At 66.0% G+C, this 57671-nt stretch carries 51 protein-coding genes (1 of these 51 running past the window's edge); 27 read left to right on the forward strand and 24 right to left on the reverse strand.

The genetic code is table 11. The features are described 5' to 3' along the window. Positions 1–46 precede the first annotated feature (46 nt). Positions 47–1471, reverse strand: coding sequence for an MFS transporter (locus GPA22_RS17645; RefSeq protein WP_169257372.1), 1425 nt, complete (start codon positions 1469–1471; stop codon positions 47–49). A 393-nt stretch (positions 1472–1864) separates the two neighbouring features. Beyond that, positions 1865–2482, reverse strand: a complete 618-nt coding sequence (locus tag GPA22_RS17650) for a response regulator transcription factor (RefSeq protein ID WP_169257373.1) — start codon at positions 2480–2482, stop codon at positions 1865–1867. Positions 2483–2805: 323 nt separating this feature from the next. Here GPA22_RS17650 and GPA22_RS17655 point away from each other — a divergent pair, with 323 nt between their 5' ends. Further along, positions 2806–3291, forward strand: coding sequence for a hypothetical protein (locus tag GPA22_RS17655; RefSeq protein ID WP_169257374.1), 486 nt, complete (start codon positions 2806–2808; stop codon positions 3289–3291). Between the two features lie 36 nt (positions 3292–3327). On the opposite strand, the gene GPA22_RS17660 is transcribed toward GPA22_RS17655, so the two are convergent. After that, complete coding sequence (locus GPA22_RS17660) at positions 3328–4224, reverse strand: LysR family transcriptional regulator (RefSeq protein WP_169257375.1); 897 nt, start codon at positions 4222–4224, stop codon at positions 3328–3330. Positions 4225–4377: 153 nt separating this feature from the next. On the opposite strand from GPA22_RS17660, the gene GPA22_RS17665 reads away from it, so the two are divergent. From GPA22_RS17665 to GPA22_RS17695, 7 genes are all read left to right on the forward strand, one after another. Beyond that, positions 4378–5277, forward strand: a complete 900-nt coding sequence (locus GPA22_RS17665; RefSeq protein WP_169257376.1) for an alpha/beta hydrolase — start codon at positions 4378–4380, stop codon at positions 5275–5277. Positions 5278–5362: 85 nt separating this feature from the next. After that, the gene (locus tag GPA22_RS17670; RefSeq protein WP_169257377.1) at positions 5363–6595 is read left to right on the forward strand and encodes an efflux RND transporter periplasmic adaptor subunit; all 1233 of its coding nucleotides are present in this window, start codon (positions 5363–5365) and stop codon (positions 6593–6595) included. A 16-nt stretch (positions 6596–6611) separates the two neighbouring features. Then, a complete protein-coding gene (locus GPA22_RS17675) occupies positions 6612–9854 on the forward strand; it encodes an efflux RND transporter permease subunit (protein WP_169257378.1) in 3243 nt (1080 codons plus the stop codon). A 10-nt stretch (positions 9855–9864) separates the two neighbouring features. Next, on the forward strand, positions 9865–11328 hold the full coding sequence (locus GPA22_RS17680; protein ID WP_169257379.1) for an efflux transporter outer membrane subunit: 1464 nt from the start codon (positions 9865–9867) through the stop codon (positions 11326–11328). A gap of 849 nt (positions 11329–12177) precedes the next feature. Beyond that, positions 12178–12459, forward strand: a complete 282-nt coding sequence (locus GPA22_RS17685) for a hypothetical protein (protein WP_169257380.1) — start codon at positions 12178–12180, stop codon at positions 12457–12459. A gap of 31 nt (positions 12460–12490) precedes the next feature. Then, entirely contained in the window at positions 12491–12688 is a 198-nt protein-coding gene (locus GPA22_RS17690) for a hypothetical protein (protein ID WP_169257381.1), read from the forward strand. Further along, positions 12685–13170: a hypothetical protein gene (locus tag GPA22_RS17695; protein WP_169257382.1), complete on the forward strand. Its 486-nt coding sequence runs from the start codon at positions 12685–12687 to the stop codon at positions 13168–13170. The genes GPA22_RS17690 and GPA22_RS17695 overlap by 4 nt, the downstream gene beginning before the upstream one ends. Positions 13171–13275: 105 nt before the next feature. Here the strand turns inward: GPA22_RS17695 and GPA22_RS17700 are convergent, their stop codons facing one another. The 10 genes from GPA22_RS17700 to GPA22_RS17740 all read right to left on the reverse strand — a co-directional run bounded on the left by GPA22_RS17700 (position 13276) and on the right by GPA22_RS17740 (position 19327). After that, the gene (locus tag GPA22_RS17700) at positions 13276–14379 is read right to left on the reverse strand and encodes a zonular occludens toxin domain-containing protein (RefSeq protein WP_169257383.1); all 1104 of its coding nucleotides are present in this window, start codon (positions 14377–14379) and stop codon (positions 13276–13278) included. After that, complete coding sequence (locus tag GPA22_RS22970) at positions 14376–14498, reverse strand: hypothetical protein (protein WP_281374151.1); 123 nt, start codon at positions 14496–14498, stop codon at positions 14376–14378. The genes GPA22_RS17700 and GPA22_RS22970 overlap by 4 nt, the downstream gene beginning before the upstream one ends. A gap of 353 nt (positions 14499–14851) precedes the next feature. After that, positions 14852–15190 carry a DUF2523 family protein gene (locus tag GPA22_RS17705; RefSeq protein WP_169257384.1) on the reverse strand — a complete coding sequence of 113 codons (339 nt, stop codon included), beginning with the start codon at positions 15188–15190 and terminating at the stop codon, positions 14852–14854. Positions 15191–15202: 12 nt separating this feature from the next. Next, entirely contained in the window at positions 15203–16738 is a 1536-nt protein-coding gene (locus GPA22_RS17710) for a hypothetical protein (protein WP_169257385.1), read from the reverse strand. Between the two features lie 102 nt (positions 16739–16840). Then, the gene (locus GPA22_RS17715) at positions 16841–17041 is read right to left on the reverse strand and encodes a major capsid protein (RefSeq protein ID WP_169257386.1); all 201 of its coding nucleotides are present in this window, start codon (positions 17039–17041) and stop codon (positions 16841–16843) included. 3 nt (positions 17042–17044) lie between these two features. After that, complete coding sequence (locus tag GPA22_RS17720) at positions 17045–17287, reverse strand: hypothetical protein (protein WP_169257387.1); 243 nt, start codon at positions 17285–17287, stop codon at positions 17045–17047. After that, entirely contained in the window at positions 17284–17496 is a 213-nt protein-coding gene (locus GPA22_RS17725; protein ID WP_169257388.1) for a hypothetical protein, read from the reverse strand. The genes GPA22_RS17720 and GPA22_RS17725 overlap by 4 nt, the downstream gene beginning before the upstream one ends. Next, positions 17496–17789, reverse strand: coding sequence for a hypothetical protein (locus GPA22_RS17730; RefSeq protein WP_169257389.1), 294 nt, complete (start codon positions 17787–17789; stop codon positions 17496–17498). Before GPA22_RS17730 ends, GPA22_RS17725 begins: the two co-directional genes overlap by 1 nt. A gap of 12 nt (positions 17790–17801) precedes the next feature. After that, positions 17802–19043: a replication initiation factor domain-containing protein gene (locus tag GPA22_RS17735; RefSeq protein WP_169257390.1), complete on the reverse strand. Its 1242-nt coding sequence runs from the start codon at positions 19041–19043 to the stop codon at positions 17802–17804. Between the two features lie 38 nt (positions 19044–19081). After that, positions 19082–19327 (reverse strand): hypothetical protein, encoded by a 246-nt coding sequence (locus GPA22_RS17740; RefSeq protein ID WP_169257391.1) that lies wholly within the window; start codon positions 19325–19327, stop codon positions 19082–19084. Positions 19328–19902: 575 nt separating this feature from the next. On the opposite strand from GPA22_RS17740, the gene GPA22_RS17745 reads away from it, so the two are divergent. Then, positions 19903–20262 carry a hypothetical protein gene (locus GPA22_RS17745; RefSeq protein ID WP_169257392.1) on the forward strand — a complete coding sequence of 120 codons (360 nt, stop codon included), beginning with the start codon at positions 19903–19905 and terminating at the stop codon, positions 20260–20262. Positions 20263–20485: 223 nt separating this feature from the next. After that, entirely contained in the window at positions 20486–20764 is a 279-nt protein-coding gene (locus GPA22_RS23035; protein ID WP_211169204.1) for a helix-turn-helix domain-containing protein, read from the forward strand. 112 nt (positions 20765–20876) lie between these two features. Here GPA22_RS23035 and GPA22_RS17755 read toward each other — a convergent pair whose 3' ends face one another. The 7 genes from GPA22_RS17755 to GPA22_RS17785 all read right to left on the reverse strand — a co-directional run bounded on the left by GPA22_RS17755 (position 20877) and on the right by GPA22_RS17785 (position 31335). Then, the gene (locus tag GPA22_RS17755) at positions 20877–21869 is read right to left on the reverse strand and encodes a putative bifunctional diguanylate cyclase/phosphodiesterase (RefSeq protein ID WP_169257393.1); all 993 of its coding nucleotides are present in this window, start codon (positions 21867–21869) and stop codon (positions 20877–20879) included. Between the two features lie 57 nt (positions 21870–21926). Then, positions 21927–24605 carry an arsenate reductase (azurin) large subunit gene (locus tag GPA22_RS17760; RefSeq protein ID WP_169257394.1) on the reverse strand — a complete coding sequence of 893 codons (2679 nt, stop codon included), beginning with the start codon at positions 24603–24605 and terminating at the stop codon, positions 21927–21929. 11 nt (positions 24606–24616) lie between these two features. Continuing rightward, positions 24617–25207 carry an arsenate reductase (azurin) small subunit gene (locus tag GPA22_RS17765; RefSeq protein WP_169257395.1) on the reverse strand — a complete coding sequence of 197 codons (591 nt, stop codon included), beginning with the start codon at positions 25205–25207 and terminating at the stop codon, positions 24617–24619. A 10-nt stretch (positions 25208–25217) separates the two neighbouring features. After that, entirely contained in the window at positions 25218–26357 is a 1140-nt protein-coding gene (locus GPA22_RS17770; RefSeq protein ID WP_169257396.1) for a cytochrome-c peroxidase, read from the reverse strand. A 10-nt stretch (positions 26358–26367) separates the two neighbouring features. Next, positions 26368–27474, reverse strand: coding sequence for a cytochrome-c peroxidase (locus GPA22_RS17775; protein WP_169257397.1), 1107 nt, complete (start codon positions 27472–27474; stop codon positions 26368–26370). A 149-nt stretch (positions 27475–27623) separates the two neighbouring features. Beyond that, positions 27624–29033 (reverse strand): sigma-54-dependent transcriptional regulator, encoded by a 1410-nt coding sequence (locus tag GPA22_RS17780; RefSeq protein WP_169257398.1) that lies wholly within the window; start codon positions 29031–29033, stop codon positions 27624–27626. Then, positions 29008–31335, reverse strand: coding sequence for a PAS domain-containing sensor histidine kinase (locus tag GPA22_RS17785; protein WP_169257399.1), 2328 nt, complete (start codon positions 31333–31335; stop codon positions 29008–29010). Before GPA22_RS17785 ends, GPA22_RS17780 begins: the two co-directional genes overlap by 26 nt. A gap of 242 nt (positions 31336–31577) precedes the next feature. Here GPA22_RS17785 and GPA22_RS17790 point away from each other — a divergent pair, with 242 nt between their 5' ends. The 6 genes from GPA22_RS17790 to GPA22_RS17815 all read left to right on the forward strand — a co-directional run bounded on the left by GPA22_RS17790 (position 31578) and on the right by GPA22_RS17815 (position 36653). Then, positions 31578–31874, forward strand: coding sequence for a hypothetical protein (locus GPA22_RS17790; protein ID WP_169257400.1), 297 nt, complete (start codon positions 31578–31580; stop codon positions 31872–31874). Positions 31875–31880: 6 nt separating this feature from the next. After that, a complete protein-coding gene (locus tag GPA22_RS17795) occupies positions 31881–33143 on the forward strand; it encodes a multiheme c-type cytochrome (protein ID WP_169257401.1) in 1263 nt (420 codons plus the stop codon). A gap of 214 nt (positions 33144–33357) precedes the next feature. Continuing rightward, complete coding sequence (locus GPA22_RS17800) at positions 33358–33972, forward strand: sigma-70 family RNA polymerase sigma factor (RefSeq protein WP_169257402.1); 615 nt, start codon at positions 33358–33360, stop codon at positions 33970–33972. Then, on the forward strand, positions 33969–34160 hold the full coding sequence (locus GPA22_RS17805) for an anti-sigma factor family protein (RefSeq protein WP_169257403.1): 192 nt from the start codon (positions 33969–33971) through the stop codon (positions 34158–34160). Before GPA22_RS17800 ends, GPA22_RS17805 begins: the two co-directional genes overlap by 4 nt. A 49-nt stretch (positions 34161–34209) precedes the next feature. After that, on the forward strand, positions 34210–35385 hold the full coding sequence (locus GPA22_RS17810; protein ID WP_169257404.1) for a YeeE/YedE family protein: 1176 nt from the start codon (positions 34210–34212) through the stop codon (positions 35383–35385). Between the two features lie 86 nt (positions 35386–35471). Continuing rightward, positions 35472–36653, forward strand: a complete 1182-nt coding sequence (locus GPA22_RS17815) for a trans-sulfuration enzyme family protein (protein ID WP_169257405.1) — start codon at positions 35472–35474, stop codon at positions 36651–36653. An 11-nt stretch (positions 36654–36664) separates the two neighbouring features. On the opposite strand, the gene GPA22_RS17820 is transcribed toward GPA22_RS17815, so the two are convergent. Continuing rightward, on the reverse strand, positions 36665–37507 hold the full coding sequence (locus GPA22_RS17820; RefSeq protein WP_169257406.1) for a DMT family transporter: 843 nt from the start codon (positions 37505–37507) through the stop codon (positions 36665–36667). Between the two features lie 718 nt (positions 37508–38225). Here GPA22_RS17820 and GPA22_RS17825 point away from each other — a divergent pair. Continuing rightward, complete coding sequence (locus GPA22_RS17825; RefSeq protein WP_169257407.1) at positions 38226–40685, forward strand: cytochrome-c peroxidase; 2460 nt, start codon at positions 38226–38228, stop codon at positions 40683–40685. A 61-nt stretch (positions 40686–40746) separates the two neighbouring features. Here the strand turns inward: GPA22_RS17825 and GPA22_RS17830 are convergent, their stop codons facing one another. Next, complete coding sequence (locus GPA22_RS17830; protein WP_169257408.1) at positions 40747–41496, reverse strand: TorF family putative porin; 750 nt, start codon at positions 41494–41496, stop codon at positions 40747–40749. A gap of 340 nt (positions 41497–41836) precedes the next feature. Between GPA22_RS17830 and GPA22_RS17835 the strand changes: the two genes are divergently transcribed. Further along, positions 41837–44497, forward strand: coding sequence for a molybdopterin-dependent oxidoreductase (locus GPA22_RS17835; RefSeq protein ID WP_169257409.1), 2661 nt, complete (start codon positions 41837–41839; stop codon positions 44495–44497). 55 nt (positions 44498–44552) lie between these two features. Here the strand turns inward: GPA22_RS17835 and torT are convergent, their stop codons facing one another. After that, complete coding sequence (gene torT / locus GPA22_RS17840) at positions 44553–45632, reverse strand: TMAO reductase system periplasmic protein TorT (protein WP_169257410.1); 1080 nt, start codon at positions 45630–45632, stop codon at positions 44553–44555. Positions 45633–45800: 168 nt separating this feature from the next. Between torT and GPA22_RS17845 the strand changes: the two genes are divergently transcribed. Together GPA22_RS17845 and GPA22_RS17850 are read left to right on the forward strand one after the other, a co-directional pair. After that, on the forward strand, positions 45801–48728 hold the full coding sequence (locus GPA22_RS17845) for an ATP-binding protein (protein ID WP_169257411.1): 2928 nt from the start codon (positions 45801–45803) through the stop codon (positions 48726–48728). A 124-nt stretch (positions 48729–48852) separates the two neighbouring features. Continuing rightward, complete coding sequence (locus GPA22_RS17850; protein ID WP_169257412.1) at positions 48853–51588, forward strand: cation-transporting P-type ATPase; 2736 nt, start codon at positions 48853–48855, stop codon at positions 51586–51588. A 27-nt stretch (positions 51589–51615) separates the two neighbouring features. Here the strand turns inward: GPA22_RS17850 and GPA22_RS17855 are convergent, their stop codons facing one another. Beyond that, positions 51616–52335 (reverse strand): response regulator, encoded by a 720-nt coding sequence (locus GPA22_RS17855; RefSeq protein WP_169257413.1) that lies wholly within the window; start codon positions 52333–52335, stop codon positions 51616–51618. Between the two features lie 184 nt (positions 52336–52519). On the opposite strand from GPA22_RS17855, the gene GPA22_RS17860 reads away from it, so the two are divergent. From GPA22_RS17860 to GPA22_RS17890, 7 genes are all read left to right on the forward strand, one after another. Continuing rightward, positions 52520–52936: a M67 family metallopeptidase gene (locus tag GPA22_RS17860; protein WP_169257414.1), complete on the forward strand. Its 417-nt coding sequence runs from the start codon at positions 52520–52522 to the stop codon at positions 52934–52936. Beyond that, a complete protein-coding gene (moeB, locus tag GPA22_RS17865) occupies positions 52933–54384 on the forward strand; it encodes a molybdopterin-synthase adenylyltransferase MoeB (protein WP_169257415.1) in 1452 nt (483 codons plus the stop codon). The genes GPA22_RS17860 and moeB overlap by 4 nt, the downstream gene beginning before the upstream one ends. 23 nt (positions 54385–54407) lie before the next feature. Continuing rightward, positions 54408–55334: a PLP-dependent cysteine synthase family protein gene (locus GPA22_RS17870; RefSeq protein WP_169257416.1), complete on the forward strand. Its 927-nt coding sequence runs from the start codon at positions 54408–54410 to the stop codon at positions 55332–55334. 44 nt (positions 55335–55378) lie between these two features. Next, positions 55379–56038, forward strand: coding sequence for a peroxiredoxin (locus GPA22_RS17875; RefSeq protein ID WP_169257417.1), 660 nt, complete (start codon positions 55379–55381; stop codon positions 56036–56038). Positions 56039–56150: 112 nt separating this feature from the next. Beyond that, complete coding sequence (locus tag GPA22_RS17880) at positions 56151–56591, forward strand: hypothetical protein (RefSeq protein ID WP_169257418.1); 441 nt, start codon at positions 56151–56153, stop codon at positions 56589–56591. 151 nt (positions 56592–56742) lie between these two features. Further along, on the forward strand, positions 56743–57363 hold the full coding sequence (locus GPA22_RS17885; protein WP_169257421.1) for a LemA family protein: 621 nt from the start codon (positions 56743–56745) through the stop codon (positions 57361–57363). 37 nt (positions 57364–57400) lie between these two features. Continuing rightward, positions 57401–57671 carry part of the coding region annotated (locus GPA22_RS17890) for a TPM domain-containing protein (protein ID WP_169257419.1) on the forward strand (this coding region is incomplete at its 3' end). The annotated region continues 478 nt past the right edge of the window, so 271 of the 749 annotated nt are shown.

The following is a 57671-nucleotide window of genomic DNA, read 5'->3' on the forward strand; positions in this document are numbered from 1 at the left end:
GGGTTGGGGAAGGGGTGTCCCCGCCCGCACGAAGCCGGTGCCGAACTCAGTTCTTCTTTGCGGTCGGGACGCAGACCAGCACGGCGAGGAGCGCGATCACGCAGGCGACGACGCCGGTCATGATTCCGCCGAAGGCGGCGCTTGCGAGTCCGGCGGGGTTGGCCGAGATCATCGTGCCGTACACCACCGTCGCGATCGCCAGGCCGAAGCTGCCGCCGAGCGAGCTCGCCATCTTGTAGATGCCCGAAGCCGAACCGGCCTTTTCCGGGGGCGCTTCGCCGACCGCGATGTTGGTCGAAGGGGTGGCCGAGATGCCGAAGCCGAGGCCCATCAGCGCGAGGCCGACCGCCACCAGCACGAGGTACAGGGTGCCGTCGATGAAGGTCAGGGCCTGCATCGCGATGCCGACTGCGGCGAGCGTGCAGCCGACGAGCATCGGGCTGCGTGCGCCGAACTTGCGGCCGATCTTCTCGCCGACGCGGATCATCACGAGCGTTGCGGCGGTGTAGCCGAGCGTGAGCATGCCGGCGTCGAAGGGGGTGAGCCCGCGACCCTGTTGCAGATAGGTCATCAGAATCATCAGGCTGCCGAGCGTCGAGTTCAGCATGAAGTTGGAGATCACGGCGCCGTTGTAGGAGCGGCGCTTGAGCATCGAGAGGTCGACCAGCGGCGACTTGCGGCGCTTCTCGTACAGGGTGAAGACGAGCAGCAGCGCGAAGGCGATGACGAAGCCGCTGACGATCAGGATGTCGGTCCAGCCGAGCGAACGGCCCTTGGTGATGCTCAGGTTGAGCGTCAGGAGGCCCACGACCAGCAGGACGAGGCCGATGAAGTCGAAGCGCTGGTCGCGCGGTCCGTGTTCGTTGCGGCTTTCCGGCGTTTCAGCCATGCCGTACAGCGCGATCAGTGCGACCGGGATCACGAGCCAGAAGGCCCAGCGCCAGCCGAGGTAGGAGGCCACCGCGCCGCCGAAGAGGTTGCACAGGCCGCCGCCGCCCCACGACGAGATCGACCAGAAGCTCAGCGCGCGCAGGCGCTCCGGGCCGGTGTAATAGGCATTCACCAGCGCGAGCGTGGAGGGCATGATCATCGCCGCGGCGATGCCCTGCAGGGCGCGGCCGACGGTCAGGATCGTGGTGTTTTCGGCCAGGCCGCACACCACGGCGCCGATCATTGCCACCACCAGGCCGGCGCGGGCGACCTTAACGCGTCCGATCTTGTCGGCGATGCTACCTGCCGGGACGATGAAGACGCCGGACATCAGGGCGGTGATGCTGATCGGCAGGCCCAACTCGTCGGCGGTGATGCCGAAGGCGGCGCTGATGGTCGGCACCAGGGCCGTCATGGCGAGAGCGAAGAGCCAGTACGTCGATACGCCGAGACACATGCTCAGGATCAGGCGATTGGTACCGCGGTAACCGGATGCCAGGCCATCTACCGATGCCTGGGTTGTGGCTAGTGCATTGGACATGTTGCTCACCTATAGTTTTTGCTGACTCGATTCGCTGCCGATGCGTGTGACGCGTAACGCGTAACGCGGAGGTGCAGTCGGTGCTCTGGCGTCGAAGCAGAAGTTGCAAACTTCAACAGTTGCAAAAATAAACTTAGTAGTTGCTGTGTGCAACTATATGCGAGCAGATGTTGACGGATGTCAAAGGGCCCGCCCTGGCGGGCATGCGCGCCATGGGGCAGGTGGTGGGGATGAAGGCGGGGGCGACCCTGGGCGCCCGCGGTTCCTTGCAGGTTTCCGTTGCAGCCGGGCGCGCCCGCCACGCCGGACGAGGCCAGGAGGCTTGTGCTTACGGGGTCATGCGGGTAGTTGCTGCTGCGATGACCGGTGTCCGATCAGCCGGGCGGCCGTGAGCTATGAGTCACCGAGTTCGTCGAGCACGAAAAGACGCGCCAGGGCGGCAATCGACTTGATCTCGAGTTTGCGGAAGAGATTCGTGCGATGGGCGTCGACCGTACGCGGGCTGATGCTCAGGACATCGGCCATCTCGGGAGAGGAAAGGCCTTCGGCGAGATAGCGGGCTACTTCGAGTTCGCGCTCGGTCAGCAATCCGAGTTTTGCGCGGGCCGCTGCAACCTGAAGGCGACGGGCACGGCGCGGCCTCGTCTCCGCGATCGCCATGCGCACCTGTGAAATGAGGAGTTCGCTGCTCAGGGGTTTCTGTATCACCGCAAAGGCCCCCGCCTGCATGGCCTGTACGGCGACGGGGACGTCGGCGTTCCCCGAATAGATGATCACGGGCACATCGATGCCGCGATCCTTCAGCCGATCCAGGAGTTCGAGGCCGCCGATCCGCGGCATGCGCAGGTCGAGGATGAGGCAGGCTTCTTCCTTGGGGATGTAGCTGGCCAGGAAGGTCTCCGGGCTGGCGAAACTTTCCACGCGAAAGCCGGCAGAGCGGAACACCCGTTCAAGGGCTTTCCGAAAGAAATCGTCGTCATCCACGATCGCCACCGACTGCTCGCCACTCATCAAGGCTTCCTTGCATCCATCCCGGGTCGGGGTGCCGGCGGTGACGGCGTCCGCCCCGAGATGAAAAAAAGCGGTCACTCTACTGGCTCTTCCCTGTTTGTTCTACGTAGATCTGCGTAGACATGCAAGGGCTCGTGCGAAATTTCACGCGGGGCTCCTCTTCGCGGACCGGTCACGGGAGAAGACAGGGAGCGGGGCGATTCGTCCAACGGGCGCAAGCTCGCAGAGCGTCTACGTAGTTCTACCAAGAGCCAACGGCTGAATTGCGAATTTTCGCTGATACGCATTCCGAATAGACTCCGGGCATCGCTCACGGTGCCCTCATGAAAACAAAATTCCCGCCGCAATCCCCGAAAATTCATTCCTGGTCGGCGATACGGCTGATCTGCAGCTTGCTATTGGCATTCGCGACGACCGGTGCGACTGCGCAAACGGCATCTCCGGAAGAGCCTACGTGGATCTGTTGGTACATCCGGGGCACGCAAATGCACTGCCGCCTCGGGAGCGACATCGCAATGAGCCCGGCCGGCGCCGCGTCGCCTTCCTCCGCCGTCGAGCCTGGTGCCGTCCCGAGCGGCCGTCGTCCCTTGCCGGAAATCGTGCGCACCATTCTGACGGAGCCGGAAAAGCTTGCCGGGCGGACCATCGCGATTCCGCTCTTTACCGAGTCGGGCGACCGTGGCTTTGTGCGCGAACTGGCGGAAGCCGTGATGTGCGGTGCGAAGAAGCTGTGTAGCGTCCTGTTCCTCGATGCGCCATCGGAGGTTGCCCTGGCCCTGGACGCGCTCGAGGATCCCGCTCGCAACTGATATCGAATTGGTGGGGTGGGCGCAGGCGGAGGCGCTTCAGGCGGAGGCGAAGAGTTCTGCAATCCATTCGACGAAGACGCGGACTTTCGCGCTGAGGTGGCGGTTCGGCGGATAGACGACGTAGATCGGAATGCCCGGCGTCGTCCAGTCTTCGAGCACCGGAACCAGCTCACCGCGCTTCACATGCTCCTCGAGTACCGCGACGCCGCTCTGGATGATGCCGAGCCCCGCCAGGCCGGCGGCCATGTAGGCGTTGCTGTCGTTCACGGCAACGGCGTAATTGCCGACGAGTTCGATGCGCTCCCCGTCGCGCTCGAATTCGTACGGGGAGATGCGTCCCGTGCCGGCGGAAAAATAGCCGACGACGCGATGCGGCCCGTCGAGCTCGGAGGGATGCGTCGGCATGCCGTAAGTCGCCAGGTACGCCGGTGTCGCGCAGGTCATGAATTCGACCTGGCCGATGCGCCGCGCGACCAGTGATTCATCGATGAGCTTGCCGCCGCGGACGACACAGTCGACGTTATCGGCAATCAGGTTCACCAGCCGATCCCCGACGCCCAGGTCGACCTGGATGTCGGGATACCGTGCATGGAAGCTGTGCAGCGCGGGAAGGATGATCCGGCTGGCGACCACGGCGGCAACGTCGACGCGGATCCGCCCCTTGGGCGAGGCCTGGGAGTTCGACAGGCTGGCGTCGATTTCCTCCAGCTCGGTGAGCAGCCGCGCGGTGCGCTCGTAGTAGGCGGCGCCGTCTGCGGTGACCGTGACGCGCCGCGTCGTGCGGTTGAGGAGCTTCACGCGCAGGTGCGATTCGAGGCTCTGGATCAGCTTGGTGACGGTCGGCTTGGGCATCCCGAGCGAGTCGGCCGCCTTCGTGAAGGTGCCTGCTTCGACGACGCGCGCAAACACGCGCAGTGCCAGGAATTGGTCCATCTGCTTCTCCCTCGGTCCGACAGCGACGATTGCTGCACTGCGATTATTCACCGACGGAAATAAAGAAGCCACTGGTTTCGTATTTATTCAATTTCTGCGCGCATCTATCTTTCAGGGCGTCAACACAACCCTCGGCAAAACGCCGCGACGACGATGCCCCGCTCCCCGCAATCCCGCTCCGCCACCCCGACGCTGCTGCCGCACGCGACGGACAGCCGCATCGACGTGGGCCTTCCCGCGCCGCTGGGCGTGCGGATCTACGGGCAGCGGCGCGCCGGGAACGGGCTCGTCGTCCCCTTGATCGTCCATCTCCACGGTGGCGCCTTCGTGTCCGGTTCGCTCGACAGCGGCGCGACCGTCGCCCGGCTGCTGGCCGATGCGGGCGCGGTCGTGGTGTCGGTCGATTACCCGCTGGCACCGGCCAATCCGTTTCCCGCGGCGGTCGATGCGGCGTACGCCGCCTTGCAGTGGGCGTATCGCAAACGCGCAAAGCTCGCAGGGCAGGGCGCTCGAGTCTTCGTCGCGGGCGAGGAGGCGGGCGCAAATCTGACCGCTGCCGCTGCGCTGATGGCGCGCGATCGCCACCTGCCGCCGCTGGCGGGACAGATCCTGATCTCGCCGATGCTCGACCCTTGCCTCGGCACCGCCTCGCTGCGCCGGAGCAACCAGGGCCCGGCCGATTGCCCTCTGGCCGCCGGCTGGTGCCAGTACCTACGCGAACCGGCTGCCGCGGAACACCCGTACGCAATTCCCGGCCGCTCGATGCGCCTCGCGGGACTGCCGCCGACGCTGCTGCTCACCGCCGATGACGATCCGCTGCGCGACGAGGCGCTCGCCTACGCAGGTCGGCTGAATGAGGCGAACGTGCCGGTATCCGCGTCCGTGCTTCCGGGGCCCACCGGCTGGCCCGCTGCCCTGCAAGCGGTGGCGGGCGCGGAGGGGCCGTGGATCGAGGAAGCCGGCACTCGCCTGGCGGCCTTCCTCGCTCAGGCGTGCCATCGGGAAGCGACCGACCCAGAGCCGAACGATTTTCCGCTTCGAAAGGGCTGTTGACTCCGTACTTAGCTACGGACTTTAGGGCGCCCCAGGTCCCGCCCCCGCGACCGCCGTTCATAACAATTCAACGAAGGAGTTTGCCATGTCCCCCCAAAGCCAATCCAGGCACCGCCGGCTGTGGACCGCCGGCCTTGCCGTCACCGCGCTCACCGCCGTTTCCGCGGCCGTGCTCGGCCTGCGCCCGGCGCCGGTCGCAGCGAACGCGCCCGCAGCTGCCCCCGTCGCGACGCCGGTGTCGGTCGCAACCGTGGAGGTCCGCGACATCTCGACCTGGGACGAATTCTCCGGCCGCCTCGAAGCGGTCGAACGCGTGGACATCCGCTCGCGCGTCGCCGGCACCGTCCAGGCGGTGCATTTCCGCGAGGGCGGACTCGTGAAGGCAGGCGACCTGCTGATCACGATCGATCCCGCGCCCTATGCCGCCGAAGCCGATCGCGCCACGGCACAGGTTGCCGCCGCCCAGGCGCGCGTCGCCTTCACGACAAGCGAGCACGAGCGCGCACAGCGTCTGTGGGAGCAGCGTGCGATCGCCGAGCGCGAACTGGAGGAGCGCGCCAACGCCCACCGCGCCGCCGACGCCGAGCTGCGTGCCGCGCAGGCGGCGCTGCAGTCGGCGAAGCTCAACCTCGGTTACACGCAGGTGCGCGCACCGGTGTCAGGCCGGGTAGGGCGGCTCGACGTGACCGTCGGCAACCTGGTCGCGGCCGGCCCCGGCGCACCGGTGCTCACGACCTTGGTCTCCGTGAGCCCGATCTACGCGAGTTTCGACGCCGACGAGCAGGTCGTCGCCCGTGCGCTGCAGGATCTGCGCGAAGCGCACGGCAAGGCGGCGCGGCTCGAAAGCATCCCGGTGCAGATGGGCACCGCGACGACGACCGAACTGCCTTTCGGCGGCCATCTGCAGCTCGTCGACAATCAGGTCGATGCGCGCAGCGGCACCGTGCGCGTGCGGGCCGTCTTCGACAACCCGGACGGCAGCCTGATGCCCGGCCAGTTCGCGAAGCTCCGCATGGGCCGCCCGAAGGCCGCGGCGGCCGTGCTGATCGACGAGCGCGCGGTCGGCACCGACCAGAGCCGTCGCTTCGTGCTGGTCATCGACGCCGAAAACAAGACCGAGTACCGCGAGGTGAGCCTCGGCGGCACGTCCGACGGCCTGCGCATCGTCACAAACGGCCTCCAGCCGGGCGAGCGCATCGTCGTCAACGGCCTGCAGCGCGTGCGCCCCGGTTCGCTGGTCGCACCGCAGGCAGTCGCGATGGACGGACGCAAAGCAGGCAAGGACGCCACTGCGACGACCGCCGCGCCGCAATCCTGATTCCCGAGGTTTCGTCATGAATCTATCCCGCTTCTTCATCGACCGCCCGATCTTCGCAGGGGTGCTGTCGCTGCTGATGTTCATCGGCGGCTTGATCGCCGTGCGCGTGCTGCCGGTGTCGGAATACCCCGAAGTCGTGCCGCCCTCGGTCGTCGTGCGCGCGCAGTATCCCGGCGCGAACCCGAAGGTGATCGCCGAAACGGTTGCCACACCGCTCGAGGAATCCATCAACGGCGTCGAAGGCATGCTCTACATGGGCAGCCAGGCGACGACCGACGGCCTGCTGACGCTGACCGTCACCTTCAAGCTCGGCACCGATGCCGACAAGGCGCAGCAGCTCGTGCAGAACCGCGTGTCGCAGGCCGAGGCGCGCCTGCCCGAGGAGGTGCGCCGGCTCGGCGTGACGACGGTCAAGAGCTCGCCCGACCTGACGATGGTCGTGCACCTGCTGTCGCCCAATGGCCGCTACGACATGACCTACCTGCGCAACTACGCGCTGCTCAACGTCAAGGACCGCCTCGCGCGCATCGAAGGCGTCGGCCAGGTGCAGCTCTTCGGCTCCGGCGACTACTCGATGCGCATCTGGCTCGATCCGCAGAAGGTCGCCGCGCGCGGCCTCTCCGCGGGCGACGTGGTGCGTGCGATCCGCGAGCAGAACGTCCAGGCCGCAGCCGGCGTCATCGGTGCCTCGCCGGGCTTGCAGGGCATCGACCTGCAGCTGCCGGTGAACGCCCGCGGCCGCCTGCAGAGCGAGGAGGAGTTCGGCGACATCATCGTGCGCACCGGTGCGGATGGCGCCGTCACGCGCCTGCGCGACCTCGGCCGCATCGAGCTGGGCGCGTCGGACTACGCGCTGCGTTCGCTGCTCGACAACAAGGATGCGGTCGCGATCCCCATCTTCCAGGCGCCGGGTTCGAACGCGATCCAGATCTCGGACCACGTCCGCGAGACGATGCAGCAGCTCAAACAGAACATGCCCGAAGGCGTCGATTACGAGATCGTCTACGACCCGACACAGTTCGTGCGCGCGTCGATCGAGGCGGTCATCCACACGCTGCTCGAAGCGGTCGCGCTGGTCGTGCTGGTCGTGATCTTGTTCCTGCAGACCTGGCGCGCGTCGATCATTCCGCTGCTCGCGGTCCCGGTGTCGATCGTCGGCACCTTCGCGGTGATGCATCTCTTCGGCTTTTCGATCAACGCGCTGACGCTCTTCGGTCTGGTGCTCGCGATCGGCATCGTCGTCGATGACGCGATCGTCGTCGTCGAGAACGTCGAGCGCAACATCGAGGCGGGGCTATCGCCGCGCGAAGCGACCTACCGGGCGATGAAGGAAGTCTCCGGCCCGATCATCGCGATCGCGCTGGTGTTGATCGCCGTGTTCGTGCCGCTCGCCTTCATCACCGGCCTCACCGGCCAGTTCTACAAGCAGTTCGCGCTGACGATCGCGATGTCGACGGTGATCTCGGCGATCAACTCGCTGACGCTGTCGCCGGCGCTCTCCGCGCTGCTGCTCAAAGGTCACGACGCCCCGAAGGACGCGCTGACGCGCGCCATGGACAAGGTCTTCGGCCGCTTCTTCGGCGCCTTCAACCGGACCTTCCGCCGCGGCGCGGAAGCCTACGGCGGTGGTGTGCGCGGGGCGATCGGGCGCAAGACGGTGATGATGGCGGTGTACCTCGCGCTGATCGGTCTGACCTTGGGACTCTTCAAGTCGGTGCCCGGCGGCTTCGTGCCGGCGCAGGACAAGCAGTACCTGATCGGTTTTGCGCAGTTGCCCGACGGCGCGACGCTCGACCGCACGGAGGAGGTGATCCGCCGCATGGGCGAGATCGCGCTGCAGCAGCCGGGCGTCGAGCACGCGGTCGCGTTCCCCGGCCTGTCGATCAACGGTTTTACGAACAGCTCGAACTCCGGGATCGTGTTCACGCCGCTGAAGCCCTTCGACGAGCGCACGGGCAAAGAACTCAGCGCCGGCGCGATCGCCATGGAGCTGAACAAGAAGTTCGCCGGCATCGAGGACGCCTTCATCGTGATGTTCCCGCCGCCGCCCGTGCAGGGCCTCGGGACGACCGGCGGCTTCAAGCTGCAGCTCGAAGACCGCGCCTCGCTCGGCTACGAGGCGCTCGACGCCGCGACCAAGGCCTTCCTCGCGAAGGCGTCGAAGGCGCCCGAACTCGCGGGGCTGTTCTCCAGCTACCAGGTGAACGTGCCGCAGCTCTTTGCCGACATCGACCGCACCCGTGCGCGCCAGCTCGGCATCCCGGTCACCGACGTGTTCGACACCATGCAGATCTACCTCGGCAGCCTGTACGTGAACGACTTCAACCGCTTCGGCCGGACCTACTCGGTGCGCGTGCAGGCGGACGCCCCGTTCCGCGCCCACGCGGAAGACGTCGGCCTGCTGAAGGTGCGCTCGCAGACGGGCGAGATGGTGCCGCTGTCCTCGCTGATGAAGATCGAGTCGAGCTTCGGGCCGGAACGCGCAATGCGCTACAACGGCTTCCTGTCGGCCGATATCAGCGGTGCACCGGCTCCGGGCTACTCGTCCGGGCAGGCACGCGAAGCGATCGAGCGCATCGCGGCGGAGACGCTGCCGCAAGGCATCTCCTTCGAATGGACGGAGCTGACCTACCAGGAAATCCTCGCCGGCAACTCGGCGGTGTGGGTCTTCCCGCTCGCGATCCTGCTCGTCTTCCTGGTGCTCGCCGCGCAGTACGAAAGCCTGACGCTGCCGCTCGCCATCATCCTGATCGTGCCGATGGGGATTCTCGCGGCGATGACGGGGGTGTGGCTGTCGGGCGGCGACAACAACGTCTTCACGCAGATCGGCCTGATCGTGCTGGTCGGGCTGTCGGCGAAGAACGCGATCCTGATCGTCGAGTTCGCCCGCGAGCTGGAGTTCGCCGGACGCACGCCGCTGCAGGCCGCGATCGAGGCGAGCCGGCTGCGTCTGCGCCCGATCCTGATGACCTCGATGGCCTTCGTGATGGGTGTGCTGCCGCTGGTGCTCTCGACCGGCGCCGGCGCCGAGATGCGCAGCGCGATGGGTGTGGCGGTGTTCGCCGGGATGATCGGAGTCACGGCCTTCGGCCTCTTCCTGACGCCGGTGTTCTACGTGCTGATGCGCCGCCTCGCGGGCAACCGGGCGCTGAAGCTGCACGGCGAGATCCCGCATCTCGAAGCCTTCGCCGCTTCGCCCATCACGGGTGGCGCCGCGATCGTCCCCGTCCTTGCTGCACCGCGTGCGCACCACGAATAAGGAGTTGAACATGACATCGCTGACTCAACCGCTCCGCACCGCGTTCGCACCGCTCCTCGCCGCCCTCGTGCTGGCCGGCTGCGCGACGGCGCCGCAAATCGATCCGGCCGCGTTGCCGACTGCCCCGGCGGCCTTCAAGGAGGGCGACGGCCGCTGGACGCAGGCCGTCCCGCCGACGGTGCAGGCTGACGGCGCCTGGTGGAAAACGTTCTCCGACCCGGTCCTCGACGGGCTCGTCGAGCGCGCGCTGGAGCGCAACAACAGCATCCAGATCGCCGCCGCCCGGCTCGCACAGGCTCGCGCGCTGCTGCAGGCAACCGACGCCCAGCGCGCGCCGCAGATCGGTATCGGCGCGGACGCGACACGGCAGGGTGGGGCGATCACGCCCGCGGGCGGCGGTGCCGGCAACCTGTTCCGCGCCGGCGCGAGTTTCTCGTGGGAGCTCGACGTCTTCGGACGCCTCTCGCAGGCGAGCCAGGCCGCAGCGCTCGACGCCGACAGCCGCGAAGCGCTTCTCCGCAACACGCGTCTCCTCGTGCAGGCCGACGTCGCGCGCAGCTACCTCGCCTTGCGTGCACTGGATGCCGAACGCGCACTGGTACGCGAGACGGTCGGCGCCTACCGCGACACGCTCACACTCACCGAACGGCGCTTCGAAGCCGGCGACATCGCCGAACTCGATGTCGCCCGCGTACGCACCGAGCTCGCCGCGACGGAGTCGGACGCACTCGCGCTCGACCGCCGCCGCGCCGAAGTCGAACACGCGCTCGCGGTGCTGGTCGGCGACCCGGCCTCCAACTTCGGTTTGGAGGCGGGGGAGTGGACCACCGTGCTGCCGGTGATTCCGGCCGGTGTCCCGAGCACCGTGCTCACGCGCCGTCCCGACATCGACGCCGCACGGCAATCGATGCTCGCCGCCCAGGCCCGCGTCGGCGTCGCCCAGGCCGCATGGTTCCCCGATATCGCGCTGACCGGTTCGGGCGGCTACGCATCGACCGATCTGGGCGATCTTTTCAAGTGGTCGGCCCGCTCCTGGGGCATCGGCGCGCTGCTGTCGCTGCCGATCTTCGACGGCGGCCGGCGCGAGGCCGGCGTGCGGAACGCCAGCGCCGAGCTGGATGCCGCGCTCGCGGGCTACCGCGAACAGGTGCTCGTCGCGTTCAAGGACGTCGAAGACCAATTGTCGGCATTGCGCCTGCTCGCCGACCAGAGCGAAGCGCAGTCGCGCGCCGTCGCCTCCGCGAGCCGTGCGACCGTGCTGTCCGACGTCCGCTACCGCAGCGGCCTCGTCAGCCAGCTCGACCTGCTGGACGCACGCCGCAGCGAACTGCGCAACCGCCGCGAGGCGCTGCAGGTGCGTGCCGCGCAGTACCAGGCGACCGTTGCGCTGGTGCGGGCGCTCGGCGGCGGCTGGGGGGCGGTCGACGACGGGAAGCGCGCCGAAGGGCCGGCGAGGGTACACGCCGGCGGCTGATTTTGGCGACTGCGGGCGGCGCGACCGTGCAGCCGCCCGAGTATTCGTGCGTGGCAGCGCCAATGGCGGGCGATAGAAACGTGTGCTGGATGCAGGGGCTGTGAGTTTTGAAATTGCGTCCGGTGTGCGCGCTATTGCGAGTATGGGTCGGGCGCGTCGCAAGTCGGGCGTCGACGAGTAGCAGGACGAGTATCCGAAAACGCCATAATTGGCATTATGTCAACTTGGAGACGACTCAAGCGCGCCGCTGCAATGCTTTATGCATGCGCTGTTCCGCGACCCTGCTGAACGGATTAGCCAGACACCTGCACACCGCATGCAGGTGAAACGGATCAACGCCCGCCGCTCTCAGGCGGGCTTTTTCTTTCCGGATACGCCGGTACCACGTCCGCCGACTCGGGCGCGAACTGGACCGCGCCGCGCGCAGCCGCCAGTACAAATGCCGAAGGGTTGCCGACCATTCCGGAAACATAGGGCCGCAGATTCTAGGTCAAGGACGGATCACGCCGTCGAGAACTACAACACGACCAGTCCCGGTCCGACCGCTGACGCGGTCAGTCAGGCGAACCGCATGCGCGGTCCGCAAGCCTGCGTTCCGTCCTGCTGACCCGTCCTTCCTAACTCCCTGCCTTCGACGCCTGCGTTTTGTTGTCGCACCTGTTCGCCGCTCCGGCAAGGGTGAAGTGCACACGATGAAGCCGTGCCCTTGCCTACACGTCGCCCAGGCGCGCCAAGTCACTACGGCGACGAACTCAGGGAGAACGGAAGGACTAGACGCCACAGCATGACGAAACGCAGGAGCCGAAACGATCGGCTCCGAATCTAGGGACCCGGTAGGAGGGAAAAGCGATGAAGATCAGCAAAGCATTCATAAAGTGCACGGAATTTCTGGAACGGCAGAAGACGCTCGCGCTCGAATTCGTCCGCCCGCTCATGCGCAAGACGGAACCCCCGCTGCACGAAGCGCGCCGCCTGATCGCCCGCGCAATCCGCCTGATCGAGCGCAACCACCGCCCCCACGACGGCGCCGCCGCAGTCGGGAAAATGCTGGCCGACGTATGCACACCCTACTTCGGAGCCCCCTATCTCGCACACATCCGCAGCGGCCTACGCGCCCGCCGCTACCACTAACGCCACCAGTCCATACACGGAACCCGCCACCATGAAAAATGAATACGTGTTCGAAACCCTGAAGGACAACCAAACCCGCGTATACATCATCCGTGACGACGACTGGGACGAGTACCGCGTGGAACTCTGGCTCAACGGCGAGCACCAGACCGCCGCCGACTACCACACCGACGACGCGCTCGACGCCAGCCAGACCGCCGAAAACATGCTCGCCGAGGCCACCAAATGAGCACGCCTTTCGACCTCGCCCAAGGATGTACCCAACTCGCCGCCGAACTGCGCGAACTGGACGAATACCGCGAACGCCGCGAGCGCGACCTCGCCGCGCTGATCGCGCTGGGAACCACCCGGGCGACCGCGCATTGGCGCGAAGGCAAATACCTGTACCTGATCCACCCCACCGACAGCAGCGGACACCGCAAGCGCGAGTACATCGGCACCGATCCGACGAAGATCGCCAACGCACAAGCCGCCATCGCGCGCGAACACGCCGCCGATGCCCTGCGCGCGCAACTGCGCACAATCACTGAAAAGACCGCCACCGCGTGGCAATACGTCGGATGGGCAAAGGCCGCGCTCGACGGCCTAATGGCGACAACCGGAGCTAACCAGGAGCACGCCGGCGTCACCAAACGCGCCGCCCCATTGGTGACAAGCCGCGCGCCCCAGGAGCACGCCAGCGTCACCAGTCATAACCTATGGGAACACTAAGCCCAATGCCCAGAACTGGTGACACGTTCAACGCGCTCGAGCTCGCTGTTTGTCACCACACCATGGTGACAACCTGAACACTCCAGGAGCTCGCCTGCGTCACCATCACCGCCCGACCGGAGCCATACCCGCATACGTGCCACCATCCCCGATCAACGCGAACCGCGCCGCATCTTCCCTAGATCGCTGATCCTCAACCCCATCGAGTGCACGCCGCCGATCCGGCCTAGCCTCTTGCTGCGCAAGCTGCGCCCGCTGGCCGCGGTCTTTGTCCCATTCCATGAAAAAGCCTTTATCGACAATCTGCCGGCATAGGCCGTCCGGCGTGTCCAAGATCGTGGCCTGATCCGTGTAGCAACGGCATGACTTACCCATCGCGACGCATGCCGCAGGATAGGGGGCACGGTCCGGACTCGTCACCTTATCAAAGGCCGGCGCTGTATGCGCCAGCCCCTGAACCCGCGGGATCCGCTCTTCCATCCACTGCGCCCGCGTCTTAACAGTGCCACCGCCCTGCCCGCTCGAACCGACCGCGGCAACGTTCTGCCCCGCCGTGAGCTTTTCCGGCGCAACCGTCACTGAATCACGACCGGCGAACCATTTCACGAAACCCCACACGCAAGCCGAGAGCAGAATCGGAATCAGCAACAGGACCCAGACACGGCCCGGCAACTTGAACTTATGCGTATGGATCGTCGCAGACTTGTACGCGCCGTAGAGCTCAGCCGGATAGGCAACAATTTCGGACATCGAGTCCGACCGACTCTTGTCACAGTGTTCCTTGACCTGCGGCCATTTGTGCAGCGTAGCGCCCTTTGCTCCGAACGGGCGCACCGCATGCACATGTTCCCCCGCGAGCCGCCGAACGTTGGCGTCAACCAACATCGGATGTTGCGTGACGAAGTACAAATCATGTCCCTGATGCCGGTGCGTTTCCATTTTCGCAACGTGTTCCGGAACCTGCGCACCAGTCCCGCGAGGACGATAAACCGTCTGAGCCTCGTCATGCACGAAAATCGCACCATCCGGGAGCTCGTGCCATTTAGTCGGATCCTTCAGTTCGACCCACCCCGGAAACATCTCGGGCTTCAGGATCTCGATCCCATGGTAATAGACCGCGCGGTTCTCTTCCTTGGCCCGATCAAGGATCCTTTTCAGCGTCAGAATTGTCTTCCCCGCCCCCGGAAGGCCTGTATGGAGGTAAATCACAGATACCCCCCGGCAAACCAGCCGCCGACCCCCGTCGCAGACGCAAGTGCCACCGCAAGCCAGAATTGCGCATCAAGTGCCAGATCAATCGCGATCCGACACTGTTCTACTTCATCCATCCCGACCCCCTTAAAACCAAAAACCCTTAGGCTTTCCCACGGGCCGCGCGCGGCTCGACTGCGGACGCTCCGCTACGCTGCGCATCCTTGCCCCTTCGGGGTATCGCCCGCCCCTTCGGGCGCGCTCATCTTCGCGCGGCCCGATGGCACTCCGAAGACACGCCAGCCCACTCGCATAGCGTGGCCCACTGTCCTACCTACCCGACCAGCAACGCCCCGCCGCCGCGCGCTGCGCCTCCTCCTCGCCGCTCCGCTACGCTCCGGGACTGCGGGCAGCCGCATCGCCCTACCCCGTGCCATCACCCGCCGTCTGGCGACAACACCGCGCACCAGGAACGCTCCCTTTGTCACCATCAACCCGTTAGCTTGCGCATAATGACGCGCAAGCCGACCATGCCGTACAGCGCCATGAAGCCGCCAAGCATGATGTTCAGCGCATCAAACAGACCGCAATACGCCGCGAACTTCGCCATGAAGACGCCGACGTTGTGCCCACCGACCGCGCCCGACGCGGTATTCACCGCGCCAATCGCCGTGTTCATGTCGGCGATGATGAAGCCGGTAATTGTCTGCATGCCCTTCATGGTCGCAAAGCCGATCCCTAAGGACGCGAGAATCCACGCCCCACGACTGGCGAGGAAGTACGAAATACCGGAGAAGATCCCGGCCACCAACGGCGCTAGAAACTGCATCGCCCATCCCCCTTATTTCGAAAAGCCGCGACCCACGATCGACAGCACACCCATATAGGCAATGATGTGCATCATCATGCGAACAAAATCACCGATACCGCAGATCCAACCAACATCGAAGGTATAACGCTGCCCCTTAAGATCGAAAAACAAATCCGGCAAGCATTCCGCGGTGAAATTGACGTACGTCTGCTGCGCCTCTTGGAACTGCTGCCAGACGTCGACGTCGTAATCCCCGGCCGCGTTGAGAGCCTGATCGACTTTCGCCTGGGGGATCTCCGCGGCAAAACCATTCAGGTAGGACTGCGCCGCGCCTTCCTGTTCCGACTTCTCGGCGAGCCGCGTACATTCCTGCTTGTGCAAGGCTTCAGCGGTCGCGCACTGGACGGCATCGCCGGTGCACGTGAAGCCGCCCGCGCAGGAGCCACCAAACGTGCCGTCCTTTTTCGTACCCTCGCAGCCGGCGACCGTGGGATTCTGCTGGCAGAAATCGCCCTTCGGCTGTTCCTGCTTGTTCGTCTCTGTAGTCGGCGATTTTGACGATCCATCGGCATTGGTGCCGCCCGTCGTTTTTGTCGTTTCCGTCGAGCAAATCGCGCCGCTACACGTGGTCTTTGACGATTCCGTCGTCGTCGTCGTGCTCCCATCCGGATTCGTCGTGGTCGTGGTCTTTGGCGCGGTTTCCGTGTTCGTGGTCTTTGTAGTGCCATCGCCCGGCGTGGAGCGCACGCACGCATCCTGCCCATTCACCTGCCCCCAATAGCCGCCAGATTCCGCGCATTTCTTCGCATCATCCCCGGTCTTCCACCACGGATTCTGATTAGCCTCAACGGAAATCAGCTTTGCCGAAGCGCCCGCATCGCCGCAGCTTTTCCCGGTATGCACGAACGGACCTTGTACGACGCAGGTATAACCAAGCGCAACCGTATCGCCCGAGGCCCCGATAGACGATGCCGATTGACACTCGACCTTCCCCCCCGACACCGCACACTGCCCATCGCAAAAAGTCGTATTACCGGTCCCCCCCATCGTTGCTACATCGAGGGTTGCCCAGCTACTCGGCGAACCATAACTATTGCCCGCGAACTGGGAACAAGGGTCCTTACAGGTCTGTGCCGTCGAATCCCAAACTTTTCCCGCTGGACACATCGAAACGCACTGCCCCGATGCATCGCGCGCTTCCCCATCGGGGCACAACGGCGCATTCTGGCAAATCCACGGTGCCTGACTCGACAACGTGCCACCATACGGACACACCCATTTTTCCAGCACCGAGGGATAGGTATAGTTCGCGTTCCAGCATTGCCACGTCCCCGACCCCGGATAGGATTCCGCGACACCAGGCCCATACCTCGCATCCGCCGCATTCACCGCTGTACAGGTAGCCGAAGGCGTTGAAAACACCTGCGACGGCGAAAGAATTACGCTCACGTAATACTGATGCGTTGCGTTGTACGTATCTGCAAAGGCCAGCATCGGCAGCGCCGCCAATAGCACACCGACCCCGAACCAGCCCCACGCCCGAATCATGCGGAGAAAATCAACCATGACGCCCCCAAGATCGCCACCAGAACCCACACACCCATGATTGCCCCCTGATGGAAAAACAGGGGCCAAAGCCCCTGTCCGGTTTTCAGGCTGACACGCCGCTTACATCGCGCGGCGCACCCACTTGAACACCTTGATACCGACGAGGATCAGGAGCACAGCGGCCCCGATCGACGCAATCGGAGCAGCCGCGCCGCCGATTTCTGTAACCACCGCCGTCACATCCGGAGCCGCCGCGAACGACGAGGCCGAAGCGGAGAGAACACCAACGGCAACAAGGCCGCGCTTGATTGCTTGACTCATGGCTTATACCTCCTCAGGTTTATCGCCAATTGAAAGAGCCCGGACGAGTATCCGGAACACATACCCCAGAGCCCACACACCGAGAATCGCGCCCCCGATTTGTGAGCCCTGTTCAGGAGTGAACGCAAACGGGCTGTTCAGCACGTCCGCCCCACTCGTGACCACCAGCGCACAGGCCGACACTTCCGCCGGTTGCGGATCGACCGCCACGAGCGCCCCGCCTGCATCGACCTGCACGCAAATCATTTCGCTTCCCCAAACAAATCCCGCTCCCATATCGGAATCACGAGAGCATCCGCATCGAGGAGATACACACCCGCTTCCCGGGCCTCGTCCGCCGTTTCAAATCGCCCCGCATCCTGAAACAGCACACACAAGCCGACATCCCCCAAGCGCGGGCAAACGAATTGCCCCGTCTCCCGATCCTGAACGATGTAACGGCGAACGAAATCCATCACTTCACCTGCGCGACCGGCTTGATAGCGTGCAGGACGACTTTCGACACCTTGCCCGACGTCACCATCTCCATTTCGGCCTCAGCCTCAAACGGAAACGGCAAATGCTTATATTTGTCGAATTCGTCATGTTTGCCAAACGAGTATTCCGCTGTCGCGAACCCTTTCGCCGTGCCCTTGGAATCATCCAGGGGGATTTCGAGAAACACTTTCGTGGAGTCGTAACGCTGACCTTCCATCTCCACATCAACCGCCTTCATACCGGTGACTTTCACGCGATTATTGAATTTCATCGTTCTACCCTCTCAAGCAAACACGCCAAATAAGCCCGATTCCACGTCGGCGGATACCGTGGGAGCTAAATGGATCCCCTTCCCGTACATCGTTTCATCCGGTGTTTTCAACCGCACCGGATACACATCGTCATTGCGCTGGATCGCATCGAGCAACCCCACATCCCCCAGCGCCAAGCGCAAAACCCGGATATACGCACCGTAACTCTTTTTGACGTTATCCAGACACGCTTGAACCGTGATCTGCACCACCGCACGCGCCGTGCGAATCCGCTTCCCTTCGATATGCGGAGCAATCACGCACAACGCATCATATTGCCCAAGGAAATAGCCCGACGGATGCAGCAACACATCCAACGGGATTACCCGATCATTGTTGTGCACTTCGACTTCACATCGCACCCACAACGAGCTTTCATCGCCTAGCTGTTTGCCCTTTTCATAGGTGCGACACAACTTGCCGTTTTTGCGCTTGCCGATATACAACGTTCGGCCCGATCCGTCCGGACGTTTCCAGTTCCCGCGGTATTCATGGGACGGCATGCGGCCTCCCATCTTCCACCAGCCCAAATCGAAAGCCCGGTCCGCATAATCGCAGGTCCAATACGCCCCCTCATAATCATCATGCGCCAAGTCAATCCGCGTGATAGTCGGACGACTCGCCACCGTCGAAAGAAATTGAAAAAGCCGACCTTCCCAGCCCGCCCGCGCCGCCATCGCCCCAGTACCGTGCAAGACAATCAGCATCGTCCCGCGCTGCGATTTACCCCCCATGCAGACGTATCCAAGGTCCTCGCCCAGCACGAAACACGAGGTATAAAAATCCCGGCCATGGCCCAAGGATTTTGTAACGCCGAAGCCAAATACCCTTTCCATCATCAACGAACATTCCGTCATCACCTGAGAATCGGTGAGCAATGTTCCCTTCTCGCCCCGGTGCCACGTTTCGACACCAACCGTAAAACGCATCCCGTCGATAAAGGCGCATTCCCCATCGATCGGCTTACGCACCATCACCATTTTGGTTTCGCCGCTATCGGTCAAAACCAACTTAACTTCATTCAGGTGCTGAGCATCGCGCCGCTTCGGAACCTTTCCCCCCCTTTTAGTAGGGGGGGGGAATCCGCAGCCTGTGGCGCCCGCGCTCCCGGCGCCGTCGCGCTGCGCTTGCGCCGACGCCGGGAGCGCCGCGCCGAACGTGGCGTATTCCTCAGGCGTAACCCGACACACGTTTTCCAATTGCGTAGGCGTCATGACCGTTTCACGCCGCGCGCGATTCGTGCCCTTGCACTTCACAGCACACCGTTCCAGTTTTTGCACTTCTCGCAGATCGCGAACGGCGACCGCTTACACACCGTGGTGAGCTCGAACCGCCCCACTTCCGCCGAGACAAAGCACAACGGCGAGAACGCACCCCCGGCCACCGCTTCCGCGACCGGGATACGCGCCGCACTTTCATCCGCACTGGTGACAGATGCGCACACCTGGCGCACACCCGTTGTCACCACCCGACGCTCTTGCTCGACCCGTTCCGCCACGTCATTCCCCCTTAAGAAACGGGAGGCATTTCCTCCTCCCGGTATTGCCAGATGCAAGGATTCGCCGCCCTGCCCTCGCGCCCGGTGTCACCACCGGCCATGGATCGCCTACCCCGTCCATCCTTCCCCGGTATCAGCCTTCCGGCTTCTATGGCATGGTTCAGATTCCTACGTCCTAACCACACCACATGAAACACGTCCTACTGCTGGCGACTGCCGCCACCCTCGTCCTACCACTCACCGCCAACGCGGAAACCGAACGCTGCCGCCGACTGCGACAAGAAATCGATATCACCAACCCCCTCGCACCCCACTTTTCCACCCCCGAGCACCGCCGAAACATCCAGCAGGCAATGAAGAACTTCCGCTGCCCGGACGAAACCCGCGACCCTTCCGAACCGCTGCCACACCCTTGGAACCGGCTTCACTTCCCGAAACCCGACCCCCTACCCGCGCGCCATTGATCGGCCCGCCTGCGGGCTGTATGCTCGCGCTACGCACATAAATTCACGTGCAAGCAAATTTCTGTACGCGACTGTAACCGCAAGTAAATTTGCGTGTCAAGAGGTAATGTCATGGAACTACGCGAACTGATTGAACAAGGCGAAAACGCCGCAGGGGGCCGCAAAGAACTTGCGAAACTGCTACTCGTGCACGCACAGCAGATCACCGACGCGAAAAGCGGCCGGAACGGCCTCCCCATATCCGCATGCTATGTCCTGGCTGAGCTGATCCACGAAGACGCGCGCTGCGTCATCGCCGCATCGGAACTCGTGACCGAGAAGAAACCCGAACGCCGGGCCGTGCTACTCCCTTTTGCGCGTCATGCCGCCATCATTGCGATAACGGCCGGTGTCAATTTGCTACTGACACCCGCTCCGACCAATGCCAACACTGGCACGCCTTCTAGCGGTCCAACGATTGGCATTATGTAAACTAATAACCCTGGCTACCCGTCGATCCTCGTACCGATGATGATGTCGATACCAGCAAATTTTCGTCAGCTGATCTTGTCGTAGCGTTAGAAACCGCCTTTCGTGACAAGAACTTGCCTAGAATAAAAGTGTATCGTTATACGTGCATATGCACGTCCGGTTGCTACGTCATCAATTCGCGACGGCTACACCCGCAGCCCAAACATAGAGAACAGGAATCACCATGCCCCAAGAAGAGACCCAGTCCCCCACGCCCCGACGCAAGACGAAGCAGCCAGCGCTGCGCTTCAAGACGGGCGAAGACGCGCGTGCACACCGCGCGAAATTGGGGATGAATCAGTCGCAATTCTGGAGCCCGCTCCACGTCACCCAATCGGGCGGGTCGAGGTATGAGTCGGGACGCACCATTCCAAAGCCGGTGCAGCTCCTGCTCCACCTGGTTTATGGAACGGAGAAGCAGGCGCAGGATCTGCTCGCCTGGTTGCGCGCGGAGAAGTCCTGATATCGCTTCAGCCAGGTAATGGAGCCGGCACTCGCTTCATGGGCCGGCTCGCAACTTCGTGACGCATGAGTCATGGTCGTAACTGACGCTGTTCTGGCGGCCGCGGGATCGATCACGTCGGCGCCCAGCGTCCGCGGCACACCGCGCCGCCAGCCTTCAGCAGATGCGTGATTTCGTCCGCCGGTTCGGGTTTTCCCGTCAGGTACCCCTGAACATGGTGACACCCATGTTCGCGCAGGAAGGCCAGTTCGCTCTCTCGCTCGACCCCCTCCGCAACAGCCCTCAGGCCTAGTCCGCGCGCGATCGAGAGCAAGCCGGCGACAATCGTCGCGTTTGCCGGGTTGCCGGCGAGGTCCTGCACGAAATCACGGGCGATCTTCAGCGTATCGAGGTTCATCCGTGTCAGGTGCATCAGGGACGAAAAACCCGTTCCGAAGTCGTCGAGTGCGATCGAAACGCCCAGGCTGCGGATCGTCTCGAGCGCGCGAAGCACGGGCTGGTCGTCGTGCGAAAGCTGGCTCTCCGTCAATTCGAGTTCAAGCCATCCGGCGGGCATGCGGGATTCCCGCAGGATGGCTGCGACCCGGAACGGGAAGTCGGCCGCACGCAGTTGTATCGGGGAGACATTCACCGCGACTCGCGGGGGCATGATCCCTTTCGAACACCATCGTTTGTGCTGCGCGCAGGCCTCGCGCAGCACCCACTCTCCGAGGCGTACGATGGCCCCGCTGCGTTCGGCAACCGGAATGAACGTGTCGGGCGCAACGCGGCCGAACTTGGGGGAGTTCCACCGCAGCAGCGCTTCCACCGCCACGATCCGACCGCTGTCGAGGCAGGCCTGCGGTTGAAAGTGAACGGCGAATTCTTCGCGCTCCAGGGCTGAGCACAAGGCGGATTCGAGCGCGACTTCGCGTGCGTTCGTCGCCACGTCATTACCGGGCCGTTTCCGGTCGAACGTGCTACCGCGAGCGCCGGCAATACGACCGGCAATTGCATCAAGCAGGCGTGCGATCCCCCTGCCCTCCCTGGCTCCTTTCGTCGCTTGGCGATCGGCTGTGCCGCTCGGAGTTGGAGCAGTGAGCGCATGCGTGACGATGAAATTCATCGGAACAGTCCTGGGGGAGGCGCGGCGACGCCTCACGGCGCCGCCGCACGGGGTCGATCAGACGATGTTGCGCGGCTTGAGGCTCATCCGTGCGAACTCATGCTTGTACGGCGATTCCCCGACCTTGCTCACAGCGCCGCGGCCGAGCTTGTAGCGGTAGTTGTTTGTCATCGGGTCCGGCACCGCCGAGACCACGGCGTTGGCGGGCGACTTCGGGAAGTTGAAGTTCGCCTTCGCGACGCCCGGGCGCATCTCGTCGGAGACGATCGCGACGGTGCGGAAGCGGCCGACCGTGGTCGTGATGTGACCATCGCGCATCAGGTCGTTGAAGTTCAGATCCGCGTCGAGCACGCCCTGCGGCTGGCCGGTCTGTACATACACGGTGTCGTTGACGACCTCGACGTAGTCGCCCGATTCGATGCCGCGTTTGGCCGCGTCATCCGGATGGATGAACAGGAAGGCTTCCGGCCAGCGCTGCGACAGGTAGGGCTTGCGCAGATCGTCGAAGCCCGACTGCCAGGTCTCGTTCACGCGCCCGTTCGTCACCCACAGCTCGTCCTTCTCCGCGCGTGGCTTCACCGCTTCGTAGAACTGGATCCAGCCGGCGTACTTCCACGGCGACTTGAGCAGGACCGCCTTGCCGCTCTGGGTGTTGAAGGCGTACAGCGCGGGGATCTGCACTTCGGGCCCTTCCATCTCGCCCCAGTCGTTGGCCGGGTCGTGCAGGCGCTGGGTGCCGACGAGCTTGCCGTCCCTGACGCGGATCGGAGTCTGGATGCCGGTCGTCCCGTAGCTGCGCAGCAGTTCCTGCGCCTTGATGCCCTTCTCCTTGGCCTGCATCGCGAGCGGGTGGTAGTTCAGCACGCCGGTGCGCGAGAAGCGGGCCGCTTCCTCGAACACGTCGTTGGAATCCTTCCATGCGTAGCTGCCATCCTTGTCGAAGCCCATCTTGTGCGCGAACTTCTGCACGATCCACCAGTCGGGCTTGGCCTCGCCCGGCGCGTCGTAGAACTTGCTGTACAGGCGCAACCGGCGCTCGGAGTTGCAGCGGGTGAAGTTGTCCTCGCCCCACGAGGCGACCGGGAACACGATGTCGGCGAACTCGGTGCCGACCGGCACGACCGGGTAGAGGTCGGAGTTGGCCATCACCATGCCGCCCGAATCGACGCGCTTCTTGAGCGTCTCGAAGATCGCGGCGCGGTCCAGGCTCGTGATCTGGTGCGGGTTCTGCGCGGTGAGCTCGCGCATCTTCTCGGCCAGCGCGTTGGAGCCCATCATCGCTGCGACCCAGGTGGTGCCGATGACCCACGCGAAACGCAGCTTGCCTTGCGTGAGCCACAGGTCGAGGTTGAAATCCTTCTTGCGCCGTCCGGGATACTTTTCCGGGGACAGCCAGCCCGAGCCGCCGCCGGCCGACAGGCCGCCGCGCTGGTGGCCGCCGCCGCGCGAGATCATGCGCCCGGGGCGGTTGCCCGAGCCGCAGATCAGCCCGAGCGACGCGAAGGACGTCGTGTTCATGTAGTTGTTGGACCAGTAATTGCCCTTCTCGCACATGAACGAGGTCTTCGGCATGCTGCCATCGGCCTTGGGCTTGGCGATCCACTCGGCGGCCTTGCGGATATCGTCGGGGTTCAGGCCGGTGATCTTCGCCGCGACGTCGAGCTTCGATTCTTCCTGTGCGACGATGAATTTCTTGTAGTCCTCCCAGTCGCTCTGCCAGGTGCCCCAGGTCGTGCGCCACTGCCAGCCAGTATTGCGTGTGCCGCGGCCGTAGCCGGAGTCGACTTCCCAGGGTTTGGCGATCCACTTGTCGATGAACGCCTGGTCCTGCCAGTTGTTCTCGATGATGATGCGCGCGAGCGCCATGTGCAGCACCGTGTCGGTGCCGGGGATGACCGGCAGCCACAGGCCGCGGCCTTCGCGGATCGACCAGGCGACCCCCATCGTCTTGTGCGGCGTGACGAAGATGAACTTCTTGTCCCCCGGCATCATGTGCGAGGTAAACAGCGTGGTCTTGGTCTCGTAGGGATCGACGCCGGACAGGAAGGCGACGTCGCACATCGCCCAGTCCTCGTAGCTCGACGCGAAGGAGTCGATGCCCGCGTCGTCGAGACCGGTTGCGTCGTTGGTCGCGGAACACTTGTCGTGCCACGCGAACGAGGGCGTGCCCACCGAGGTCATCGCGAGCTTGGTGATCGCGTAGACGTTCTCGAAGTACTGGTAGGAATGCGACTTCACACCCCACGCGTGCTCGCCGTACTTCGCCAGGATGTACTTCGAGATGTCGGCCATGACCTCGGTCGCGAGGTCCCAGCTCACCGGGGTGAGCTGGCCGTTCACGCGCAGCATCGGGTGCTGCAGGCGCTCGCGGGTGCGATTCGACGGGTTGTAGCACTTTTCGGCCAGCGTGCCGCCGCGGATCGAGTGGTTGCCGCCGATGTTGACCACGGTCGCGTCCTTGTCGGGCACCACGACGACGTGGTGCGGCTTGCCCTTGTGCGTGACGACGTTGTGCATCGCCGGGCTGACCCACGAAGACATCATCATCTGGTGCGGAAAGTCGGCGCCGAGCGCGTTCTGCGCGGCCTTCGCCCCGCCGTCCTTGCCCACCGGCCAGCGATACACCTTGTAGCCGCAGGCGATGGTGCAGTAGTCGCAGGCGGTCGTGAGGACGTCCGCGTCCTTCGGCGGCAGGGGCACGAAGTCGGGGGCCTTGTAGCTGTCTTGCTTGCTCATCTCGATCTCCTTCACGCGCGGCCCGCGGCCGTCATGGTGCTGTAGCCATAGACCAGGCCCATCACGCCGACCGCATAGATGTCGTCACCCTGCACTTCGAGCATGATCTGCGGCAGGCTCTCGGTGGCGTGACCCGAAGCGACCATGCCGTGGCGCGTCAGGTCGAAGGTCGTCAGGTGTAGCGGACAGGGGCCGAGCACCTGGTGTTTGGGTTTGTAGGTGCCGTCGAGCGGGCCGCCCATGTGCGTGCATTGCTGGTTGAACGCGACGATGTCCTTCTGCGGGCCGATGCCGCCGCCCGCCTCCACGCCAAGCTTGACGAGGATGTTGCGCACGTCGGCGTAGGGATAGTTGAAGCTGATCGGCTCGCCGGCCTTCAGCGCCGACAGGCTGCCAATCTTCTGGCGCGGATAGCCCGCCTTCAGGAGCTGCGCGGCTTCGGCGAAACCGGGCACGCCGCCCAGGCCGACGAGCGCGAGGAAGGCGCCGCCGGAGAGCAGGAAGCTGCGCCGGCTCATGCACGCGCGCCCGCCCTCGTGGTGATGGTCGTGGCCGTGGTCGTGCTCGGGGGCCGACTGGATCTGGATCGTCTTGTGGCTCATGTTCGGCTCCTCATTTCGCCGGCGCCGGCAGCGGCTGGTAGTCGCCCGGCAGCTTGGGGTCGTCGTGGATCAGCGGCTCGGTCATCGACAGCGCCTCGATGAAGGCGACGAGGTCCTTCTTCTGCTGCGCGGTCAGGCCGAGCGCCTTGATCAGCGGGCTCTTGTTGGTGCCCGCTTCGCCGCCGCGGTCGTAGAACTCGACCACCTCGTCGAGCGTCGTGAACACGCCGTTGTGCATGTAGGGCGCGGTGTATTTCACTTCGCGCAGCGACGGGGTGCGGAACTTGCCGGCATCCTTGGGATTTTTCGTCACGTAGAACAGGCCGTAGTCGCGGTCGGCGTTGCGGTAGCGGTTCTCGCTCACGCCCTTCTGGTAGTGCTGCCAGCGGTGGGTGACCTGCAGCAGCGGGTCGTCCTTGAAGCCGGGGTGGTCGGTCAGCCCGAGGTCGTGGAACTGCTGGTCCGAGGCGAGCGCGCCGTTGTGGCACTGGATGCAGCCGGCCTTGCCGTTGAAGAGCGCCATGCCGCGTTTCTGCGCGGCGTTAAGTGCTTTCTTGTCGCCGTTCATGTAGCGGTCGAAGGGCACTTTCGATGCGTCCGACACGACGGTGCGCTGGTAGGCCGAGATCGCGCGATAGGCGTCGTTCATGCGCGGCCATTCCGCGCCGAACACTTTCCTGAACGACTCGACGTACTCGGGGATGAAGCGCAGGCGCATCTCCATCACCGAGGGGTCGCCGTTGCCGGCGATGCCGCCTTCCGCAGCTGCTGCGGCCTGCGTTTCCAGGCTGGTGACGCTGCCTTCCCAGAATAGCTTGTTGTAGTAGGCCGAGTTGATGATGGTCTGCGAGTTGCGCCAGTGCTTGGTGCCGGGGTAGCCGCGCGACAGCGCGTTGTTGTCGCCCCAGCCGAGCGCCGGCAGGTGGCAGGAGACGCAGGGCATCGAGCCGTCGCCCGACAGGCGGGCGTCCCAGAAGAGCTGCTTGCCGAGTGCGATCTTTTCCGGGGACTGCGGGTTGTCCTTGGGGGGCGAGACCGGCGGCAGCGGCGCGAGCGGCGGGAAGGTCTGGCCGGTGGCGGCCGTCGCAGTGAGCAGCGCCGCGAAGGAGGCGGCGATCGCCGAGAGCTTGAGCGTTGTGCGGGTTTTCATCGTGCGTCCCTCAGTTCTTGCCGAAAGTACGGACCTGCATGTCGGGCTGGCCGGGGTTCGTGACGACGACCGGATCGCCCGACAGCGTCAGCAGGAAGGCCACGAGCGCCTTCTGTTCGCCGACCGAGAGGTTCAGCGGCTTCAGCACGGAGCCCTCGTCACCGCCCCGGTTGTAGAACGCGACGACCTCGTCGAGCGTCGCGAACACGCCGTTGTGCATGTAGGGCGCGGTGTATTTCAGGTCGCGCAGCTGTGCGGTCTGGAATTTGCCGATGTCGGCGGGCTTCTTGGTGATCGCGTAGGCACCGACGTCGGTGCGTGCGCTCATGTAGTTCGGCATGCCGCTGGTGGCGTAGTGGCGCAGCATCGTGATCGTGCGCAACGGGTTGGCGAGCACGTCCGGATGCTCGGGCACGCCGGTCCTGTGCAGCTTGCCGTCGGAGCCGATCGGACCGTTGTGGCAGGCGACGCAGCCCGCCTTGCCCTTGAACAGCGCGTAGCCTTCCTTGGCCTCGGCGCTGATCGCGTCGGCGTCGCCCTTCGCGAAGCGGTCGAAGGGCGCATTCGTGGTCTCGAGGCTGCGGATGAACTCGCCGATGACGTTGAACACGCGCATGCCGTTGATGTCGTCGTTGCGCCACTTCTTCCACAGCGCGTCGTACTCGGGCACCTGCTTCAGGCGCTCCTGCATCAGGCGCCCGTCCATGTTCATCGTGTGCGTCTCGGTGATCATGTCGCGCACGAGGGTGCCGGCGTCGGAGCCGTCGAGGCGACCATCCCACAGAAAGCGCTGCCGGTGCTTCGCATTGAGTACCGTGGGGACGTTGCGGAAATACTCCATCGACGGATAGCCGGTCGACAGCGCCTGGCCGTCGCCCCAGCCCTTGGCCGGGTCGTGACAGGACGCGCAGGACCTGCCCCAGTCGCCGGACAGGCGGCGGTCGAAGAAGAAGTATTTGCCGAGTTCGATCATCGCGGTGTTGCCCGGCTTCACCTCGGGCATCGGCGCGAGGTCGGGAGCGGCCCCCTGGGCGCCGTGAGGGAGCAACCAGGCCGCCGCAGCCATGCTGCAGGCAGCGAGGAGGCGCCCCGTACGCGTGTTGTTCGTCGTATTCATGATTTCCCCTTGCACGAAGAAAAACCCAACTGCTACAAGGGGTATTGCAAGCCCTGTGCCATCTTCCATGGCACATGAAAGATTCAAAAAATCATGGGTTTGCTGGCGGAATTGGAAAAACGGCCGGTGGTTGGAAATTGATCGGGCGATCAGTTTTTGACCGGTTGAAAACCATCCTCGTCACCTTCGCCCGCGCCCGGTCGCAGCTCGTATTCGCGCAGCTTGGTGCGCAGCGTGAGCCGGGTGATGCCGAGGATCTCGGCCGCGCGCGTCTTGTTGCCGGCAGCGTGCTCCAGTACGCGCAGGATGTGCTGGCGCTCCACCGCGGCCAGCGACATGGTGGCCGCGCCCTCGCCCGCCGTCGCGGCGCTCTCCCCGCGTGCGGGTGCGGGCGCGTGGCCGAAGGGCAGTTGCTCGACGGTGATGACGCCGTCGGACGCAAGGATCGCGGCGCGCTCCATCACGTTGCGCAGCTCGCGGATGTTGCCGGGCCAGCGGTAGGCGAGCAGGCGCGACATGACCTCCGACTGGATCGCCGGGCTCGCCATGCCCAGATGCAGCGCGGCCTGCTCCAGGAAGTGGCGCGCCAGCGGCAGGATGTCGGCGGCGCGTTCGCGCAGCGGTGGCACGGCAATGCTGCCGACGTTGAGGCGGTAGAAGAGATCCTCGCGGAAGCCGCCGTCGCGGACCATCGCGGGCAGGTTGCGGTGCGTCGCGGCGACGAAGCGCACGTCGACGCGGATCTCCTTGCTGCCGCCCAGGCGGCGGAAGGTCTGCGTCTCGAGCACGCGCAGCAGCTTCGGCTGCAGGGCGGGCGACAGGTCGCCGACCTCGTCGAGGAACAGCGTGCCGCCGTCGGCCAGTTCGAGCAGGCCCTTCTTGGCCTGGCGCGCGTCCGTGAAGGCGCCCTTCTCGTGGCCGAACATCTCCGATTCGAGCAGCCCTTCGGGCAGCGCCGAGCAGTTCAGCGTCACCCACGGTCCCGCGGCGCGGGCCGACAGGCTGTGGATCGACTGCGCGATGTGTTCCTTGCCGGTGCCCGACTCGCCGAGGATCAGCGCCGGCACGCGCCCCGCGGCGGCGATCTTGCGCGTCGTCTCGAGCAGCTCGCGGAACGCGGCGCTGTCACCGATCAGCCCGGGCACGACGTCTCCGCCCGCCTGCGCGCGGCGCCATTCGACCTCGCGCCGCAGTTGGCGCGTCTCGAAGGCCCGCCGGATCAGGCTGTCGAGGTCGTCGAGGTCGAATGGCTTGTTGATGTAGTCGTAAGCCCCCGCCTTCAGTGCCGCGACCGCTGTGCGCACCTCGGGGTAGGCCGTCATCGTCACGACCAGCGCGTCCTCCTCGAACTCGTGCAGGCGTGCGATCACCTCCAGTCCGGGAATGTCGGGCAGGCGCAGGTCGAGCAGGATCAGCCCGAAGCGCGTCTCGCGCGCGAGCGCCAGCCCGTCGAGGCCGCAGGCGGCGGCCTGCACTTCGTAACCCTTGCGCGACAGCAGGCCCAGCAGGGTCAGGCGCAGGGTCTCGTCGTCTTCAATGATCAGGATGGTGTTGCTCATGCCCGCTCGCGGAATGTATTGGCCACAGCAGCGTGAAGCAGCTTCCATGCCGTCCGTCGCTGCTCACGGCGATTTCGGCCCCGTGCTCCTGCACGATCTTGTGCACGATGGACAGGCCGAGGCCCGAGCCGCCCTCGCGAGTCGTGAAGAAGGGCTCGAAGATGCGCCGCTGCAGCGTCTCCGGGATGCCCGACCCGCTGTCGCGCACGTCGATGCGTACGCGCCCGCCGTCCGCTTCGGCCGCGATGTCGACGCTGCCGCCGTCGGGCTGCGCGCGCAGCGCATTGATGACGAGGTTCAGCAGCACCTGCTTGAGCTGCGCGGGGTCAGCGCGCAGTGGCGGCAGCACGTCGGGGATGTGCGTGGTGATCTCGACCTTCTGGTTGCGCGCCTCCTTGCGCGTCCAGAACAGGATGTCGGCCAGTGTCTCGCCCAGTGGTGTCGCGCGCAGATCGGGCGTGGTGGGCGCGGCGAAGCCGTGGAAGGTGCGCAGGAAATCCGAGAGTCGGTCCGTTTCTCCTTCCAGGCGACGCAGTGCCTCGAATACGCCGGGGGGCAGGTCCTCCTCGTACTGCAGGGCCTGTGCGACGGCCTTCATGCCCGCCAGTGGATTGCCGATCTCGTGCGCGAGCCCCATCGCGAGTTCGCCCATCGTCGCCATCTTGTCCATCTGGAACATCTGGCGGTCGAGCTCGCGGCGCTCATCCTGCAGGCGCCGCTCCTCGCTGATGTCGCGCGCAACGACCACGAACGAGCGGCCGCCACCGACATCGCGCACCGAGGTGATCGACAGCGCAAGCACCCTCCCCCGTGCCTTCAGATCGCGACGCGTGGGCATGTCGTCCGCGACATCGACGGCGATGCCAGGCCATTCGCTCCAGAATTCCGCCAGACGAGCACCGGCCACGTCGGCATGGAAGCCGAGGAGCTCCCGTGCTGCGCCGTTTGCCAGCGTGATATCGCCGTCTTCGCCAACGACCAGGATGCCGTCGCCGGTGTGTTGAATGATCGCCGCAAGCCAGGCGCGCTCGTGCACGAGTTCCCGCGTTCGGGCGCCGACCTCATCCTCGAGCCGGTCACGATGCGCGGCGAGTTTCCCGTAAAGCTCGGAGAGGCGATCGGTCATCGCGTTGAACTTGGTGCCGAGGTCCGCGATTTCGTCGTCGCCCGAAATGCTCACGCGTCGCGTGAAATCCCCGCCGGCGATCGCTTCCGTCTCCTGCGCCAGGGCGTCCACGGGACCCAGAAGGCGGCGGGACAACGCGTATCCGCCGATCGCCGTCACGATCATTGCGACAACGAGCACGGCATACAGGACGTACAGGTTGACGATGGAAAAGAACAGCGTCTGTTGCGCCACGTCCACCGCGATCACCCAGCGTCCCCCCTTCGTGTCGGGATAGGCCGCGCCGAATTCGACCGGTGCATACGCAACAATCCGTTGACCGGTCATCATCGTTCCCTCGCGTCCGCTCACGACCGCCGCAAGATGTGACGCGCCGAACACGTCCTTGAGGACATCGACCGACTTCATCGCGAAGCCTGATGCGGCTTCGCGCGACCTCGACAGAAAATGTCCGGAGCGATCGAACAGATACGCCGTACCACTGCGTGCAACCGCCATCTGCTCGATCTGTGCGAGCAGGATGTCGGCATCGAGATTCACCACCAGGATGCTGTCGGTACGCTCTCCCCGTTCGCCGAGCGCGACCGCGACCCGCACGACCGGACGCTCCGGGGTTTCGATCCGGCCGAACTCGACGTTCAGGTCGAGCGGAGAGACATACAGGCTGCCGGGTTCGAGCTGCACCGCCTCGCGGAAATAGTAACGATCGGATTTGTCCTGCAGGCCTGCCTTCGAGACCACGACCACGTCATGGCCGCGCCGGTCGACGCGCACGCGCTCCTGGCCGTCGCGGCTGAGGAAACGGATCTGATAGATATGCGGATAGGTCGACGCGAGCGCACTGTAGTCGTGCTCCAGACGCTGCGTGGCTGCTCGTGTGCGGGAGTTGTCTCCCTGCCGGATCGCGCTGCGCAACTCCGCGAGAGCCGGCGCTTCGGCCAGATAGCGCAACTCCGCGGAGAGTTGATTGAAGAAGAGCGACACGCCATTCGCCCGAACGGACACTTCCTGCCCCAGATGGCGCAGGGTTTCTTCGCGCAACTGGTAGACCGAAAGCGTCACGCCGATGATGCCGGCAATGCCGGTAGGGATGGCCGCGGCAGCGAGAAATGCGAAGTAGATGCGCCGCGCGAGGCCTCGGCCGCCAAGCGTGCGCCTTAGTAACCGATCCAGCAAGGGACCTCCGTGCGTCGGTACGGCAGCGACCGCGGCGCGGTACTCCGGACCGGAGTCGCACGGTTTCGCGCCTTGAAGCGTTCCGGGCACGGATCTTCGCATGAAATGCGCTTGCGCAGCGTCCGTGTAGCAACTGCTTGTAAGGAATCTGCGTTACCGTTCGACCAAGCATCGGGACCGCATGATGTGTGTCCTGCCTGCAAAGGCGTTCACATCCATTCTCTCGACGAAAAGGATTTCTCATGAAGACCTTATCCCGCAAGACCGTGTCGCTCGGGCTGGCTGCACTTGCCGCTGCTGCCTTTGCACTGCCCGTGGGAGCGGCCGAAGGCGCCGCCGCCAACCCTTGTGCGGCGAAGACGATGAACCCGTGCGCGGCAAAGAACCCCTGCGCGGCCAAGTCTTCCGGCGACGCCAAGAAGAAAGTCGCCAACCCCTGCGCCGCGAAGACCGCCAACCCGTGCGCTGCCAAGAACCCGTGCGACGCCAAGAATCCGTGCGCGGCGAAGGCCGCCAACCCTTGCGCGGCCAAGAAATAAGCGGCCATGGCGATCGGGAGCCGGCCGGTCGAGTGCGTCGCATTGGCGCTGACGCTCATGCTGACGGCCTGTGGTCCCGATCGCAGTTCGTCCCCGTCGCCCGCGGCGTTGCCGGCGGTCGATGATCAGTCGTTCCTGAAACAGCATTGGGCACGTCCGCTCGCGCCCCAGGGGACACCTCCTGCGGGGTTCGGCCCGTTGGAGGTTTCGCTCGCCCCGTCAGCATGCGGGCAGTGCCACGTACGCCAGTTCGAGGACTGGCAGACGGCGCTGCACAGCAAGGCGATGGGCCCGGGGCTGGTGGGCCAGCTGCAGGAGATGGATGCAGGGGCCGTCGACGATCATCAGGCGTGCCTGCGTTGCCATGCGCCGCTTGCCGAACAGCAAACCGACCTGCAGCAGTTCCTGGCAGGGACCAGGACAGCTCCTTCGCGGCCCGACGGCGCTGCTTTCACCGACGGCCTGACGTGCGCCGGCTGTCATGTCCGGCAGAATCAACGATTCGGTCCGGCGCGCCGTGACGGCAGCGGACCGGCGGCCGGAGTCGTGCTACCGCACGACGGCTGGCAGGTCGCGGCGGCCTTCGAGGATTCGCGCTTCTGCGCCGCGTGTCATCAGTTCGAGCCCGACGGCTACAGCCTCAATGGCAAGCTGCTGGAGAACACCTACGAGGAATGGCGGGAAAGCCGCTATGGCCGCGAGAATCGCAGCTGCCAGTCGTGCCACATGCCCGACCGGCGCCACCTGTGGCGTGGCATCCACGACCCCGAAATGGTGAAGTCGGGGGTCGCGATGGAATTTCCGGAGCCTTCGATCGCCGCAGGCCGGGTGACGGCCGGATTCACGATCGCCAGCCGCGGCGTCGGCCATGCCTTTCCGACCTACGTCACGCCGCGGGTCATCGTCGAGATCGGCCAGGCGGGCCAGGACGGTGCCCTGCTCCCGGAGACGCTCGAGCGTCATGTGATCGGGCGCGACGTGAGCCTGGACCTTTCAGAGGAGCGTTCCGATACCCGCCTCCTGCCCGACGAGTTGCGCCGCTATCGCTACAGCCGGCCGCTCGCCGCCACGGCGGTGGCACTCGTCGCGCGTGTCCGCGTCGAACCGGATGCCTTCTACGCCGAGTTCTACCGCGCGACCCTGCGCGACCCGGACTTCATCAAGGGCCGCGAGGCCTTGAGCGCCGCCCTCAGGCAGGCCGAAGCTTCCGGTTACGTGCTGTACGAGTCGCGGCAGGCCCTGGCCACCGCGCAACGGCCGGCCCCGTGATGTTTGGACGATGATCGATCCGTGCGGCTGTAAGGATTCGCCGCCTGGCACGACGAATGCCCATGACCCCCTGTTTTGTGGTCGGTGGGTCGTGCCTGATAACGAATCGGTCCCGGAGGGCCGTCGCCGCGATGCTTTCCGCAGGTCCGGCCTCGGCAGAAGGGGTATAAGGATCATCTGAAGAATCCGTGATGGCGACCGCGACCGACAAGCGATGACCACAAACGACGCACGAGCGAGGGAAATCCTGTGGGACGATCCGGCCATCGCGCTGATCCGCCGCGACATGCTGCGGTTTGCGCAGTTGCAGCTGCGCGACGCCGGTGCCGCCGAGGACATGGTGCAGGAGGCGCTCTTCGCCGCGATGAGCCATGCGGAAAGCTTCGCCGGGCGGGCGGCGCTCAAGACCTGGGTGTTCGGGATCCTGAGACACAAGATCGTCGATCACCTGCGCGCCTCGTCGCGCGAGATCTGCGGCGCGGACCTCGTCGATGCGACGGGCCCGGATGGCTGCATGGAGGACTTCGACGCCCTCTTCGACCGGCGTGGCTTCTGGAATCCCGAGGACCGGCCGGCCACGTGGTCCGACCCGGAGGCGTCGTTTTCGCAGAAGGAATTCTGGGCAGTGTTTGAAGCCTGTCTCGACCATCTGCCGGCCCACATCGCGCGTGTCTACATGATGCGGGAATTCCTCGAGCTCGATACCGGTGAGATCTGTCGACAACTTGGCATCACCACCGGCAATTGCTGGGTGATCCTGCACCGCGCCCGCCTCGGCCTGCGCGCATGTCTGGAGAACCGCTGGTTCCACGGAGAGGCCGCCACATGATGAACTGCAAGGAGGTGACCCGCCTCTTGTCCGAAGGGTACGAGCGAAACTTGACGCTGCGCGAACGCCTTGCGCTGACGCTGCACAGGATGGCATGCATCGGCTGCAACAACTACGGGAAGCACCTCGAATTCCTGCACAAGGCGGCAAACCGGCTGCGTGAAGGCAGGGACGACGTGACGCCCTGAGCAGGGCGTCCTGTAGTACAGAAGGCCGCAGGCTTGCACGGGATGGCGCATGAGCTCGATCCGATCCTCGAAACCATCGGCGGTGTCACCGCCCGCTGAATTCGTCGCGCCGCGCGGGTTGCGGCGGCCGTTCGCGGGATTCGTCTGGCTCGCGCTCGCCGCAACGGTTGGCGCAGCCGCATATTCGGCGCAAGGTGGGCGCCATCTCGCGCTGTATGCGGTGAGCCTGCTGCTCGGGGTGACGCTGTTGCGGAGCGAGTTCGGCTTCACCGGCACTTTGCGGCGCTTCGTCGTCGATCGCGATCCGCTCGCCCTACGCGCACCGCTGGCGCTGCTTGCGCTGACGACGCTCGTGCTGGCTCCGGCACTTGCCGCCGGCGACGCCTTCGGCCAGCCGCTCGGGCCGGCGGCCGCTCCGGTCGCGGTGCAGGTGGCCGTCGGCGCCCTGCTCTTCGGCATCGGCATGCAGCTCGGCGGCGGCTGCGGATCGGGCACGCTCTACGCGCTCGGCGGCGGCAGCGGTCGCATGCTGGTCGTGATCGTTTGCTTCTGCGCCGGCTCCTTTCTCGCGAGCCTGCACATGGACTGGTGGGCGGCGCTGCCCACAGCCGAAACCGTCGTGCTCGGCGAGCGCTTCGGCTGGCCGCAGGCCGCGGGGTTGCAAGCGGCGCTGATCGCCGGCTGGTGGTGGCGGCTCGGGCGTCCGCATCGCCCCCCTGCCTTGCCGGCGCACCGTGCACGCACGCCGTGGATCGCCCTCGTCGCGCTCGCGTTCCTGAACCTCGCAACGCTACTGCTAGCCGGCCACCCGTGGACGATCACCTGGGCCTACGCACTGTGGGGTGCGAAGGCGGCGATGCTGCTGGGCTGGGAGCCGGCGAGCGCAGCGTTCTGGCAAGCGCCGTTCCAGTCGGCCGCCCTCGCCGGCGGAATCCTCGACGACGTCACCTCGCTGATGGATATCGGGCTCGTGCTCGGGGCGGCGGGTGCGGCGCTGGCGGCCGGGCGCTGGGCGCCGCGCTTCGACCTGCGTCCGGGCGCCGTGATCGCGGCAGTGCTGGGCGGGCTGCTGATGGGATACGGTGCGCGCATCGGCTTCGGCTGCACGATCGGCGCGCTGCTCTCGGGGGTGGCCTCGACCAGCCTCCACGGCTGGCTGTGGTTCGCGGCGGTGCTTCCCGGCACTTGGCTGGGCGCCAGGCTCCGCCCGCGTTTCGGTCTGTAGGCCGGCGCCGAAAACGCGTATCCGGCGCCCCGCGGGAAATCTTTGGTGCAACAATTCGGGGATTCTTCCGAGTCGGGAGCATCCCAATGCATCATCTGCGTACCCGTGCCGTTCATGCCGGTCAGAAGCCTGACCCCGCGAGCGGCGCGATTGCCACACCCATCAACCAGACATCCGCCTTCGCGTACGGCACGCTCGGCAACGGTGCCGCGATCTTTGCCGGCGAGGCGGACGGCTATCGTTACAGCCGTTTCGCCAATCCGACGGTCAAGGCGCTCGAGGACAAGATCGCCGACCTGGAAGGCGCCGAGGCGGCGGTGGCGTTCAGCAGCGGCACGGCCGCGGTGTCGTCGACCGTCCTTGCCCTGCTCTCGCCCGGCGACGAGATCGTGTTCCTCGGGCCGCTCTACGGGGGAACGGAAAGCCTGTTCAACGCGTTCGGCGGGCGTTTCGGCATTCGCGTCGTCGATGCCGCGGAGCGCGGGCTCGAAGCGAGCCTGTCGCCCGCGACGCGCCTGATCTGGGTCGAGACGCTGACCAACCCCACGCTGCGCCTGCACGACCTGGCGGCCGTCGCGGCGCTTGCACGGGCGCGCGGCATCACGACGGTCGCCGACAACACATTCTGCTCGCCGTGCCTGACCCGTCCGCTCGAACACGGCATCGATCTCGTGATGCATTCGATGACCAAATACCTCGGCGGACATGGCGACAGCACGGGCGGCGTCCTCACCGGCGCGGAGCGGCTGATCGCCCCGGTGCGGGCAACCGGCCTCGGGCACGTCGGCGGCAATCTCGCACCGAACGAGGCCTTCCTGATCCTGCGCGGCGTCAAGACCCTGCCCCTTCGCATGGCGGCACATTGTGAAGGCGCCGCCGAGGTCGCCGCCTTCCTGTCGGCGCATCCCGCGGTTGCCGCGACGCACTATCCCGGGCTGGCGACACACCCGCAGCACGCGCTCGCGCGCCGGCAGATGGACGGCGGCTACGGCGGTATCGTGTCGTTCGAGCTGGCACGAGGCACTCGTCGCGCGGCGGCGGCCCTGCTGGACAACCTGAAGCTGTTCACGCAGGCGGTGTCGCTGGGCGATGTCGACAGCCTCGCGTGCCATCCAGCGAGCACCACGCACAGTTTCGTTTCTCCGGAGGCGCGGGCGCGGAGCGGGATCGGCGAGGGACTGATCCGCCTCAGCGTGGGGATCGAGCACCCGCAGGACCTGATCGCCGACCTGGGCGCGGCGCTGGCCGCGAGCCTTGCCGCGGCCTGAGCGGAGGCGGCTTACTGCCGCTTCCGGCCCATGATCACCGCGGCGATGCCCGTCAGCACCGCCACGGAGGCCAGGATCAGGCGCGGGGTGATGGCTTCGTCGAGAAACAGCGCGGCGCCCAGGGTCGCAATGACCGGCACGCTCAGTTGCACCGTCGCGGCGCTGCTCGCCTGCAGGCCGGGCAAGGCGCTATACCAGACGGCATAGCCCAGCCCGGAAGCCAGGGCGCCCGACGCTACGGCATACAGGACGCCCATGGCATCGGCGTCGAGCTGCGGCAGCATCAGAAGACTCAGTACCGCCGCGAAAGGCAGCGCGCGGATGAAGTTGCCGCCGGTACTCGCGGCGGGATTGCTGCCGCCCCGGCCGCGCAGGGAATAGATGCCCCAGGCGACACCGGCCACGATCATCAGCAGGGAACCTTCCAGTGGCGGTGCCGACAGCCCCGGCCGCAGCAGGATGACCAGGCCCGCGAACGCAAGCACCAGCCCCCCCGACTGCACGATGCCCAATCGTTCGCCCCGCCACAGACCGTAGCCGATCATGGTGGCCTGGACCGCGCCGAACAGCAGCAAGGCCCCGGCTCCGGCCGGCAACGTGAGGTAGGCGAAGGAAAAACCGGCCGCGTAGGCGAACAGTGCGGTCGCCGAAAGCCAGTTCCCGTGGTACGCGGACGCGCCGTCGCGCAACCGCACGATCAGCCACAGGATGAGCGCCCCCGAAGCCAGACGGATGCTCGTGAAGCCCGTAGCGTCGATGTGCGCTTCCCGCAACGCCAGGCGGCACAGCAGGGAGTTGGCGGCAAAGGCGATCATCGCCAGCGTCGTCAGCAGTACCACCCTGGTTTTGGTCATGCAGTTATTCCGTAACTGCCGGCGAGGCCGGCGATTCGAGGGAGAGACTTCGGGCCAGCCCTTGCAGTAAGCGGAGGCGCCGGTGATGGGCGCCATGACGCTCATCGAACGCGGTGACGAGTTTGTCATCCGCCCGCTCCGCGTGGGTAAGCGCTGCACGGCAAGCAGAATGCCCTACCCTGCAATCGCCGCGCAACTTCCACGCACGGCCGGCGAGGCGTTGCGACAGATGCTTGCTGGCCGATGGCACCACTCTCCGGGGCGACGCCCGGCAACCCATATCCGGGTAATTCCCCACCGCAATTGGGTGTTTTCCACCGATATTGGGGGTAGTGCCCCCAACACTTCCGAGAGGGCGAGTACGCGGGGACGGCGTAGCCCGCGACGCTCATATGCACTGTCCGCAACGGGGCGAGGTGCTCGGGCCGCCACACTGGCGGTTCTCGGTACATTGCATATGACAAAGTTGTCATGCATCCGCTCACGAATATGCGTTCCGCGTGATGCACACATGCTGGGGGAAAGCGCCACGAAAAAGAACGCCGGATGGTGTAACCAAGTGTTGCGCGCGGCACGGGAATTGCCCTGCGCCCTCGTCGGCGTTGCCGCTCATCAAAAACGGTGCGGCCACGCAGTGCCTCGCTCCAGCGTTACCGCTCCACAAGAGCGGCGCCGAGCGGTTCGAGCAGTACCTGCAAGCCCGACATGAGGAAATACCATGAAAACGCAAAAATGCTCGTCACCCGTCTACCGGGTCTGCGCGCCGCTGTTATCCGGTACAGGCCTGCTGATCGTCGCCCTCAACCAGTCCGCCATCGCCCAGACCCCGATCGCTCCCGACCCCGTCGCGATCCGGACCCTGGCGCTCCATACCACCAATTCGCTGAAAACCGTCGGGGTCCCGAGTCCCGCGAACCTGAAGGACTTCGTTGCCAACCGCGGCATGCTCATCAAGCTGGGCAAGGCCCTGTTCTGGGATCAGCAGGTGGGCAGCGACGGTCAGGCCTGCGGCAGTTGCCATTTCCATGCGGGTGCGGACAACCGCTCGCTGCATCAGCTGAACCCCGGCTTCCGCAACGAGACACCGGGAGCCGACCCCAACGCCTTCGGGGAGCCGACCTTCCTGGGCCCCAACCCGAGCAACTTCGGCCCGAATTACCAGTTGAAGCCCGATGATTTTCCGCTTCACAAGCTGGGCGACGTGAATGACCGCGACTCGATCGTGTTTTCCGATACGAACGATGTCGTGTCTTCCCAGGGCGTATTCAACGCGACCTTCAATGCCATCGGTGCTTTCAATCCGGCCACCGTCTCGCGCGACAGCGGGACGACCAATCTCACCGGGCCCGGTGCGGTATTCCAGATCGGCGGGCGGCTGGTACGCAATGTGGAACCGCGGAATACGCCGACGAACATCAACGCGGTCCTCAACGACCGCAATTTCTGGGATTCGCGTGCGCGGAACGAATTCAACGGTGTGAATCCGATTGGTGCGCTCGATCGGACCGCGATGGTGGTACAGGTCGATGCTTCCGGCACACCCTCGCTGGTTCAGGTGCGCATCGCCAATTCCTCTGCCGCCTCGCAGGCGGATGGTCCGCCGCTGAGCGACCTGGAAATGTCCTTTGCCGGTCGGCGATTCCCCGAGCTGGGCCGGAAGATGCTCAACCCCGACCTAGTCGCGCTGGGTAGCCAGCTTGTCGCGAGGGACGACAGCATCCTGGGCGCCGACAGCAACCAGAAAACGATTCCCGGAAGCCGGGGCATCAAGCCGAAATACGCGGCGCTGATCCAGAGAGCGTTCGCCCCGCAGTGGTGGAATGTGCGGGGCTGGTTCGTCGATCTCGCCGGCGGCACACCCGTCCTGCGGCGCGGCACGCCCTCGGGGCCGAATCAGTTCACCGTCATGGAGTACAACTTCAGCCTCTTTTTCGGGATGGCTGTGAACGACTATGAAAGGCTGCTGATCTCGGATCGCTCGCCGTTCGACCGGTTCATGGAAGGCGTCGGCACCAGCACGCTCGACCCATTGCCGCTCTCGGATGCGCAACTGCGTGGCCTGCAGACCTTCCTCACCAAGGGCGGCTGCATCAACTGCCACGGCGGCCCGGAGCTCACCAACGCTTCCCTCAGCAACGTGCGCAAGTTCGAGATCCTCGAGCGCATGATCATGGGCAATGGCGGGGTCGCGGTCTACGACAACGGTCACTACAACATCGGCGTGCGTCCGACGCTCGAGGACGTCGGCATCGGCGCCATCATCGGGCCGGACAACCTGCCGCTGTCGAACACCGTCTTCTTCCAGAACTGCGTCCGGAAAGCGATGGACGACTCCCCGGGAATTTCCATGGCGGAGGCGAATCTGCAGTGCGGAGTGCCGCAGATCATGGCCCGTCCGGAGGAGGCTGCCGTGCTGCTGACCAGGGCGGTACAGTTCACCGACGACGCTGCGATCCGGGCTGAGGCCGAGGCGCTGATCGCTCGCGCCAACACCTTGCTGACGCAGGACACGCCCGACCTCGTGGGGGCCTCGTGCAGCCTCGCGCGCAACCCGGTACTGTGCCCTACAGGCGTGCCGGGTGCGGCGGACCTGCTCGCCTTGGTCCAGTCCCCGCCACAGGAACTGACGGACCTGCTTGCGGCCGCGACTAGCCTGCTGCCCGATCGGGTCACGCCGGGCACCCCCGCACGACTCCTTGCCCCGCCGCTGGGTCCCGAGGAACGTGTGGCCGTGATGGGCGCACACAAAACGCCTTCGCTGCGCAACGTCGAACTCACCGCGCCGTATTTCCACAACGGCGGACAGGCGACCCTGCGTCAGGTGGTGGAGTTCTACAATCGGGGCGGCGACTTTGCCGCGGCAAATCAGGACAATCTCGATCCCAACATCCATCCCCTGGGGCTGACCGACGAGGAGAAGGACGATCTCGTGGCGTTCCTGACGTCGCTCACCGACGATCGCGTGCGGTATGAGCGCGCGCCCTTCGATCGGCCGAGCCTCAGCGTCCCCAACGGGGCCCAGGCCAATGTGGCGACGGCGATCTGCCTGTTTACCCAGGATGTGTGTGCTGTTGAGGACCGGGTCGAGATTCCGGCAGTTGGCGCGGCGGGCCATGTGCAACCGCTGGGCACGCCGCACACGCCTTATGCGAACTTCCTCGACCCGCTGACACCGTAACGCATCCGCATCGGCGGTGACGGCCGAGCGGCGGCCCTGCGGGGCCGCCGCTTCTGCCGTGTCAGAAACTCTTCGACACGGCAAACACGTAGCGCTGCTTGAAGATCTCGCGGCCGTCGTGGCTGCCGTAGACCTTGTGGCTGCTGTCGATGTCGGTGTCGTGGTAACGCAGGTCGAAATTCAGCCCCCACATCGACTTCGTCACGCCGACGTTCCAGTGCCGCCAGCCTTCGGCGCCGCGGCCGGTAAGCCGCTGGTAGCCGAAGGAGCCGTCGAGGCCCCAGCCGTCGCCGAGCGCGACTTTCGGGTGGATCGCGTAGTTCACGCCCTTCCAGCCATCGACGCCGAACCAGTCGTTGAGCGTCGGAGTTACTTCGAGCTTGAGGTTGACCGGCCCGAAGTTGCGGTCGAGGTACATGTACAGCTCGCTGTAGTTGTACCGGCTGGCGCCCGGATACTGGTACGCGAAGGCCATCACGTTGTAGTTGAGGCCGGTGTCGCCGATGCTGCCGTACTTGCCGAGATAGGGGCCGACGACCGCGGAAATGTCCGGCGAGCCCTTGAACTTGTTGGTCGAGCCGAAATACCCGAGGTAGACGCCGCTGGCGTGCGTCCAGGTCAGCGAAGCCTGGACGGCGGGGATCTCGCCGTTGACGGTTTCCGACTCGCCGCGGAAGACGTAGTCGGTCGCAAACTTCACCGAGCCCCCTATCGTGCCGCCCAGCACGTCCGGCTTGTCTTCGGCGAGCGCAGCCTGGGTGAGCACCACTGCGGCTCCCGCGAGCAGCATCTTCGAGTAACGCGTTTTCATCATTGGCTCCCTGAGCATCGTTGCAAATCGTCGCGAGTCGCGCAGGCTTCTCCGGACTCGTTCGGATCGGATGATGCGGAGCCGGGATGAACGGCGGCGCCGAGAAACGTGAATGCAGGTAGCGTTTTGTAGTGCCCTTCTTAGGGGTTAGCTCTTTGTATCGAAAGGCGTTTGACGGGGTTTGGGGGACTTTTCGGGTTAATCCCGCAGGCCGCTGTTAACAGCGGTTAACAAATCCCCACACGGCCGCAACAAAACGGCGCGGACTGTTCATCGCCGCTCTCTAGCATGGTGATCGGGAAAGGCAATCAAGCAACCGGCACTGAATGGAGATGCAATCATGAGCATGTCGAGAAGATCGTTTCTGAAGGCTTCCGTCGCTTCCGCGGTCGCGGCGAACGGGCTGGCGTGGTTCGGTGTGAACGAAGTGTTCGGCGCCGACACGGTGGTGATCCCGAGTGCGAGCCACTGGGGGCCGTTCAAGGCCGTCGTGAAGAACGGCGTGCTGGTCGGCATTCAGCCGCTGGCGGACATCGACGCGATGCCGACGAAGATGCTCACCGAAGGCCTGATCAGCCGCGTTTATCACAAGACCCGGGTGATGTACCCGATGGTGCGCAAGTCCTACCTCGCGAACCCGACCGGCGACACCAAGCCGCATCTGCGCGGCAAGGAGCCTTTCGTGCGCGTGACCTGGGACGAGATCCTTGCGATCACCGCCAACGCGATCCTGACCACCGCCGAGCAGCACGGCAACGAGGCACTCTTCAGCAGCTCCTACGGCGGCTGGTCGCATGCCGGCCTGCTGCGCCCGCAGGTGCTGCAGGGCCGCCTCTTCGGTCTCATCGGCGGGCATTCGGTGACGACCGGCGACTACTCCGGCGGCGCGTCGCAGATCAGCCTGCCGCACATCATCGGCGACATGGAAGTCTATTCGCCGCAGACGGCATGGGAAGTGATGGCCGAGCACACCGAGGTGATGGTGTGGGTGGGCTGCGACCCGTTCAAGAACAACCGCATCGAATACACCGTCGCCGACCACCAGATGTTCCCGCGCTGGCAGCTCATCAAGGAGCGCGGCGTGAAGTTCATCTCGATCAATCCGCAATACACGCCGACCGACGTCGCGATGGGCTCGGAATGGGTGAAGATCGTCCCGAACACCGACGTCGCGCTGTTCCTCGCGATGGCCTACCACGTGTATACGACGGGCAAGTACGACAAGGCTTATCTCGACAAGTACACGGTCGGCTTCGACAAGTTCCTGCCCTACCTGCTCGGCAAGGACGCCGACGGCACCCCGCCCAAGACCCCCGAGTGGGCGGCGAAGATCACCGGCATCCCGGCGCAGAAGATCGTCGAGCTGGCCGAACTCTTCGCGACGAAGCGCACCCAGTTCGCCGGCGCCTGGGCGCTGCAGCGCGCGCATCACGGCGAGATGACGCACTGGGCGATCATCAACTTCGCCGCGATGCTGGGCAAGATCGGCAAGCCCGGCCAGGGCGTGGGCTTCAGCTGGCACTACGGTGGTGGCGGCATGCCGCAATCGACGCACCCGATGCCGGTCGGCCTGTCGCAGGGCCGCAATCCGATCAAGGCGCGCTGCCCCGCCTCGCGCATCAGCGAGATGCTGATGAACCCGGGCAAGCAATACACCCGCGACGGCGCGACGCACACCTACCCCGACGTGCACCTGATCTACAACGCCGGCAACAACTTCATGTCGCACCAGCAGAACACCAACGAGCTGCTGCGCGCGATGAACAGGAAGGTGCGCACGGTGATCTGCCAGGACCCGTGGTGGTGCGCGTCGTCGCGCTTCGCCGACATCGTGCTGCCGGCGACCTCGGCGCTGGAGCGGGACGACATGAGCACCGGCGGCACCTACAGCAACGACAAGATCTACGCGATGCGCCAGGTGATCCAGCCCTACGGCGAGAGCCTCGACGACTTCGAGATCTTCCGCCGCCTGGGCGACCTGATGGGCGTCGGCTTCCAGTTTTCGGAAGGCAAGACCGTGCCGCAGATCCTGCGCGAGTCGTACGACCGCGTGAATCCGCCCGTGCCCTTCGACGAGTTCTGGGAGAAAGGCATCACCCGCATCGAGGTGCCGGAGAAGATGCGCAAGTGGGTGCGCCACGGCGACTTCTATACCGATCCGGAGAAGAGCCCGCTGCACACCAAGTCCGGCAAGATCGAGCTGTACTGCTCGGAGATCGCGAGCTTCAACGTGCCCGACTGCCCGCCGATCCCGAAATTCCTCGAACCCGCGGAATACCTCGGCAACGCGAAGCCCGGCCAGGTGCACGTCGTCAGCCCGCACCCCTTCAACCGCGTGCATTCGCAGATGGCGCAGGCCGACGTGCGCAAGTACGAGAACGTCAAGGGCCGCCAGCACGTGCGCATCAGCGTCGAGGATGCCAAGGCGAACGGCATCAAGAGCGGCGACCTCGTCGAACTCTACAACGATCGCGGCGCGCTGATCGCCGGCGCGGTGGTCACCGACCAGATCATGAAGGGTGTCGTGAGCCTGGAGGAAGGCAACTGGATCCAGCTCGACTCGAAGGGGCGCTGCAACAGCGGCGCGATCAACATGATCACGACCAGCGTCGCCTCCAGCGGACTCAGCCAGGCGACGAGCGCGAACACCTGCATCGCGAGCCTGAAGAAGTGCACCGATGCGGAGTCCGAGAACCGCGCCTACGAGCCGCCGCTGGTCGAGAAGGCCGGCAAGGTCGCGCTCGACGTCGCCGGGATGAAGATCATGGAACGCGCCTCCGCGCTGAAGGGCGCGACGATGGCGAGCATGACGCCGGGCGAGAAGCTCTTCTACGAGCGCTGCACGCTGTGTCATGTGCCGCGCGAGCCGGGCGATTACACGAAGAAGCAGTGGCACGGCATCACGCAGAGCATGTTCCCGCGCGCCGGCCTCGACGATGCGCAGAAGAAGATCGTGCTGGACTTCCTCGAGAAGAACGCGAAAGACGCTGCAGCGATGTAAGCGGGAGCGCCCCGACCGGGGCCTTCCGGCGCGAAGCCCGGCCACGAGCCGGGCTTCAGTGCGTCGACGCGGGTGAAAAGCGGAACTGCGGCGTGAAGGTGTTCGGCGGCAAGGAATCGCCGAGCTCGATGCGTTTCAGCGCCGCGTGGTCGACGATCTGCACGCGCGGACCGACGTGGCGCGCAAACGGGCGCCCTTCGAGCAGGTCCACGGCCTGGTCGATCGACAGCCGCCCCTGCAGCACCGGCGCATCGGTCGGCGCGGCGAGCACGCGTCCGCGCAGGATGCCGCGATATACCGCGGGCGTGAAATAGGTCGCGACGATGTCCGTCCGGTCCTGCAGCCCGCGTTCGCGCAGCACGCTGATGGCGGCTTCGGCCATCAGGGCGTTGCCGACCAGGTAGCGGACCTCCGGATGGCTGTCGAGCGTGCCCTGCACCAGGTTGCGCTGGATCGACTTGGCGGTGTCGCCCCAGGCGGTGGTGCGGATCGCGATCCGGCTGCCGGCAATCGCGTCGCGGAATCCGCGGTCCACGAAGGGCACCCAGCCGGCGCCCTGCGGTCCGGGAAACCACGCAATGGGCACTTCTTCGCCGTGCCCCGGGTGACGGCGCACGAGATACTCGCCGGCGAGGCGCCCCATCTCGTACCACGACACGCCGACCTTCGCCGAGATCCCCTCGCTGGCGATGTCGTTGACCGTCGCCAGCACCGGAATGCGCCGGGCGATCTCGCCGATCACGTCGGTGAGGCCGTCGTACGACACCGTGCCGAGGATGACTGCGTCGACGGCCGGATCCGCGCCGCAGGCCTTGAGCTGTTCGCGCTGGATCTCGAGGTTCGGATACCCGCCCGCCTCGACGAGGCGCACCTCCACGCCCAGCCGCCTCGCCTCGTCCATCATGCCGAAATTGACGCCCAGCCAGTAGGCATCCTTGATGTGCGGAAAGGCGGCGCACAGCGTCCAGCGCTTCGCCGCCGCCCGGGCCGGCACGTACGGCGCAACGGCCGCCGGGCGGGTGTCGTCGGCGGAAGGATCGCGGCGCAGGATCTCGCGCGCCGCCGATGCCGGAAGCGGCGCGGCGCCACTGAGGCCCAGCAGCGCGGCTGCGATGACGACGGGGATACGCCGCATGAATGTGTTCTCGACGGAAGGACTTGCCGCACGCTAGGCCACCGGGCGTTGCCGGGCCACGTGCAGGGCGCGCAAAATGGTAGTCCAACCGCCAACGGGGGACAACGTCATTCTCGCCACGCCTTGCGGCGCGCCCGCCGCGCCGCGGCCTCGACACGCGGAGCTGCGATGAAAGCCTGGCTCGCACGCCTCGACGCGCGCCTCGGCCTGATCGGCAAGGTACGGCTGGCCCTCGCGGCGGCAGCGCTGCTGACCCTGGTCGTGACCGCGACCGCATGGTTGAGCTTCCAGCAGGTCGTCGCCACGCAGCGCGCGATCATCGACGACGCGGTGCCCGCGATGGACGCCGTGCAGGCCGTCACGCGCCTCAACCTGCGCGTCGGCGCCCTCGTCGAACAGCTCGGCCGCGCCGAGACCGGCGCCGACGTCGAACGCCTCCAGCAGGCGTCGCGCGAACAGCTTGCCGAGATGCGGAACCTGTTGCAGCGCCTCGGGCGCCAGCACTTCGAGCCGGCCCTCGGCACCGCCGCCGCGGCGACCCTGGATGCCATCGAGGCGAACCTCGCCCGCCAGGCCGACGACATGCGCCAGCGCATCACCCTGGGCGAGCGCGAACGGACGCTCCTCGCCGCCCACCAGCGCGCCGTGCTCACGCTGGTCATGCTCGCCGAATCCCTCGCGGCGAATGCCTCGACCGCGACCACGGCGACGATTTCGGGCCTGTATCCGCTGATCGGCGCCGGGCGGGCAAGGGAACGCATCTACGACTCGCTCGACCGCCTCATCGAGGTGAACTTCGACCGCATGGAGCGGATGGCCGAGCTGCAGATGGTCTGCTTCAAGCTCAAGACCCTGCTCGAACGCCTCGAGCGCGAGGAAAACGCGGACGCGCTCGCGGGCCTGCGCGACGAGTTCGACGGCAACCTCGCCGTGCTCCATCGCCGCCTGCAGGACATCATCGATCCCAACCGCAAGGCGAGCGGCGTCGCCGAGTACGAGACGCTGGCCGGTGGCGTTGCTGTCGACGGCCTGTTCGCCGTACGCGGGCAGCGCCTCGAGCGGGCAGTCTCTTTCCGCCGCCTGCGCGACGAAGGCGGCACGCTCGCTGCGCAGCTCGGCGAACAGGCCGGTGCGCTCGCCGCCTCCGCGGGACGCGCCATCGACCTGGCAGGCGAAGAGTCCCGGCGCGCGGTCGAGCGCGGCATCGTCGGCTTCCTCACGGTCGGCGCGATCCTGTTCTTTGCGCTCATGGCGACGCTGTGGGTGCTGTTCCGCTTTCACGTGCTCGGCCGCCTCAAGGACATGGAGACTGCCGTGCGCGCGGTCGGCAGCGGCGACTACGACATCCCGATTCCCGACGTGGGCAACGACCCGCTCACGCCGCTCGCACGTGCGCTGGAGCAGTTCCGCGACAACGCCCGCGAACGCCGGCGACTGGAATGCGAGCTGCTGCGCCACCAGCAGGAACTCGAGGACCAGGTGGCCGCGCGCACCACCGAACTCCAGCAAAGCAACGCCCTGCTCGCCCGCGAAGTCTCCGAGCACGCGGCCGCGCGGCGCGAGGCCGAGGAAGCCAACCGCGCCAAGAACCTGTTCCTGGGAAGCCTGAGCCACGAGCTGCGCACGCCGCTCTCCGGCGTCAACGGCAGCGTGCAGCTGCTGCGCGATACGGGCCTCGATGCGCGCCAGCAGGAATACGTGCGCATGATCGGCTACGCCAACGCGACCCTGCTCGAAATCCTCGAGGACATGCTGAGCTTCTCGCGTCTGGAAGCGGGCAAGTTCGACCACGAACACCTGCCCTTCGCGCTGCGCGACGCCATCGACGACATGCTGGCGCTGCAGGGCGTCGCGGCGCGCGCGAAGGGCATCGCCCTCGTCCGCGATATCGCCGCGGAGGTGCCCCGCGTCATCATCGGCGACCGCCGCAAGCTCAACCAGATCCTGCTGAACGTGATCGGCAATGCGATCAAGTTCACCGACGAAGGCTCGGTGACGGTCGCCGTGCGCGGCGGCCCGGCCGCGCCGGGCGAGCGCGCCGCGCTGAGCTTCACGGTCAGTGACACCGGCATCGGCATCCCGCCCGAGCAGTGCGCGGAAGTGTTCAAGCCCTTCGTCCAGGTCGAGGGTGCGAGCCACCATCGCCCCGGCGGCACCGGCCTCGGGCTGGCGATCTGCAAGCGGCTGGTGGAGCTGATGCACGGCCGCATCGGGCTCGAAAGCGTGCCCGGGGAAGGCACGCAGGTGAGTTTCGAACTCGGCTTCGAGGTCGGCGAATCCCTCCCCGGCCAGGTACGCGAAACCCTTCCCGCCACGCCGCAGCAGCCGCTCGACGTGCTGCTCGTCGAGGACGACGAGATCAATCGCATCGTCTGCGTGCGGTATCTCGAATCGCTCGGCCACCATCCGCTCGTCGCCGGAGATGGCGATGAGGCCCTCGCCCTGCTGCGCCGGCGCGAAGCACCGCTGGATGTCGTCCTGATGGACATCAGCCTCCCCGGCGCGTCCGGTATCGAAGTGGCGCGCGACATCCGCGCGCTGGACGGTGGCCGCTGGGCGTCGGTGCCGGTCGTCGCGATGTCGGCGCATCTCCCCGGCGACGCCTTCGACAGCATCGCGGGCGCCGGCATGGCCGGCTTCCTCGGCAAACCCTTCGACCGCGCGGAGCTCGCCCGCGCCCTTGCCGCGGCAACCGCAGGGCACGGCGCCGTGGAGGCCCCTCCTCCCCCGTCCGCCGACGACGCGGCGCTCGACGAAGCCTATCTCGTCGGCGAACTGGAAAGCCTCGGTGCCGCAACGCTCGTCCGTCTGCGGGATCTGTTCCGTGCGGAGGCCGACAGCGCGTTGGCCGAATTCGACGAGCATCTCGTGGCCGGCAACCACGCCGCGATCGCCAAACGCGCGCACCGTCTCTGCGGCGCCGCAGGCAATCTCGGCTTGCGGCAGGTGATCACTATGGCGCGGCAACTTGAAAGCGCTGCGAACGACCCCGCCACCGCGCCGGACGAACTCCGACAGCACATCGCCACATTGCATGAAACCTGCCGCGCCGCGTGTCAGGCGTTGGCGGAATGGCTGCATGCGAATGAAATGTGATGTCGTCGGTGCCGTGAAACGAATCCGGCGCTGAGACCGGGCTGGAAGGCCGGCAGAACCTTTTCCCGGATTCATTTGTCTTTCCGTTGGGCCTCGCATCACATTCCAACGACAAAGCAGATTCATGACAAACCGCTCGACCGTTGAACGCACAGGGACTCCTCCGTCTTTTCATTGGCATACGCTCCCCGCGGAGCGGGTCGCGGAAGCGTTGCAATCCCCGACGAGCGGCCTGACCGCGGCGGAAGCTGCGCGCCGCCTCGCGCAGTACGGTCCGAACCGGCTGGCCCCGCCCAAGCGGCGCGGTCCCCTGCTGCGCCTGCTCCTGCAGTTCCACAACATCCTGCTGTACGTGATGATGGCGGCCGCCCTCATCACGGCCCTGCTCGGGCACTGGATCGACACGGGCGTTCTGATGTCGGCCGTGGTCATCAACGCAATCATCGGTTTCATCCAGGAAGGCAAGGCCCAGTCCGCGCTCGACGCCATCCGCGCGATGCTGTCGCAGCACGCCACGGTGATCCGCGACGGACAGCGACAGGAAATCGAAGCGGCCAATCTGGTGCCCGGCGATGTGGTGGTGCTCGCCTCCGGTGACCGCGTCCCGGCCGATCTGCGACTGGTCTCGGTGAAGGAGCTCCGCATCGAGGAGGCCGCCCTGACCGGGGAGTCGCTCCCGGTGGAAAAATCCGACGCTGCAGTGTCCGCCGACGCTCCGCTCGGCGACCGCTACGGCATGGCCTACTCCGGCACGGTAGTGGTCTACGGGCAGGCGACCGGCATCGTGGTCACGACCGGCGCGGCGACCGAGCTGGGCCGGATCAACCAGATGCTGTCCGACATCCGCAACCTGACGACCCCCCTGCTGCGCAAGGTGGACCGCTTCGGCCGGGTGCTGGCCCTGGCGATCGTGGCCATGTCGGCCGTGACCTTCATGCTCGGCGTCTGGTGGCGCGGGCATCCGGCGGCGGAGATGTTCATGATGGTCGTGGCGCTCGCGGCCTCGGCGATCCCCGAAGGGCTGCCGGCGATCATGACCGTCACGCTGGCGCTGGGCGTGCAGCGCATGGCCCGCCGCAATGCCATCGTCCGCCGCCTGCCCGCGGTGGAGGCGCTGGGTTCGGTGACGGTGATCTGCTCGGACAAGACCGGCACCCTGACCCGCAACGAGATGACCGTCCAGCGCGTGGTCTGTGCCGGACACGTGTTCGACGTCGGCGGCGTGGGCTATGCGCCGGTGGGCGACCTGAGCATCGACGGCCGCATCATCGACGTCGAGCACTACCCCGCGCTGGCGATGGCGATCCGCACCGGCGTCCTGTGCAACGATGCCCGCCTGTGCGAGGAAGACGACCTGTGGCGGGTGGAGGGTGACCCCACCGAAGGCGCCCTGCTGGTGCTCGGAGCGAAAGGCGGTTTCACCCAGCACGCAGGCCACGCAGCCTGGCCGCGGCTGGATGCCATTCCCTTCGAATCGCAGCACCGTTTCATGGCCACCTATCACCGCGACAGTGACGACGAGCCGTGGATCTTCGTCAAGGGCGCGCCGGAAGCCATCCTCGACATGTGCGCCTCGCAGCTCGCTCACGACGGCGAACTGCCGCTGGACGTCGATTACTGGCGGCGCATGGCCACCGACACGGCGGCCCAGGGGCTGCGCATGCTGGCCCTCGCCTGCAAGCGTGCCGGCCCGCTGGAAGCCCGCCTGGGTTTCGACGACACGAGATCGGGCTACATGCTGCTCGCCCTGGTCGGCATCATCGACCCGCCGCGCGAAGAGGCGGTGCGGGCGGTGGGCGAGTGCCACCATGCCGGCATCCGCGTCAAGATGATTACCGGCGATCACGCCGAAACGGCGCGCGCCATCGGTGCGCAGCTCGCCATCGGCGTCGGCAAGCCCGCCATAACGGGCGCCGAGGTGGCGATGATGGACGATGCCGCCCTGCGCCGCGTGGCACTCGAAGTGGACGTGTTCGCGCGCGCCAGCCCCGAACACAAGCTGCGCCTCGTGCAGGCGCTGCAGGACGACGGGCAGGTGGTGGCCATGACGGGGGACGGCGTGAACGACGCTCCCGCCCTGAAGCGCGCCGATGTCGGCGTCGCGATGGGCAGGAAGGGGACCGAGGCCGCCAAGGAAGCCGCGGACATGGTGCTGGCCGACGACAACTTCGCCACCATCGCCGCTGCGGTGCGCGAAGGCCGGGCGGTCTACGACAATCTGAAGAAGTTCATCCTCTTCATGCTGCCGACCAACGGTGGCGAGGCGCTGGTCGTGATCGCCGCCATCCTGTTCGAACTGGCCCTGCCGCTCACCCCCGCACAAGTGCTGTGGATCAACATGGTCACGTCCAGCACGCTCGGCCTCGCCCTCGCCTTCGAGCCCGCCGAGCACGGAATCATGAGCCGCCGGCCGCGGCCGCCAGGCGAGGCGCTGCTGTCGGGCTTTTTCGTCTGGCGGGTGCTGATGGTCTCGGTGCTGATGATGACCGGCGCGCTGGGACTCTTCCTGTGGGAGCTGAACGACGGGACGAGCCTCGAGACGGCGCGCACGATGGCCGTCAACGCGGTGGTGGCGGCGGAAATGTTCTACCTGATCAACAGCCGCTTCATCCTCGCCACGGTCGTCAGCCTCGACGGCCTGACCGGCAACCGCTACGTGCTGCTGGCGATCGCCGCGTGCGTTCCGCTCCAGATCGCCTACACCCACCTGCCGGCCATGCAGGCCATCTTCGGGTCGACCGACCTGACGCCGGTGGAATGGGGCAAGGTACTGGCGGCCGGCATGCTGGTGTTCAGTGTGGCCGAGCTGGAGAAATTCGTCATCCGCCGCACCCGGCTGGCTGGCCGCCTGAACGGTTAGAGGCCGGTTGCCGGCCGCCCGGGGGCGCTACAGCGCGGTGACCTCGGCGGCGAGCAGGTAGCCCTCGCCGCGCACCGTCACGATCAGTTCGGGCTTCTTCGGGTCATCCTCGAGCTTCTCGCGCAGGCGGGAAATCAGCACGTCGATCGTACGGTCGTTGGGGTCCCATGCGCGGTGGCTGATGGCCTGCATCAGCCGGTCGCGGCTCAACACCACGCCCGGCCGCCGGACGAGGCTCGCGAGCAGTTCGAACTCCCCGCGCGTCAGCGTCTCGCGGCTGCCGTCGCTGCCGACCAGGCGCCGATGGCCGATCTCCAGCGTCCAGCGGCCGAAGCGATAGGCGTTGCGCTCCTGCGCCGCGGGACGGTTGCGGTTGCCGCGCAGCACGATCTTCACGCGCGCGAGCAGCTCGCGCGAGTTGAAGGGCTTGGTCACGTAGTCGTCGGCGCCCGACTCCAGCCCCACGATCTTGTCGATGTCGTCGCTGCGTCCCGTGACCAGGATGATCCCGAGGCGCTCGTCGTGGGCGCGCAGCTCCCGCGCCAGCTCCAGCCCGTCCTTGCCCGGCAGCCCGATATCGAGCAGCACGACGTCGACGGGCTCCGCGTGAAGGATGCGCCACATCCCCTCCCCGTTCGTCGCGGCCAGCACTTCATAACCCTCGTTGGAAAAGTACGCATCGAGGCGCGTGCTGGTGACCGGATCGTCATCGACAACGAGCAGTCTGGCGGGTCGGTTTTCGATCAAGGCGGACTGGCGGGAACGGTCGGGGACAGGACGGCAATTATATCGGGATTCGCCCCCGTGACGTCCGGGGACGCAGGCGGCCCGCGCCCGCCCGGGCTCAAGAAGCGAAGATTTGCGAACTCCGGTGGCCGGCCGTCGATCCAAGAAGGTGGAGTTTCTTCCTCCGAAAGCAGGGGACGCTCGAATGACGATGCTGAAGCTTTCCTCCCCCTTGCGTGATTCGATCCTCGCGGCTGCGCAGGCGGGCTACCCGAATGAGGTGTGCGGGCTGCTGCTGGGACAGCAGGACGGCGACGTGATCACCGTGTGCGCCGTGCATCCCGTGCGCAACGTGCATCCGGACCGCACCGCCGATCGCTTCCTGATCGAGCCGCAGGATTACCTCGACGCCGAATATGCCGCCGCCGCCGGCGGCGTGCAGGTGGTGGGCGTGTGGCATTCCCACCCCGACCACCCGGCGAGACCCTCGGCAACCGACCGCGAATTCGCCTGGGGCGGCTGGTCGTATCCGATCGTGTCCGTGAAGGCCGGCGTCGCCACCGAGCTGCGTTCGTGGCGGCTCGACGGCGAAGCGTTCGGCGAAGAGGAGGTGCTGTCATGAGCCGGGTCATCGTTCGCATTCCGACCCCGCTGCGCCCATATACCGGCGGGGCCGACGAAGTCGAGATCGAGGCCGCCACCGTCGGCGAAGCGCTCCGCTCGCTGGGCGGCCGCCACGAGGGCCTGCTGGCGCGGGTGTGCGCGGCGGATGGCAGCCTGCGTCCGTTCGTGAACGTCTATCTCGGCGCCGAAAACGTGCGCGATCTGGGCGGGCTCGACGCCCCCCTGCCCCGCGACGGTGCGGTGCTCGCGATCGTCCCGGCGGTGGCGGGCGGCGCCGGCAGCGCGCGTGAACGCCGGCTTGCCGAGCTGAAGGCCAGCGTACCCGAAGTCAGCCCGGGCGAAGCGCTCGCGCGGCAGGCGCAGGGTGCCGCGCTGATCGACGTGCGCGAGGCGGACGAGATCGCCCAGGGCAGCCCGCGCGGCGCATTCCGGCTTGGTCGCGGCTTTCTCGAACTGCGCATCGAAGAGGCCATTCCCGACACCGACCGGGCGATCCTCGTCATGTGCGGGGGCGGAACGCGCTCGCTGTTTGCCGCCGAAGGGCTGCAACGGCTCGGCTACCGCAACGTCGCCTCGGTCATGGGCGGCTTCTCGCGCTGGAAGGCTGAGGGCCTGCCGTTCGAGACGCCGCGCGGCCTCGATCCGCATGCGCGCGAGCGCTACGCGCGCCACCTGACGATGCCCGAGGTCGGCGAAGCCGGCCAGCGGCGCCTGCTCGACAGCCGCGTGCTGCTGATCGGCGCCGGCGGGCTCGGCTCTCCGGCCGGGCTGTATCTGGCCGCGGCCGGCGTCGGCACGCTGGGCATCGTCGATCACGACGTCGTGGACCGCTCCAACCTGCAGCGCCAGGTCCTGCACAACGACGAGCGCATCGGCCAGCCCAAGGTCGAGTCGGCGCGCCGCACGCTGCAGGGCCTCAACCCCTCGGTGAAGATCGAGACCTTTGCGGAGCGCCTGAGCTCGGCGAACGTGGAACGCATCCTCGCCGGCTACGACGTGGTGGTCGACGGTTCCGACAACTTCCCGACCCGCTATCTCGTCAACGATGCCTGCGTGCATCTGCAGATCCCCTGCGTGCACGGCTCGGTGTACCGCTTCGAGGGCCAGGTCTCGGTGTTCTGGCCGCAGTGCCCGCAGCGCCGCGGCCCGTGCTACCGCTGCCTATATCCCGAGCCGCCGCCCGCCGAATTCGCGCCCTCGTGCGCCGACGCCGGGGTGCTCGGCGTGTTGCCGGGCGTGGTCGGACTGCTCGAGGCGGTGGAAACGGTCAAGCTGCTGTTGGGCCTGGGCGACCCGCTGGTCGGCCGCCTGCTGCATTACGACGCCCTGCACGCGCGCTTCGACGAATACCACCTGGTGGCGAACCCCGACTGCGCCGTGTGCGCGGAAGGACGCCCGTTCCCGGGCTATGTCGATTACGAAGCGTTCTGCGCGACGGCGGCCTGAAGACGCCGCGACGGAAGACGGTCATGGCAGCCATCCCCGTGCGTGAATCCCCCCTGCTCGCCCGCGTCGGACACGTCCCGCTGGTCGAGGTCGGCAGCGCCTGCGAACTGGCGGGATGCCGCGTGTTCGCGACGCTGGAAGGCGTGAATCCCGGCGGATCGATCAAGGACCGGCCGGTCGTGCGCATGCTGATGAAGGCCTTGCAGACCGGCCACCTCGACGGCGAACGGCGGCTGCTCGATTCGTCGTCGGGCAACGCCGGGATCTCGTATGCGCTGTACGGGGCCGCCCTGGGGGTGCCGGTAACGCTGGTCGTGCCCGGCAATGCCAGCCGCGAACGGCTGGACCGCATCCGCGCGAGCGGCGCCGAACTGATCCTCACCGACCCGCTCGAAGGTTACGACTTCGCCGTCGCCGAGGCACGCCGCCTCGCGAGCGAACAGCCCGAACGCTACTGGTACTGCGACCAGTACTCGAACGAGGAAAACTGGCGCGCGCATTACGACACCACCGGCGTCGAGCTGCTGCGCGGCATCATCGCCACGACCGGCCGGCCGCCGGACGTCTTCGTCGCGGGCATCGGCACCGGCGGCACGCTGACCGGGGTCGGGCGCCGGATGAAGGAGGCCTACCCGGCAACGCGGGTGGTCGCGGCCATTCCGGACGAATTCCCCGGCATCGAGGGTCTCAAGCCCCTCGGTCATCCGGGCGACATGGTGCCGGCGATCCTCGACGAAAGCCTGATCGACCGCCGCCTGCCGGTGCGCATGGAGGATGCGATTCCGATGTGCCGCAGGCTCGCCAGGGCGGGCCTGTTCGTCGGCCCGTCGGCCGGGGCCCTGGTCTACGCCGCGTGCCGCGTGGCGGCCGAGGACGATGTGCGGTGCATCGCGACGGTGCTGCCGGATACCGGCGAACGTTACGTGTCTACAGGACTGTGGGCATCATGAGACAACGGGAGTGACAGGGAGCCAGGAATTCACGGAGGTTTGAAATGGCATTGCGGCTAGGCGACGACGCACCGGACTTCACGGCCGAAACGACCCAGGGAACGATCCGGTTCCATGAATGGATCGGGGATGGTTGGGCGATCCTGTTCTCGCATCCGAAAGATTTCACGCCCGTCTGCACCACCGAACTCGGTTACATGGCCGGGCTCAAGAAGGAGTTCGACAAACGCAACACCAAGATAATCGGCCTGAGCGTGGACAGCGTAGGCGACCACGAACGCTGGTCGAAGGACATCGAGGAAACACAGGGCCACAAGGTCAATTACCCGCTGATCGGCGACCCGGATCTGAAGGTGGCCAAGCTGTACGACATGATCCACCCCAACGCCAGCGGCAGCGCGAAGGAACGCACGGCGCAGGACAACCTGACGGTGCGCTCGGTCTTCGTGATCGGCCCCGACAAGAAGGTCAAGCTGATGCTCACCTACCCGATGAGTACCGGCCGGAACTTCGACGAGGTCCTCCGCGTGCTCGACTCGATCCAGCTGACGGCAAAGCACAAGGTCGCGACGCCGGTGAACTGGAAGGCGGGCGAGGATGTGATCATCGTCCCCGCGGTCTCCGACGAAGAGGCGAAGACGCGCTTCCCGGGCGGCTGGAAGGCACCGAAACCCTACCTGCGCATCGTGCCGCAGCCCAAGTAGCCGTGCACGGATCGCTTGCGCAGGCGGACTGCCGGGTGTAAACCTCTTGCGACGAGAGGGGATGCTGCTATACCGAAAACGATCCCCTTCCGACGCGAGAGAGGAGCAGAACATGTCCAAGCAGACCGTGGCGCAAGAGTCCCGAAGAGCGCCCCATAAGGAGCGCGCCTCCCAAGCGCAAGAGACCACCCCGTCGCCGATGACCGAGCTGGCCGCCGCCATGATGGGCGTGCCGTGGCTGAACCTGTGGGCGGACGCCTGGACCGCGTGGCTGCAGCAGTGCGAAGCGAACATGTCGGCGTTGCAGCCCGGAGATGCCGAATCCGCGGACCGTCGCCAGAACGGTGCGTCCTGGATGCCGCAGTTCGAGTCGAAGGTCATCCCCTTCCGCCGCAGCGACGACAAGCCGGGCATCGAAGGCACGAAGCTGTCGATGCGTTTCCGCGTCCCATCGTTTCCGTGGATGGTGGGGAGCAACATCATCGCGATCGACACGGTGATGCCCCGCCCCATCGAGCCGTCCGACGAGAGGTTCCGCACGCCGGAGAAGTGACGGCGCACCGCAGGGCCGGGCGCGAAACGGGTCCCTACCACGGCGCCTTCCGCCGCAGGCCGCCTGCGCGGGCCCTTGCGGCATAGGGTATCATCATGGCATCCGCGAGCCCGCCCTCCCGGCGGGTTCCACTCGTTCGAGGGATGCGATGATGGTCTGGTCATTTTTTTGCCGCTTTCCGGCAGTCCTCGCGCTGCTCGCCGCCATCGGCCTCGGCGGTTGCGGCTACAACGACTTCCAGCGGCTCGATGAACAGAGCAAGGCCGCCTGGGCGGAGGTGCTGAACCAGTACCAACGCCGCGCCGACCTCATTCCCAACCTCGTCGCCACCGTCAAGGGCGAAGCGAACTTCGAGCAGGAAACGCTCACGAAGGTGATCGAGGCGCGTGCCAGGGCGACCGCGATCCAGGTCACGCCCGCGATGCTCAACGACCCCCAGGCGATGGAGCGTTTCCAGCAGGCGCAGAGCCAGCTGGGCGGCGCCCTGTCGCGCCTGCTCGCCGTCGCCGAGAACTACCCCAGCCTGAAGGCCAACCAGGCGTTCCAGGATCTGCGCGTGCAGCTCGAAGGGACCGAGAACCGCATCACCGTCGCGCGCAACAGCTACATCAAGTCCGTGCAGGAGTACAACATCCTCGCGCGCAGCTTCCCCACCAACCTGACCGCGATGGTGTTCAGTTACGCGCCCAAGGCGGGCTTCACGGTCGCGAACGAGCAGGAGATCTCGCGGCCGCCCTCCGTCGATTTCGGCGGCGGCGCAGGGAAGTACTGAGACCATCCCCGCCCTGCTCCCGGCCTGCGACCGACCGATGCCCGCGCTCGAATCCCTCCTGCGGCTGGCGTTGTGCATCTGCGCGCTGCTGGCGTGGCCGGGGATTGCCGGGGCGCAGGAACTGCTCCCGGTTCCCCCGCTCACGGCGCGCGTCATCGACCAGACGGTCACGCTTTCGTCCGGCGAACGGCAGGCGCTCGAACAGAAGCTGGCGGCATTCGAAACCGGGCGCGGCAGCCAGCTGGTCGTGCTGATCGTGCCCACCACGGCGCCCGAGGACATCGCCGCCTTCGCCAATCGCGTCGCCG

Source organism: Aromatoleum toluvorans, assembly GCF_012910905.1.
Taxonomy (GTDB): Bacteria; Pseudomonadota; Gammaproteobacteria; order Burkholderiales; family Rhodocyclaceae; genus Aromatoleum; species Aromatoleum toluvorans.

Bases quoted from the DNA above. Each gene is read 5' to 3' on its own strand.
- GPA22_RS23035 (WP_211169204.1), top strand. From the start codon at position 20,486: ATGCCCCAAGAAGAGACCCAGTCCCCCACGCCCCGACGCAAGACGAAG.
- GPA22_RS17645 (WP_169257372.1), bottom strand. From the start codon at position 1,471: ATGTCCAATGCACTAGCCACAACCCAGGCATCGGTAGATGGCCTGGCA.
- GPA22_RS17830 (WP_169257408.1), bottom strand. From the start codon at position 41,496: ATGAAAACGCGTTACTCGAAGATGCTGCTCGCGGGAGCCGCAGTGGTG.
- GPA22_RS17820 (WP_169257406.1), bottom strand. From the start codon at position 37,507: ATGACCAAAACCAGGGTGGTACTGCTGACGACGCTGGCGATGATCGCC.
- GPA22_RS17670 (WP_169257377.1), top strand. From the start codon at position 5,363: ATGTCCCCCCAAAGCCAATCCAGGCACCGCCGGCTGTGGACCGCCGGC.
- GPA22_RS17680 (WP_169257379.1), top strand. From the start codon at position 9,865: ATGACATCGCTGACTCAACCGCTCCGCACCGCGTTCGCACCGCTCCTC.
- GPA22_RS17745 (WP_169257392.1), top strand. From the start codon at position 19,903: ATGGAACTACGCGAACTGATTGAACAAGGCGAAAACGCCGCAGGGGGC.
- GPA22_RS17735 (WP_169257390.1), bottom strand. From the start codon at position 19,043: ATGACGCCTACGCAATTGGAAAACGTGTGTCGGGTTACGCCTGAGGAA.
- GPA22_RS17800 (WP_169257402.1), top strand. From the start codon at position 33,358: ATGACCACAAACGACGCACGAGCGAGGGAAATCCTGTGGGACGATCCG.
- GPA22_RS17710 (WP_169257385.1), bottom strand. From the start codon at position 16,738: ATGGTTGATTTTCTCCGCATGATTCGGGCGTGGGGCTGGTTCGGGGTC.
- GPA22_RS17730 (WP_169257389.1), bottom strand. From the start codon at position 17,789: ATGAAATTCAATAATCGCGTGAAAGTCACCGGTATGAAGGCGGTTGAT.
- GPA22_RS17660 (WP_169257375.1), bottom strand. From the start codon at position 4,224: ATGGACCAATTCCTGGCACTGCGCGTGTTTGCGCGCGTCGTCGAAGCA.
- GPA22_RS17675 (WP_169257378.1), top strand. From the start codon at position 6,612: ATGAATCTATCCCGCTTCTTCATCGACCGCCCGATCTTCGCAGGGGTG.
- GPA22_RS17705 (WP_169257384.1), bottom strand. From the start codon at position 15,190: ATGCAGTTTCTAGCGCCGTTGGTGGCCGGGATCTTCTCCGGTATTTCG.
- moeB (WP_169257415.1), top strand. From the start codon at position 52,933: ATGAGCCGGGTCATCGTTCGCATTCCGACCCCGCTGCGCCCATATACC.
- GPA22_RS17880 (WP_169257418.1), top strand. From the start codon at position 56,151: ATGTCCAAGCAGACCGTGGCGCAAGAGTCCCGAAGAGCGCCCCATAAG.
- GPA22_RS22970 (WP_281374151.1), bottom strand. From the start codon at position 14,498: ATGGATGAAGTAGAACAGTGTCGGATCGCGATTGATCTGGCACTTGAT.
- GPA22_RS17725 (WP_169257388.1), bottom strand. From the start codon at position 17,496: ATGGATTTCGTTCGCCGTTACATCGTTCAGGATCGGGAGACGGGGCAA.
- GPA22_RS17770 (WP_169257396.1), bottom strand. From the start codon at position 26,357: ATGAAAACCCGCACAACGCTCAAGCTCTCGGCGATCGCCGCCTCCTTC.
- GPA22_RS17720 (WP_169257387.1), bottom strand. From the start codon at position 17,287: ATGATTTGCGTGCAGGTCGATGCAGGCGGGGCGCTCGTGGCGGTCGAT.
- GPA22_RS17885 (WP_169257421.1), top strand. From the start codon at position 56,743: ATGGTCTGGTCATTTTTTTGCCGCTTTCCGGCAGTCCTCGCGCTGCTC.
- GPA22_RS17685 (WP_169257380.1), top strand. From the start codon at position 12,178: ATGAAGATCAGCAAAGCATTCATAAAGTGCACGGAATTTCTGGAACGG.
- GPA22_RS17765 (WP_169257395.1), bottom strand. From the start codon at position 25,207: ATGAGCCACAAGACGATCCAGATCCAGTCGGCCCCCGAGCACGACCAC.
- GPA22_RS17870 (WP_169257416.1), top strand. From the start codon at position 54,408: ATGGCAGCCATCCCCGTGCGTGAATCCCCCCTGCTCGCCCGCGTCGGA.
- GPA22_RS17715 (WP_169257386.1), bottom strand. From the start codon at position 17,041: ATGAGTCAAGCAATCAAGCGCGGCCTTGTTGCCGTTGGTGTTCTCTCC.
- GPA22_RS17805 (WP_169257403.1), top strand. From the start codon at position 33,969: ATGATGAACTGCAAGGAGGTGACCCGCCTCTTGTCCGAAGGGTACGAG.
- GPA22_RS17825 (WP_169257407.1), top strand. From the start codon at position 38,226: ATGAAAACGCAAAAATGCTCGTCACCCGTCTACCGGGTCTGCGCGCCG.
- GPA22_RS17665 (WP_169257376.1), top strand. From the start codon at position 4,378: ATGCCCCGCTCCCCGCAATCCCGCTCCGCCACCCCGACGCTGCTGCCG.
- GPA22_RS17860 (WP_169257414.1), top strand. From the start codon at position 52,520: ATGACGATGCTGAAGCTTTCCTCCCCCTTGCGTGATTCGATCCTCGCG.
- GPA22_RS17775 (WP_169257397.1), bottom strand. From the start codon at position 27,474: ATGAATACGACGAACAACACGCGTACGGGGCGCCTCCTCGCTGCCTGC.
- GPA22_RS17850 (WP_169257412.1), top strand. From the start codon at position 48,853: ATGACAAACCGCTCGACCGTTGAACGCACAGGGACTCCTCCGTCTTTT.
- GPA22_RS17790 (WP_169257400.1), top strand. From the start codon at position 31,578: ATGAAGACCTTATCCCGCAAGACCGTGTCGCTCGGGCTGGCTGCACTT.
- GPA22_RS17875 (WP_169257417.1), top strand. From the start codon at position 55,379: ATGGCATTGCGGCTAGGCGACGACGCACCGGACTTCACGGCCGAAACG.
- GPA22_RS17835 (WP_169257409.1), top strand. From the start codon at position 41,837: ATGAGCATGTCGAGAAGATCGTTTCTGAAGGCTTCCGTCGCTTCCGCG.
- GPA22_RS17810 (WP_169257404.1), top strand. From the start codon at position 34,210: ATGAGCTCGATCCGATCCTCGAAACCATCGGCGGTGTCACCGCCCGCT.
- GPA22_RS17795 (WP_169257401.1), top strand. From the start codon at position 31,881: ATGGCGATCGGGAGCCGGCCGGTCGAGTGCGTCGCATTGGCGCTGACG.
- GPA22_RS17780 (WP_169257398.1), bottom strand. From the start codon at position 29,033: ATGAGCAACACCATCCTGATCATTGAAGACGACGAGACCCTGCGCCTG.
- GPA22_RS17690 (WP_169257381.1), top strand. From the start codon at position 12,491: ATGAAAAATGAATACGTGTTCGAAACCCTGAAGGACAACCAAACCCGC.
- GPA22_RS17650 (WP_169257373.1), bottom strand. From the start codon at position 2,482: ATGAGTGGCGAGCAGTCGGTGGCGATCGTGGATGACGACGATTTCTTT.
- GPA22_RS17760 (WP_169257394.1), bottom strand. From the start codon at position 24,605: ATGAGCAAGCAAGACAGCTACAAGGCCCCCGACTTCGTGCCCCTGCCG.
- GPA22_RS17695 (WP_169257382.1), top strand. From the start codon at position 12,685: ATGAGCACGCCTTTCGACCTCGCCCAAGGATGTACCCAACTCGCCGCC.
- GPA22_RS17655 (WP_169257374.1), top strand. From the start codon at position 2,806: ATGAAAACAAAATTCCCGCCGCAATCCCCGAAAATTCATTCCTGGTCG.
- torT (WP_169257410.1), bottom strand. From the start codon at position 45,632: ATGCGGCGTATCCCCGTCGTCATCGCAGCCGCGCTGCTGGGCCTCAGT.
- GPA22_RS17845 (WP_169257411.1), top strand. From the start codon at position 45,801: ATGAAAGCCTGGCTCGCACGCCTCGACGCGCGCCTCGGCCTGATCGGC.
- GPA22_RS17815 (WP_169257405.1), top strand. From the start codon at position 35,472: ATGCATCATCTGCGTACCCGTGCCGTTCATGCCGGTCAGAAGCCTGAC.
- GPA22_RS17755 (WP_169257393.1), bottom strand. From the start codon at position 21,869: ATGAATTTCATCGTCACGCATGCGCTCACTGCTCCAACTCCGAGCGGC.